General features: G+C 34.7%; 55 protein-coding genes (2 of these 55 running past the window's edge). 16 read left to right on the top strand and 39 right to left on the bottom strand.

The genetic code is table 11. The features are described 5' to 3' along the window. From BW983_RS17055 to murI, 3 genes are all read left to right on the top strand, one after another. On the top strand, positions 1-78 hold the end of the coding sequence (locus BW983_RS17055) for a PorP/SprF family type IX secretion system membrane protein (RefSeq protein WP_076553094.1). The gene continues 873 nt to the left of window position 1, outside the view; only the last 78 of its 951 coding nucleotides appear in the window; the start codon falls outside the window, past its left edge; the stop codon is at positions 76-78. A gap of 51 nt (positions 79-129) precedes the next feature. Next, positions 130-1,254 (top strand): radical SAM family heme chaperone HemW, encoded by a 1,125-nt coding sequence (gene hemW / locus BW983_RS17050; protein ID WP_076553093.1) that lies wholly within the window; start codon positions 130-132, stop codon positions 1,252-1,254. Between the two features lie 121 nt (positions 1,255-1,375). Continuing rightward, complete coding sequence (gene murI / locus BW983_RS17045) at positions 1,376-2,206, top strand: glutamate racemase (RefSeq protein WP_076553092.1); 831 nt, start codon at positions 1,376-1,378, stop codon at positions 2,204-2,206. Positions 2,207-2,399: 193 nt separating this feature from the next. On the opposite strand, the gene BW983_RS17040 is transcribed toward murI, so the two are convergent. Next, complete coding sequence (locus tag BW983_RS17040; protein ID WP_076553091.1) at positions 2,400-2,999, bottom strand: nitroreductase family protein; 600 nt, start codon at positions 2,997-2,999, stop codon at positions 2,400-2,402. 84 nt (positions 3,000-3,083) lie between these two features. Here BW983_RS17040 and BW983_RS17035 point away from each other — a divergent pair, with 84 nt between their 5' ends. Next, positions 3,084-3,431: a winged helix-turn-helix transcriptional regulator gene (locus BW983_RS17035; protein ID WP_076553090.1), complete on the top strand. Its 348-nt coding sequence runs from the start codon at positions 3,084-3,086 to the stop codon at positions 3,429-3,431. Here the strand turns inward: BW983_RS17035 and BW983_RS17030 are convergent. The 5 genes from BW983_RS17030 to BW983_RS17010 form a co-directional block, all read right to left on the bottom strand. Further along, on the bottom strand, positions 3,428-4,000 hold the full coding sequence (locus tag BW983_RS17030; protein ID WP_065396666.1) for an RsmD family RNA methyltransferase: 573 nt from the start codon (positions 3,998-4,000) through the stop codon (positions 3,428-3,430). The two genes, BW983_RS17035 and BW983_RS17030, sit on opposite strands and share 4 nt — an antisense overlap. 67 nt (positions 4,001-4,067) lie before the next feature. Continuing rightward, positions 4,068-4,784: a DUF3822 family protein gene (locus BW983_RS17025; protein ID WP_076553089.1), complete on the bottom strand. Its 717-nt coding sequence runs from the start codon at positions 4,782-4,784 to the stop codon at positions 4,068-4,070. Positions 4,785-4,802: 18 nt separating this feature from the next. Next, the gene (locus BW983_RS17020; protein ID WP_076553088.1) at positions 4,803-5,297 is read right to left on the bottom strand and encodes a Smr/MutS family protein; all 495 of its coding nucleotides are present in this window, start codon (positions 5,295-5,297) and stop codon (positions 4,803-4,805) included. Positions 5,298-5,350: 53 nt separating this feature from the next. Continuing rightward, positions 5,351-5,848, bottom strand: coding sequence for a metallophosphoesterase family protein (locus BW983_RS17015; protein ID WP_076553087.1), 498 nt, complete (start codon positions 5,846-5,848; stop codon positions 5,351-5,353). 135 nt (positions 5,849-5,983) lie between these two features. After that, on the bottom strand, positions 5,984-6,448 hold the full coding sequence (locus tag BW983_RS17010; protein ID WP_076553086.1) for a hypothetical protein: 465 nt from the start codon (positions 6,446-6,448) through the stop codon (positions 5,984-5,986). Positions 6,449-6,842: 394 nt separating this feature from the next. On the opposite strand from BW983_RS17010, the gene BW983_RS17005 reads away from it, so the two are divergent. From BW983_RS17005 to BW983_RS16985, 5 genes are all read left to right on the top strand, one after another. Then, on the top strand, positions 6,843-8,447 hold the full coding sequence (locus BW983_RS17005; protein WP_076553085.1) for a GNAT family N-acetyltransferase: 1,605 nt from the start codon (positions 6,843-6,845) through the stop codon (positions 8,445-8,447). Positions 8,448-8,473: 26 nt separating this feature from the next. Then, positions 8,474-9,763: a lysine N(6)-hydroxylase/L-ornithine N(5)-oxygenase family protein gene (locus BW983_RS17000; RefSeq protein WP_076553084.1), complete on the top strand. Its 1,290-nt coding sequence runs from the start codon at positions 8,474-8,476 to the stop codon at positions 9,761-9,763. Between the two features lie 3 nt (positions 9,764-9,766). Then, complete coding sequence (locus BW983_RS16995; RefSeq protein ID WP_076553083.1) at positions 9,767-12,133, top strand: TonB-dependent receptor; 2,367 nt, start codon at positions 9,767-9,769, stop codon at positions 12,131-12,133. A gap of 10 nt (positions 12,134-12,143) precedes the next feature. Continuing rightward, positions 12,144-13,418 carry a hypothetical protein gene (locus tag BW983_RS16990; protein ID WP_076553082.1) on the top strand — a complete coding sequence of 425 codons (1,275 nt, stop codon included), beginning with the start codon at positions 12,144-12,146 and terminating at the stop codon, positions 13,416-13,418. A 235-nt stretch (positions 13,419-13,653) separates the two neighbouring features. Then, positions 13,654-15,198 (top strand): serine hydrolase, encoded by a 1,545-nt coding sequence (locus BW983_RS16985; RefSeq protein WP_076553081.1) that lies wholly within the window; start codon positions 13,654-13,656, stop codon positions 15,196-15,198. Positions 15,199-15,449: 251 nt separating this feature from the next. Here BW983_RS16985 and BW983_RS16980 read toward each other — a convergent pair whose 3' ends face one another. Both BW983_RS16980 and BW983_RS16975 read right to left on the bottom strand, forming a co-directional pair. After that, on the bottom strand, positions 15,450-16,334 hold the full coding sequence (locus BW983_RS16980; RefSeq protein ID WP_076553080.1) for an archaemetzincin: 885 nt from the start codon (positions 16,332-16,334) through the stop codon (positions 15,450-15,452). Next, the gene (locus BW983_RS16975; protein ID WP_065396660.1) at positions 16,315-16,791 is read right to left on the bottom strand and encodes a SixA phosphatase family protein; all 477 of its coding nucleotides are present in this window, start codon (positions 16,789-16,791) and stop codon (positions 16,315-16,317) included. Before BW983_RS16975 ends, BW983_RS16980 begins: the two co-directional genes overlap by 20 nt. A gap of 114 nt (positions 16,792-16,905) precedes the next feature. Here BW983_RS16975 and ruvX point away from each other — a divergent pair, with 114 nt between their 5' ends. From ruvX to BW983_RS16950, 5 genes are all read left to right on the top strand, one after another. Further along, positions 16,906-17,322, top strand: coding sequence for a Holliday junction resolvase RuvX (gene ruvX / locus BW983_RS16970; protein WP_076553079.1), 417 nt, complete (start codon positions 16,906-16,908; stop codon positions 17,320-17,322). Continuing rightward, a complete protein-coding gene (gene def, locus BW983_RS16965) occupies positions 17,319-17,891 on the top strand; it encodes a peptide deformylase (RefSeq protein ID WP_076553078.1) in 573 nt (190 codons plus the stop codon). Before ruvX ends, def begins: the two co-directional genes overlap by 4 nt. A 76-nt stretch (positions 17,892-17,967) precedes the next feature. Beyond that, positions 17,968-18,528 (top strand): DUF5606 family protein, encoded by a 561-nt coding sequence (locus tag BW983_RS16960; RefSeq protein ID WP_076553077.1) that lies wholly within the window; start codon positions 17,968-17,970, stop codon positions 18,526-18,528. Positions 18,529-18,785: 257 nt separating this feature from the next. Beyond that, the gene (mazG, locus tag BW983_RS16955) at positions 18,786-19,553 is read left to right on the top strand and encodes a nucleoside triphosphate pyrophosphohydrolase (RefSeq protein ID WP_076553076.1); all 768 of its coding nucleotides are present in this window, start codon (positions 18,786-18,788) and stop codon (positions 19,551-19,553) included. Positions 19,554-19,612: 59 nt separating this feature from the next. Then, entirely contained in the window at positions 19,613-20,488 is an 876-nt protein-coding gene (locus BW983_RS16950; RefSeq protein ID WP_076553075.1) for an SdiA-regulated/phytase-like domain-containing protein, read from the top strand. A gap of 126 nt (positions 20,489-20,614) precedes the next feature. Here the strand turns inward: BW983_RS16950 and BW983_RS16945 are convergent, their stop codons facing one another. Further along, the gene (locus BW983_RS16945) at positions 20,615-21,091 is read right to left on the bottom strand and encodes a hypothetical protein (RefSeq protein ID WP_076553074.1); all 477 of its coding nucleotides are present in this window, start codon (positions 21,089-21,091) and stop codon (positions 20,615-20,617) included. Positions 21,092-21,120: 29 nt separating this feature from the next. Then, positions 21,121-24,840 (bottom strand): metallophosphoesterase, encoded by a 3,720-nt coding sequence (locus BW983_RS16940; RefSeq protein ID WP_076553073.1) that lies wholly within the window; start codon positions 24,838-24,840, stop codon positions 21,121-21,123. A 26-nt stretch (positions 24,841-24,866) separates the two neighbouring features. Between BW983_RS16940 and BW983_RS16935 the strand changes: the two genes are divergently transcribed. Beyond that, entirely contained in the window at positions 24,867-26,042 is a 1,176-nt protein-coding gene (locus tag BW983_RS16935; RefSeq protein ID WP_076553072.1) for a Pycsar system effector family protein, read from the top strand. Between the two features lie 105 nt (positions 26,043-26,147). Here the strand turns inward: BW983_RS16935 and BW983_RS16930 are convergent, their stop codons facing one another. The 24 genes from BW983_RS16930 to BW983_RS16820 form a co-directional block, all read right to left on the bottom strand. Beyond that, the gene (locus BW983_RS16930; protein ID WP_076553071.1) at positions 26,148-28,454 is read right to left on the bottom strand and encodes a GAF domain-containing protein; all 2,307 of its coding nucleotides are present in this window, start codon (positions 28,452-28,454) and stop codon (positions 26,148-26,150) included. Between the two features lie 253 nt (positions 28,455-28,707). Further along, positions 28,708-29,334 carry a hypothetical protein gene (locus tag BW983_RS16925; protein WP_076553070.1) on the bottom strand — a complete coding sequence of 209 codons (627 nt, stop codon included), beginning with the start codon at positions 29,332-29,334 and terminating at the stop codon, positions 28,708-28,710. A gap of 7 nt (positions 29,335-29,341) precedes the next feature. After that, complete coding sequence (locus BW983_RS16920; protein ID WP_076553069.1) at positions 29,342-30,397, bottom strand: hypothetical protein; 1,056 nt, start codon at positions 30,395-30,397, stop codon at positions 29,342-29,344. A gap of 80 nt (positions 30,398-30,477) precedes the next feature. Continuing rightward, positions 30,478-31,611 (bottom strand): hypothetical protein, encoded by a 1,134-nt coding sequence (locus tag BW983_RS16915; protein ID WP_139329304.1) that lies wholly within the window; start codon positions 31,609-31,611, stop codon positions 30,478-30,480. Beyond that, entirely contained in the window at positions 31,559-34,972 is a 3,414-nt protein-coding gene (locus BW983_RS16910; RefSeq protein ID WP_076553067.1) for a M23 family metallopeptidase, read from the bottom strand. Before BW983_RS16910 ends, BW983_RS16915 begins: the two co-directional genes overlap by 53 nt. Before the next feature lie 17 nt (positions 34,973-34,989). After that, positions 34,990-35,493 carry a DUF4280 domain-containing protein gene (locus BW983_RS16905; RefSeq protein ID WP_076553066.1) on the bottom strand — a complete coding sequence of 168 codons (504 nt, stop codon included), beginning with the start codon at positions 35,491-35,493 and terminating at the stop codon, positions 34,990-34,992. A gap of 40 nt (positions 35,494-35,533) precedes the next feature. Then, positions 35,534-36,613: a hypothetical protein gene (locus BW983_RS16900; protein WP_076553065.1), complete on the bottom strand. Its 1,080-nt coding sequence runs from the start codon at positions 36,611-36,613 to the stop codon at positions 35,534-35,536. 224 nt (positions 36,614-36,837) lie between these two features. After that, on the bottom strand, positions 36,838-38,217 hold the full coding sequence (locus BW983_RS16895; RefSeq protein ID WP_076553064.1) for an NADH-quinone oxidoreductase subunit N: 1,380 nt from the start codon (positions 38,215-38,217) through the stop codon (positions 36,838-36,840). Between the two features lie 161 nt (positions 38,218-38,378). Continuing rightward, positions 38,379-39,872 carry a complex I subunit 4 family protein gene (locus BW983_RS16890; RefSeq protein ID WP_076553063.1) on the bottom strand — a complete coding sequence of 498 codons (1,494 nt, stop codon included), beginning with the start codon at positions 39,870-39,872 and terminating at the stop codon, positions 38,379-38,381. A gap of 2 nt (positions 39,873-39,874) precedes the next feature. Continuing rightward, the gene (gene nuoL, locus BW983_RS16885) at positions 39,875-41,788 is read right to left on the bottom strand and encodes an NADH-quinone oxidoreductase subunit L (RefSeq protein WP_076553062.1); all 1,914 of its coding nucleotides are present in this window, start codon (positions 41,786-41,788) and stop codon (positions 39,875-39,877) included. A gap of 2 nt (positions 41,789-41,790) precedes the next feature. Then, positions 41,791-42,120 carry an NADH-quinone oxidoreductase subunit NuoK gene (nuoK, locus tag BW983_RS16880; RefSeq protein ID WP_065396642.1) on the bottom strand — a complete coding sequence of 110 codons (330 nt, stop codon included), beginning with the start codon at positions 42,118-42,120 and terminating at the stop codon, positions 41,791-41,793. Between the two features lie 4 nt (positions 42,121-42,124). After that, the gene (locus BW983_RS16875; protein WP_076553061.1) at positions 42,125-42,622 is read right to left on the bottom strand and encodes an NADH-quinone oxidoreductase subunit J family protein; all 498 of its coding nucleotides are present in this window, start codon (positions 42,620-42,622) and stop codon (positions 42,125-42,127) included. Beyond that, positions 42,622-43,179 (bottom strand): NuoI/complex I 23 kDa subunit family protein, encoded by a 558-nt coding sequence (locus tag BW983_RS16870; protein WP_034693420.1) that lies wholly within the window; start codon positions 43,177-43,179, stop codon positions 42,622-42,624. Before BW983_RS16870 ends, BW983_RS16875 begins: the two co-directional genes overlap by 1 nt. A 57-nt stretch (positions 43,180-43,236) precedes the next feature. Next, positions 43,237-44,301 carry an NADH-quinone oxidoreductase subunit NuoH gene (nuoH, locus tag BW983_RS16865; protein ID WP_076553060.1) on the bottom strand — a complete coding sequence of 355 codons (1,065 nt, stop codon included), beginning with the start codon at positions 44,299-44,301 and terminating at the stop codon, positions 43,237-43,239. 84 nt (positions 44,302-44,385) lie between these two features. After that, complete coding sequence (locus BW983_RS16860; protein ID WP_076553059.1) at positions 44,386-45,384, bottom strand: NADH-quinone oxidoreductase subunit G; 999 nt, start codon at positions 45,382-45,384, stop codon at positions 44,386-44,388. 41 nt (positions 45,385-45,425) lie between these two features. After that, entirely contained in the window at positions 45,426-46,337 is a 912-nt protein-coding gene (locus BW983_RS16855; RefSeq protein WP_065396713.1) for a hypothetical protein, read from the bottom strand. A 1-nt stretch (position 46,338) separates the two neighbouring features. Then, positions 46,339-47,697, bottom strand: coding sequence for an NADH-quinone oxidoreductase subunit NuoF (gene nuoF, locus BW983_RS16850; protein WP_034693428.1), 1,359 nt, complete (start codon positions 47,695-47,697; stop codon positions 46,339-46,341). Between the two features lie 102 nt (positions 47,698-47,799). Next, positions 47,800-48,309 carry an NADH-quinone oxidoreductase subunit NuoE family protein gene (locus BW983_RS16845; protein WP_076553058.1) on the bottom strand — a complete coding sequence of 170 codons (510 nt, stop codon included), beginning with the start codon at positions 48,307-48,309 and terminating at the stop codon, positions 47,800-47,802. 127 nt (positions 48,310-48,436) lie between these two features. Beyond that, positions 48,437-49,660: an NADH dehydrogenase (quinone) subunit D gene (nuoD, locus tag BW983_RS16840; RefSeq protein WP_076553057.1), complete on the bottom strand. Its 1,224-nt coding sequence runs from the start codon at positions 49,658-49,660 to the stop codon at positions 48,437-48,439. Between the two features lie 73 nt (positions 49,661-49,733). Next, positions 49,734-50,228: an NADH-quinone oxidoreductase subunit C gene (locus BW983_RS16835; RefSeq protein WP_076553056.1), complete on the bottom strand. Its 495-nt coding sequence runs from the start codon at positions 50,226-50,228 to the stop codon at positions 49,734-49,736. A gap of 6 nt (positions 50,229-50,234) precedes the next feature. Then, positions 50,235-50,795: an NADH-quinone oxidoreductase subunit B gene (locus BW983_RS16830; RefSeq protein WP_002983540.1), complete on the bottom strand. Its 561-nt coding sequence runs from the start codon at positions 50,793-50,795 to the stop codon at positions 50,235-50,237. A 101-nt stretch (positions 50,796-50,896) separates the two neighbouring features. Then, complete coding sequence (locus tag BW983_RS16825; protein WP_034693436.1) at positions 50,897-51,268, bottom strand: NADH-quinone oxidoreductase subunit A; 372 nt, start codon at positions 51,266-51,268, stop codon at positions 50,897-50,899. A gap of 397 nt (positions 51,269-51,665) precedes the next feature. Next, positions 51,666-51,842 carry a hypothetical protein gene (locus BW983_RS24140; RefSeq protein WP_167370003.1) on the bottom strand — a complete coding sequence of 59 codons (177 nt, stop codon included), beginning with the start codon at positions 51,840-51,842 and terminating at the stop codon, positions 51,666-51,668. Positions 51,843-51,899: 57 nt separating this feature from the next. After that, a complete protein-coding gene (locus BW983_RS16820; protein ID WP_076553055.1) occupies positions 51,900-53,039 on the bottom strand; it encodes a GTP cyclohydrolase in 1,140 nt (379 codons plus the stop codon). Between the two features lie 105 nt (positions 53,040-53,144). Between BW983_RS16820 and BW983_RS16815 the strand changes: the two genes are divergently transcribed. Continuing rightward, positions 53,145-53,855: a zinc metallopeptidase gene (locus BW983_RS16815; protein ID WP_065396636.1), complete on the top strand. Its 711-nt coding sequence runs from the start codon at positions 53,145-53,147 to the stop codon at positions 53,853-53,855. 66 nt (positions 53,856-53,921) lie between these two features. Here the strand turns inward: BW983_RS16815 and BW983_RS16810 are convergent, their stop codons facing one another. From BW983_RS16810 to BW983_RS16795, 5 genes are all read right to left on the bottom strand, one after another. After that, positions 53,922-54,530: an IMPACT family protein gene (locus tag BW983_RS16810; RefSeq protein WP_076553054.1), complete on the bottom strand. Its 609-nt coding sequence runs from the start codon at positions 54,528-54,530 to the stop codon at positions 53,922-53,924. Positions 54,531-54,637: 107 nt separating this feature from the next. Continuing rightward, on the bottom strand, positions 54,638-54,823 hold the full coding sequence (locus tag BW983_RS16805; protein ID WP_076553053.1) for a bacteriocin-like protein: 186 nt from the start codon (positions 54,821-54,823) through the stop codon (positions 54,638-54,640). A 41-nt stretch (positions 54,824-54,864) separates the two neighbouring features. Then, positions 54,865-55,029: a bacteriocin-like protein gene (locus BW983_RS24615; protein WP_449391699.1), complete on the bottom strand. Its 165-nt coding sequence runs from the start codon at positions 55,027-55,029 to the stop codon at positions 54,865-54,867. A 62-nt stretch (positions 55,030-55,091) separates the two neighbouring features. Further along, the gene (ribD, locus tag BW983_RS16800; protein ID WP_076553052.1) at positions 55,092-56,117 is read right to left on the bottom strand and encodes a bifunctional diaminohydroxyphosphoribosylaminopyrimidine deaminase/5-amino-6-(5-phosphoribosylamino)uracil reductase RibD; all 1,026 of its coding nucleotides are present in this window, start codon (positions 56,115-56,117) and stop codon (positions 55,092-55,094) included. Positions 56,118-56,179: 62 nt separating this feature from the next. Next, positions 56,180-57,671, bottom strand: partial view of a DUF349 domain-containing protein gene (locus tag BW983_RS16795; protein ID WP_076553051.1) — the 3' portion only. It continues 311 nt past the right edge of the window; 1,492 of the gene's 1,803 nt are visible here — the last part of the coding sequence; the start codon falls outside the window, past its right edge — the gene reads right to left on this strand; its stop codon occupies positions 56,180-56,182.

The following is a 57,671-nucleotide window of genomic DNA, read 5'->3' as shown; positions in this document are numbered from 1 at the left end:
TATGGAGGAAACAGTTTCATGATTGGTCTTGGTTATAACTTCGATAACTTTATTAATGTTAGAGGATATAGATATTAATCAATTTAATTTAAATAAATTTGAGCTCTGAATTTTTTCAGGGCTTTTTTTATGATATATATTCACATTCCATTCTGTAAGCAGAAATGCAGCTATTGTAACTTTCACTTTTCAACGTCGCTTAATTTTAAGGACGAAATGCTTCGTGCGATGAAAGCAGAAATACAGCTCAGAAAAGGTGAATTACAAAATAAAAACCTGAAATCTTTATACTTTGGCGGCGGAACTCCGTCTATTCTTTCAGTGGACGAGATCAATTCTTTAATTGACGAAGTTTTACATCATTTCAGCTTTGAAAAAGATATTGAAATTACTCTGGAAGCGAATCCTGATGATCTGGATAAGAGTTTTTTAAAACAACTTGCCGGAACACCTGTGAATCGTCTGTCAATAGGTACTCAAAGTTTTTTTGAAGAAGATTTAAAACTGATGAATCGTGCCCATACAGCTTCAGAAGCTGAAGGATCGATAAAACGTGCTCAGGATTTTGGATTTGAAAATCTGAGTATCGATTTGATCTACGGTTCACCTACATCCAACCTTGAGATCTGGAAGGAAAACTTACACAAAACGATAGCATTGGAAGTGCCTCATATTTCCTCTTATGCCTTGACGGTTGAGCCTAAAACAGCTTTAGAAAACTGGATTTCAAAAGGAAAAGTGAAAAGCCCGAGAGAAGAAGAGCAAAACAGAGAGTTCTACTATTTATCAGACTTCTTAAAAGATAACGGTTTTGAGCACTATGAAGTTTCAAATTTTGCCAAACCTGGTTTCTATTCCAGACACAATTCTGCTTATTGGAAGTATCAGGAATATCTTGGAATAGGTCCATCGGCACATTCCTATAACGGCTTTGATGTGAGAAGCTGGAATGTTGCCAATAATCAGCAATATATTAAAAAGCTCAATGAAAAACTTTTAGCTAAAGAAGAGGAAATTCTTTCTCTTAAAGACCAGTTTAATGAAATGATTATGATTGGCTTAAGAACGATTTGGGGAGTAGACGTGAAAAGTCTGAAAGAGAAATTTAATGATAGATTCCTTGAGCATTTCGATAATGAAACGAAGCAAAAAATAGAAGACGGAGTTTTGATGGTTGAAAATGATCATTTAAAAATTCCTGAAAAACATTGGTTCATGGCGGACGGAATTGCTTCTGATTTATTTATAGTTTAATTTTCATATTATCACTTAATGTAAGTGAGTTGTAGTAGCTCAAGAATGTTGTATTAAATAAAATATAATACAATGTAAATACAACGTAAATTCATTAATTTTGTATAAAATTTCAGTTCATTTGAAAACTAAAAAACAAGATTATTCGCATCTTTCATCTAGCCAGCCTATCGGTATTTTTGATAGTGGAGTAGGAGGACTTACCGTTGCCAAAGAGATTAAAAGACTTCTTCCTAATGAAGACCTGATCTATTTTGGAGATACAAAGCACCTTCCGTATGGCGAAAAGTCTAAAGAAGCGATTATAGAATATTCTACAAAAATTACGAATTTCCTTCTGGAGCAGAACTGCAAAGCGATTGTAATTGCCTGTAATACGGCTACCGCAAATGCTTTAAATGAAGTAATGCAATCCGTTGCGGGAAGAGTTCCTGTAATTGACGTGATCAATCCCGTTGCAGAAAAAGTTTCCTATGAAATCCATAATAATGTTGGAGTGATTGCTACGAAAGCTACAGTGAACTCAGGACTTTATAAAAAAAGTATCCGAAAGCATAATAAATGGATTAAAGTGGATGAATTGGCGACACCTTTATTGGTTCCTGCCATTGAAGAAGGATTCAAAAACCATCCGATAACGCATGCTATTATTTACAATTATCTAAGTAATAATAAACTTAAGAATATTGAAACATTGATTTTAGGATGTACCCATTATCCATTGTTAATTGATGAAATTAAGCAGTATTACGGAAACAGAGTTCGTGTTATCGACTCACCTAATATTGTTGCCAATCATCTCAAGATTATTCTGGATAAGTATAACCTTCTGAATGACAACAATCCAAAACCGAATTATCATTTCTATCTTTCCGATCTTACCAAAAACTTTGAGAAGATCTCTAAGAAGTTCTTCGGTAAAACCATTGATTTAGAATTTAAAGTATTATAAATAAAAGTCTGCCTCATTTGGAAGCAGACTTTTTTCTTTCCTTTGTCATTGCGAGTGAAGCGAATCAATCTCAAAAACGTCAAGTCGCAAATTATGCAGAAGGTATAAGTTTTTTATTTCCCACAGATCTCACAGATTTTCACAGATATTTATGGCTATTTGTGTGAAAGTTCATACAATTTGTGTTTAAAAACTATGCTTCCAAGATTACTTTCTCAGCTTTTAATCTTGTTTTTGGATTGAATTTAGGCTGATTGGTATCTGTGTCTAATTTTTCTCCGATGGCAACGGCAAACAAAGTTTCGTATTTATCATTTTTCAGAATCTCATCATAGTGTTCAGGCTCTATACCTTCCATAGGTGTTGAATCTATTTCCATATCTGCACATGCTGAAAGAAGTACTCCTAGTGATAAATACACCTGATGTCCCAGCCATGATTTTACAAACTCATTACCTTTAGGCTTTACTCTGTTTTTGTAATAATTAACAGCGCCTTCCGGTAAGTTTTCTTCAATTTGTTTTTCAAAATCTTCAGGATTTTTAAGGACCTGGAAAATAATGAGATGACTGCAGTCTAATACTTTCTCTTTATTGATGAAAGAAACTTCTGCAAGCTGATCTTTCAGTTCACCACGATTTACAAAGATAAAATTCCATGGTTGGCTGTTAATGGAAGAAGGGCTAAGATTCAAAATTTCTTTCAGTTGAGAAATTTGCTCTTCGTTGATGTTTCCTTGTGGGTTATACTTTTTCACAGTATACCTTGTTTTCATTTTGTCTAAAAAGTTCATAATTTTATACTATCATTTCTATAGTTACAAAATTAATTTAAGTTTATTAACTTTGCAATAACGGTAAAAAAGGATAGTATAAAAATGTATATCATAGACAACAAATCTTACCCATGCTGTACAAGTGTTACCATGAGGTTTATAGGCGGAAAATGGAAGGCTGTAATTTTGCACCACCTTATCAATGGAGCTAAAAGATATAATGAATTAAGGAAAGTTATTCCGACAATTACGGAAAGAACATTGAGTCTTCAGCTTAAACAACTGGAAGAAGATAATATCATAGATAGAAAAGTATATACGGAAAAGCCACCTTTGATGGTAGAATATACTTTAACGGATTTTGGAAAAACATTGCTCCCGGTATTAGAAGCTATTACCCAATGGGGAATTGCAGCTCCTATCAATTCAAAAAAAATAATCAAGAACTAAAGTTCCTGATTATCTTCTTTATTTGGTTCAAAAAAACTGAAACTTACGTTCCCGTATTTTCTGGTGTCTACTAAATTTGGATGTTCAAGTTTCATACGGCTTTGATGTTCTACAATAAGAACTCCGTTTTCCTTTAAATATTTATTATTTAAAACTAAGGAAATTAGCTCATAATATTTCTTTTCTTCCATTTCAAAAGGAGCATCAGAAAAAACAATCTCAAAGGATTTTTTGTTTCTGAACTTTTTAAGCCAATCAAATACATCACCTCTCTGCACATTGATCTGAAGTGCCATATCCAATTCGGAAGCTGTAGAATTGATGAAAGCAGTATGTTTTGGATTCATCTCTACAGACGTTATATTCTGACATCCTCTGGAAGCAAATTCCAAAGTTATAGAACCAATTCCTGCAAAAAGATCCAATACTGAAATCGATTGCATATCGTATTTGTTTTCCAAAATACTGAATAAGGCTTCTTTGGCAAAATCCGTTGTAGGTCTTACATCAAAGTTTTTGGGAGCGGCAATTTTTTTGGCTTTCCATTTGCCGGATATTATTCTGAACATATTTTTGTTAGGGTTTAGGGACTAGATTATAGGTGACAGATTATTAAGATAAACTGCAGTCTACAATCTAATTAAGTATAAAATTCTTATTAGGAATATTGTCAAAAACAATTTTTAGATTCTTTACAAACTTTTGAAGTTCGGAAATGAATGTTTCATTCTCTGTAGTTTCTCCATAAGCATAGAAACTTGTTTCATTGATTCCAAAACCGATTTTGCTCAGTGTAAACATCACAAAGTAAAGGAAATCAACTTCAGAATTCACATCAAGGTTGTTGTAAAGAATAATCTTTTTGTTGTCTATGGCAAAAAACTCACATTGATTATGATAAAGGTTAATGTGAATTTCCTTATTATTTTTATTATTGATAGAGCTTAGAAACTTTTCTCCGGAAAAATTAAAATGTACCGGGATAGCAAGTTCTTTGATCTTCTTATAATAGTTTTTTGGGAAAGTATAGTAAAACTGAATATTAAATTTTTTGTTGATGGAAAGCATCAGTTCCTCTTTCTCTCTATCAGCCGGAGCATTGAAAGAAATTAAGTCAAATCCTGCATCATGCTCAGAAAAACCTTCTGGCATCAGGGTAAAATGATTCAGTGCGGAGATCACCTGAATTTCATCAAAGCGTTGTTTGATAAGAACTTCATCCAGCTGTTCTTCAATAAGATTGGCGGGTGTTTCTTCAGTCACAAAATAAGATTTCTCTTCCAGAATGCTTTTGTTTTTAACAATCTGATAGATCAATCCGTCTTTGGTAAAAAGTAAATTAAGTACGTTCATATTTCTGTTCCTGCAAATTTAGTGAAATTCTACCATTACCGCACCCGATTGATGGTGAAGTATTTCCTTATTATAAAAATCAATATTGACTTGGCTTTCCAACACATCCCGAACCATTCTCTGAAGCGTACCATCACCAATTCCGTGAACGATCTCCAGTCTTTTCAGATTATTCTTTCGGCAAAACTCAATTACTTCAATCAGTTTTTCCTTTTGAATAAACAATCTTTCAAAGCTATCATAGTCATTAGGATTCTTTACCAAATTATGAAAATGAAGATCCAAAACCAAATGATTTTTCTGATGTTTTTTTGAAATGATCTTTTTAGGCTCAGCTTTTCTTTCTACTCTGATATTTTCGTAGAAATCAACATTCTTGGGAACCAGCTTTTCTTTCGGATATTGATGGGTAAATCCGTATTCGTCCTTAAAAACCACAATATTTCCTTTCACGGAAGTTACCACTCCGCTTAAATCTTCATCTACTACAGAAACTGTATCCCCAATTTTCATATTTTTTACCTACTTTGAACAAATGCTTTTATTGATCAATCATGTTTCCTTATTTATACTCTCGGTCCCAATTCTATTACCTCAAGATCCTTTATTTCCTCGCCATCTACAACAAAGCGCATCATTGTTCTCACTTTGTGCCATCCCTGCTTTCCGCAAGCTCCCGGGTTCAGGTGCAAAAGACTGTTTTTTTCATCATACATTGCCTTTAAAATATGAGAATGCCCGGAAATAAATAATTTCGGGGCTTTTTCAGCAATTTCCTTTTTCGTTAATGGAGTATACTTTCCTGGATATCCTCCGATGTGAATCATCAGAATTTCAAGGTTTTCACAGACAAAACGATTTACTTCCGGAAATTCAGCGCGGATCTTTGCATTGTCAATATTTCCGTAAACTCCTTTTAAAGGTTTTATCTTTTCAAGTTGCTCAATCACGTCTACACTTCCAAAATCTCCACAATGCCAGATTTCATCTGCTTGGGAAGCATATTCCAGGATTCTTTCATCAATATAAGAATGGGAATCGGAAAGGAGAAGTATTTTTGTCATGATCTAGAGTGTTTCAGTAATATTTTTATTGATTTTAATAATCTGCTGTTGTCACTTTTCAGATTGCAAATATAGCGAAGGTTTGACAAAGAATATTTTTTGTCAATCAGTGAAGTTGAAGAAGGTTTTAAAAAATTAGTATGAAATATCTTTGGTTCTGCGTATAGAATCAAGTTTCTTTTCAATATCTGCGCTGAAAACTTTTTTTAATTTCAGCTCATGACTGCTCAGTTTTGAAATAATAAAAGTCCCAGTCATACTTGTATTTGAAGAGAATGCAATTGCTACTGTAGAATCTGAGACTTTCTTCCAGCTGCCAAGATATCGTTCGGGTTTTGAAGATCTATTTGGTAAATCAGTTTTGATGTCATATCCATTGGTAGATTTGCTTAGGTTACCTGTAACCTTCCCGTTTTTATTAAATTTTATACCAGGAGTTTTAGTATCAAACGAACCCTGTACTTCATAAGTGTAAATATAAGTATCTAGTTTCTTCAGTTTCCAATTTTGCATCAGAAGAGGATTAGAAGTTCTGTCCTGGCTTTTCATAAAACCTACAGCGAAAAATAATAATAGAAGAAATGGGATCAACTTTTTCATACTTTTAAAATAATTACATTTTAATATCAGCAAAATTATGCTTTTCAATACAAGGCTGAAAATTTTCTGCTGATTATAAAGTTTATCATGACAGCTTCATCTTTCTACAAAGTCTCAAATTGAGACATTTTGCTTTTTCTGACTCTTTTTTTGTTTAATTCTTAAAACTCTTTTTCTGAAACGCTGAAAATTGATTTGCATTACAAAAAATGGGGATTAAAAAAATGCACATATTCACTTTTTGGTGTATTAATGGACTAGTATTTTTTATTTTAATGAGTTATAAATCAGTATTTTAGTATGTTCATTTTCGGTATTTTAAATAATTCTTTTGCTGGCTGAAAAATATGTATATATTTGTCTTAATTTTTATTTAATCTAAACAAAAATAATAATGAGTGTCGGTTTATACTTATTGGAAAGCAAAAACTGGTATTATTTTGACCTTATACCAAAGTTTGATGAAGAGTTGTCAACGTTCATGAACAGTTGTTCTGAAAGTAAATTCATACGAATTAATATTACAGGTAAAGAATCTTATTTAATTGTTCCTGTAAAGCATTTTTCTACTACCGGAGTTCATTACCTTGGAAAAGACGTTGGGTATAGAGAAAAGAAAATGGGTGAAGTGATTAAGATTGGTGAAGAAGAAGCGTATCGATTTATTACTTCCCTTGCTTATGGTGGAAATACAACCCTAGAAAATCCGGAAGAGGATTATATCAAATATTTTTCTGAAGAGTTTGATACATATTTTGACAAGGCTCATAAAACAGTAGATGAGGCTGATCTCTTCGCAGATTCTGTGAAAGCAGGAACTCTCTTTGAGTTTTTCGGATATGAGAATGATTACTTATTGGAATTTATCTCAAAGAATATCTCGTTAGAATCCAATTATGATAAGAAAGCAGCTATTATCCAATGGTTTTCAGAATATACCCATTCATTACTGAAAACAGCTGTAGGAAAGTATATTGAGGAAGGAATTATCTATAACAGTAATATTGGGCATACCTATATCAATCAAAGTGCGGATAAAATACATGTTAGTTTTGATGAATACATTCTGGACGGATCTGCTATAAGAACTGAAAAGGCAGAAAGTTTTATAAGAACTCATGTAGTGTATTACAATCTTTATCCGGTTTTGAGACATTTGGCTTATCTGGGTTCAATAGAGGAAGAAATTCTTTACCAGATTGTAGATACAGAAATTGATTCTTTAAAGGAAGTTTATGGCGATGCCATGAGTTTTATTTATGAAACCATAGAGGCAAGGCTTTTCCTGAAACAGGCTTACAGTGTGAATGACGGTATCTGGAAAGAATATATCAGACAACATAATTTCCTGATTAATCCTAAGCACTATTCCAAAAAGCTGATCAAACCGGATTATGGGGAAATCTTGCATAAAAGATACTTCAATAATGGGACTTTAGAAATTACCCTGAGAGCTTTTAATCCGGAAACGGATATGGAATTCCTTCATGAATGGTCCAATATGGAGTACGCTAAAAAGTATTGGGAAATGGATGTAGATAAACAGGAGTTTGAAGAAGCTTATATTAAACACATGGGGGTTGATTATTCCCATCCTTACATTGGACTTCTGAATGGCAATCCTATTTTTACTTTAGAACTCTATTGGGCAGTAAAAGATGAAGTGGGCAAGTACTACCGATTCAATCCTGGAGATTACGGCTTTCACATGCTTATTGCTCCTGCAAAAGAAAAAATTCCCAACTTTTCAATGAATGCATTGGCTATGTGTATGGAATATTTCTTCTCTTTCCCACAACTGACAAGAATGATAGGCGAAGCCTCTGCATCTCATAAAGGAACACATAACCTGATTACCAAAGTAGGATGTGAATTCAACAGATCTCTGGCTCTTCCTTATAAAACATCCAACCTGACTTTCCTTGACCGCGAAAAGTTCTACGAAACAACAGAAGATATCTTCAAAAACTCGGTTCTGAAAATAAACATTACAACATAATACTTGAATACTGAAAAAGATAATTTATGAAATATGATATTATTGGTATAGGAATAGGTCCATTCAATCTAAGCCTTGCAGCTCTGCTTGAGGAGCATAATCTGAAAACCATATTTTTTGATAAAGCACCAAGGTTTGAATGGCATAGCGGTTTGATGATAGAAAGGACAACGCTACAGGTTCCTTTCCTGGCAGATTTGGTAACGATTGTAAATCCTAAAAGCCCTTTTACGTATATCAATTATTTAAGAGAGCAAGGTAAGATTTTCCGCTTCTGTTTTAAGGAAAGCTTTTATGTTACGAGAATGGAGTATAACCTTTACTGCAAATGGGTAGCCTCACAAATTGAAAGTCTGAATTTCAGTCATACCGTTACAGAAATAGATTATAATGAACTTCATGAATGCTACGAAGTTTCAGTGATTGATCTAATTAATTGTGAAAAGAAAGTATATCTCACAGATAAAATTGTCTTAGGAGTTGGTTCTATTCCTAATGTGCCTAAGATAACAGAGCGTTTCTCAAAAGAACATATATTCCACTCTTCCGAATATTTACACAGAAAACAATATTTAAAGAAAGGCAGCACCATTACAGTATTAGGTTCCGGACAAAGTGGAGGAGAAGTTTTTTTTGATCTTCTTTCATCCAGACCGGATTTAGATTTAAAACTGAATTGGGTAACAGCAGCAGACCGATTCTTCCCAATGGAAAACTCAAAATTCACTTATGAATTTACTTCCATGGATTATATTTCTTATTTCAACAGGCTTCCATTAAACAAAAGAAGAGATGTTATCAACAAGCAGGATATTCTGTATAAAGGAATTAATGATGAATTGATAAGTACAATTTATGATGAACTTTATCATCAGCAGATGAAGGAAGAACAACCACTTCCTGTGAAAATTCTTACCAATAGTTTGCTTGAAGAGATGTCATACAATGAAAGCTATACACTAAATATGAGGCATCTGGAAGAAGAAAAAAACTTCTCCGTAGATACAGATTATCTTATTCTGGCAACAGGCTATAGATATGAAGTTCCTCATTTCTTACAACCCATCGAAGACCGCCTGAACAAAAGCCAAAATGATGGGACATTATTATCCTCAGAAAACTACACAGTTGATGTAAACGATAGTGAAATATTCATGCAGAACGGCTGTGTAGATTCGCAAGGGATTATCACATCAGATCTTGGAATGGGACCTTACAGAAACGCGACTATTATCAACAAAATACTGGGTCACGAGTATTATCCATTAGAAAAAAACATTGCTTTTCAACATTTCGGAGCATTAGAAACTATATAAACTATGAAGCGTATATTTTTCCTGGTCTCTGTACTTTCTTCTTTAGCTTTGGCTGCCTGCCCGATTACTTTAGTCGTTAAAAATCTCAAAAAATACAATCATGATGATGTGTATGTTATGATTAACGGCGAAAAGAAAAAGGTCTCAAAACAGGGAACTGTTGATTTTGCAGAAGTGTCAGATGGTCCTGTGAAGGTATCTGTATTGTATCATGGTGAAGTTGTTTATAATGATACATTAAATATCAATTGTCAATCACATCAAAAATATGAAATCGCAATTTCGGATGCAAACAGTATTGATGAGGTCTATATCAGAGGCAAAAAGAAACTGCAGAAGCTTAAAGAAACTCCTCTAAGTGTTAAGATCGTTGATATGCAGGCTGTAAAAAGCCAGGCAAACAATATTGGTGAAATACTTAATATGACCACTGGAGTGAAGCTTCGTACAGAAGGAGGAGTAGGATCCGGATTTCAGGTTAATCTTGGAGGTCTTCAGGGGAAAGCAGTCAGAATTTTCAGAGATGGAGTACCCATTGAATTTTACGGACATAGCTTTAATCCGAATGTTTTATCTCCCAATATGCTAGACAGGGTAGATGTGTACAAAGGGGTAATGCCCATCGCTCTGGCATCAGATGCGTTAGGTGGTGGGATTAATTTTATCTCAAAACCTATACAAAAAGACAACCTTGAAATATCCAATGAGATTGCATCATTTAGTACCTACAAATCTCATCTTAATGCAGTATTTACAGGAAAAAAAGACAGTTTATTTTATATAGGAACCCAGGCGAGTTATGTGTTTTCTAAAAACAACTATAAAATTCTGGGGGATATTATCGATCCTGAAACAGCCAATCTTAAAAAAGTGGAAGCTAAAAGATTTCACGATGATACTGAAGCTTCTTACATGGAAGTCTATACCGGTGTAAGAAAAAAAAGCTGGGCTGATGACTTTAGAGTAGGATTTATCTACTCTCATTTTTATAAAGAGATTCAGAATGACCTTGAAATGAGAAAACCCTATGGTGAAGCATTTGCCAAAGAAAATAATGTAACGGGTTACCTTCAGTATAAAAAAATGTTCTTTGATAACCGGCTGAAACTAGATCTAATGACTGCCTTTGCCAGATATAACAATTCTTTTGTAGACATCAGCAGACGCAGATACAATTGGCTGGGAGAATCTACTTTCAGTGATGAAAATAGCGTTGGTGAGATCAATAAAGGGAATGATATGAAAATGAATTACAATATGTTTCATACAAGGCTAAATGCTGCATTCCGAATCAATAATAATCACAGTCTGGAATTTGGAAATGTCTATTTCTATCAACGCAGAAAAGGAAGTGATCCTTATGGAGCCATTAATAGCAACGGAGAAGATGTTCTTAAGGTCCCTGCGATTTACAACAAAAATATTGCAGCGTTGGGATTAGTATCTCACTGGCTTGACCGAAAGGTGGAAACCGTGCTTGGGGTAAAGAATTATTTCTTCAGTTCTAAAGGATATACCACTGATAAATATAATTTCACATGGGAGTCTGACCGGAATAAAAATGCCTCAGGATATATGGCAGGAATCAGCTATAAACCTAAAAACTTTATCCTGAAATTATCCTATGAAAAAGCAGTTCGTCTTCCTGATGAAACCGAAATTTTTGGAGACGGAGTCTTAATCAAAGAAAATCTTGACCTCGAACCCGAAAAAAGTGATAACGTCAATGTTGTTCTGGATTATACTTCATCAAATTATAAGCTGAATACAAGTTTAAATCTCTTCTACAGAAATGTCAAGAACACAATATTCATGATACCGGATAATCCTTATGGAAGATATCAGAACTATTATGATAACAGAATTCTTGGATTGGAATATGAGATCAATTATCAACCGATAAAAAATATCCAGACAGGATTCAATCTTACCTATCAGGATATAAGACTTAAGAATCTTTCCGGTTCTGAAACGATTTGGGAAGATGCCAGACAGCCAAATATTCCTTACCTATTCGGAAACCATTATATGAGACTGAATTTTTCAGATATTCTCAAAATAAAGGATAAGGTGGAGCTGTACTATAATATCAATTATGTACATCGTTTCCTGCTATATCCCGTACCAAAAAACCTTGAACCGGGACTGTTTTCCAAAGCTACCATTGCTTCCAGCGATCTTCTGATCCCGAATGATGGCAGACTGGGAATGGTGGATGTAGGTGTGGGAATTACCTATTTCCTCGCAGATCCTAAGCTGGCTATTAATTTTAGCGTTAATAATCTTACAAACGAAAGACTTTACGATAATTATAACGCACAGAAACCCACTAGATCTTATCATTTAAAATTAACGTATACAATTTTTTAATATTATAATCATGAGAAAATCAAAACCGTTTTCAATCATTTTATCTGCATTAAGCCTCTTGCTTTTTACTCATTGCAGCAGCGATGACAATATTGAAGAGCAACAGAAACAACCAACAAAAGACAGTTGGATCATCTATAACAGTACAGCCGGATGGGGTGGAAATATTTATTCATTCTCAGAACTGCCTCAGGGAGAACTTTCATTAGCGGATAAAAAACCTTTCTATCAGATTGCTTATTCCGCAGGAGGGAAAGCTTTCGGAGAAAATATATACAGACTTGGTGGTGCAGCCTCTTCAGAAGAAGGTTTCTCTAAACTTACAGCAGATAATGCCGGAAGTATTTCTTCAAAAGGTTTCATCGCTACCCAAAATAATGGTTTTGAGCCTAACTATCTGGTAGTGAGTGAGACGGAAGGATATTATTGGGATGGTTCAAGAGGAATGCTTAAACTTCAGACTTTTAATCCGGGAACCATGCAGCGTACAGGAGAAATAGACCTTTCTTCATTGGCTCAAACTATTGACCCCGCTGTTCTTGAACCGGGAGAAACAGCTTATCAGGCTGCAGGACAGCTAATTTTAATCAAGAGAGATGATAAATTATACCTTGATTTACAGATCGGTAAAAAAGGATCGAATTGGCAGATAAAACCGGTTGTAAAAGAAGTAGCGGTTGCAGTATATAACCTGACGACAAAAAAGGTGGAAAATGTTACCAAATATCCTAATGCTACAAACCTTGGGCTTTTCACAGACCATGTTCTATGGAGTATTGATGAGGTAACCAAAGATATTTATATGGTAGCAACATCTGATATGAAAGCGCAGGAATCAGCTTATTCATCAAAGATTCTTAGAATAAAAAATGGGCAAACTACCTTTGATTCTACCTTTGAAATTGATATGAAAAATTATGTTCAGCCGGCAGAGTTTAACAGGATATTTGCTTATAATAATAAAATTTATACTACAATTCCTTCAACAGGTGCATCTTATTATGCAGGAGGACATGGGGTAAGCTACAGAAATGATATCTGGTTCTGGAACGAAATTGATGTTCAAACCAAAAAAGCTGTAAAACTTGATATTCCGGTGGATAATTTTTACAACTATCAGAACCCATTCTTATATAAAAACAGAATCTATTTTATGTCTAATAATAAGGCAGACAACTTTTCAGGTTTAAGCTCTTACGACCCGGTTTCTAAAAATACAAAAGTTGAATTTAAACTTAAAGGAAGCGGAAGACTAATGGGGGTGAATATCATTTCTAAAAAATAATTTCTTTTTTGTTAGTACAATAAGATCATTTGATTTAATGAGAACCGGAAGAATTTTCTTCCGGTTTTTTTTGTGAATAGAAGTAAGGTAGTTGGAGGCTGAAAATTACCTTAAAGAAGAATGTTGAATTTCAGTTTAGAGTTAAATCAAGTTTATCATGATTCCCTTCATATAAATCATATTTTTCCTATCTCAGACTCAGGTTATTTATTAAATTTGGGGAAATTAAAAAGTAATGAAGCAGAAACTTTCTTTTTTCATTTTTCTTTTAACCGTTGGAATAGCAAATGCTCAGGTTGAAGAAAAAAAACTGGATGAATTGATCCAAAATACCCTGAAGACTTTTGATGTTCCCGGAATGTCAGTAGGAATTGTAAAAGATGGTAAAATAACCTATTCTAAAGGCTTTGGAGTACGTTCTCTTACCACAAAACAGCCAATGGATGATAATACGCTTGTGGGTATTGCTTCCAATTCAAAAGGTTTTACCTGTGTGGCATTGGCAATTCTTGCAGATGAAGGAAAGTTAAACTGGGATGACAAGGTTTCAAAATATATTCCTGAATTCCAGATGTATGATCCATACGTTTCCCAAAATGTAACAGTAAAAGATCTTATTACACATAGAGCAGGACTAGGATTGGGACAAGGTGATCTTATGTTTTTCCCTGAAGGAGGAAGCTTAAGCGTTAATGATATTGTACACAATGTAAGATATCTGAAACCGGAAAACCCTTTCAGAACAACTCTGGATTATAATAATATTATGTTTATCGTTGCCGGAGAGGTAATCCACAGAATTTCCGGATTAACATGGGCTGAATTTATCGAACAGAAAATTATGAAACCTGTAGGAATGACATCCAGTTTTGGAAGTTACAACAGAGCTAAAAGTTCTGCCAATAAAATCGATGCACACGCTCCGGTAGACGGAAAAGCAATCGCTGTACCTCACGACTGGAACGAAACAGCTAATGCAGCTGGTGGAATTATGAGTAATATTAAGGACATGACAACCTGGGCAGAATGTCTGTTAAATAATTTTACAACCAAAGACGGAAAGAAATTAGTTTCAGATAAAAATATTCAACAGCTTTGGAGCTTACAGATTCCAGATAGAGTAGCGGCTAAAAACCCTTATGATACAAGTTTCTACGGATATGGTCTAGGCTGGTTCCTTAGTGATGTAAAAGGACATAAACAAGTACAGCATACGGGCGGATTGATAGGAACTGTAACTCAGTTTACTTTAATTCCTGATCTTAAACTTGGAATTGTTGTATTAACAAACCAGCAGTCAGGAGCAGCATTCAATACCATTACGAATACAGTGAAGGATTCTTACCTTGGAGTAGCAGACAGAAATTGGCTGAAAACATACGGAGACCGAATGACTAAAATAAATGCTGACTATGATAAGCAAAAGAAAGAAGCATTTACAAAATCTGAAACATTTAAAAAGGAAAAAGGGCTTCAGCCAAAAGCAGAACAGTTTACAGGAACCTACAATGATATCTGGTTTGGAGATGTTGATATAACCCAACAGGGAAATGCCTACAGAATTTCATGTAAAAATTCACCAAGATTAAAAGGAGAATTGCTTCCTTATTCTAATAATTCATTCATCATTAAATGGGATGACAGAAGTTATGATGCCGATGCTTATATTATCTTCGATTATGATGAGAACGGAAAAGCTCAGTCAGCAAGGTTGAAAGCAATTTCGGATGTTACGGATTTTAGTTTTGATTTTGATGATCTGGATCTAAGAAAGAAATAAGAACAAAAATGTAAAAAGGCGAAATCGCAAAAGATATTCTATGAAGAACGGACTTAGGTTCGTTCTTTTTTTGTGATGTTCACAGAATTTTAATGCGAAAAATTATATATTAATTGTATCAATAGGAACGGGCTTTAGCCCATTATCAAATAAGAATTTAGCCGAAACTGAAGTGAAACACCCCGTCAAAAAATATTTTTTTTGCCACCCCTCCAGAAGAGGGGAATATGGGTTTGTAAAATAAAATTTAGTTATTGAAAGAGATTAAGATCCTGTTCAGCACGTGAAAGTTCAGAATTGAGGTGATGTTTTTCAAAAAAACTTTTTAGTTCAAGTAAACGTTTTTTATTACCATAAGGAATGCTTGAATTCAATTTTCTTTGGCAGAGTGAGCATGCTCTTGCATAGTGAAAATCTGTTTCCGGAAGGGTATTGGTTCCATTCATTACACAGTTGGCATTAAGGCAATGACTGATTCCAAACATATGTCCAATTTCATGAGAACCTATTTTCATTAATCTGATAAGGCTTTTATTAAAATTGGATTCAGTTAAGCTACCATTTGAAAATCGGTATATCGATGTTACACCCACGCCATTCTCATAAGAGGCAAGTCCAAATACATAGTTCCATTCTGGTCTCGGAAATAAATCTTTTTCCGTAATTCCCATTAATACGACAGCATCTTTTGGCTTTCTTTTTATCAGAATACTGTCCAAGACATATCCAGCCAATATTTGCTCATGTTCATCTTTGATCCTTCTTACAGATTTAGGGAAAATACTATTAGATAACGTTGGTAATATTTTCGTTTCTAACTGGAAATATATTTTTAAATATTCCTGAGTAAGTTTGATCTCGTTTTTCTGAAGATTGCTAAACTCTCCTATGGGTTGAAGGTAAATTATATTTTTTCCTGTTTCAGGTTTTATTTTCTTTACCTTTTGAAAGTCCTCAAACTTTTGGAATTTTTCATCATGGTCGTACCTCCAGCTTCCTGGTTTTGGATTGGATAGTTTTACATCATTGAGTGCAATCGCTTCAAAATAAGTTCTTTCCTTTTTCTGACATGAAAAGAAAGTAAAAATTATAGCATAAAATATAATTGGAGTGAAACTAGATTTTCCCTGGCTCATAAAAGAAAAGGAGTTTTTTTCTGGCTCCGTCAAACTCAGCCCAGGAATTGCAGTCTACTTCAAAACCGGCTACACCACACGTCGGGAAATGAAAAATATCCTCAGAAATAGAATTAGCAAAATTGGAAATTCCATTATTATGAGAGAAAAGAGCAACGGAGCTCAAATTATCATCCAGGTCATAGATTACAGATTCAAAATTGCTTTCCGAAGGATTATAAAGTTTTTCATCAGTAGAGCAGTTCAGCTGATAGGTCTGATTAAAAATTTTACAGGTATTCAAAGCACGCACAGCAGGGCTTGATACAAAATGATCAATGGAAATATTATTATTTTTCAGGAATCTGGACATGTTCATAGCATCCTCCAGTCCTTTGTCTGCCAAGGGTCTGTCAAAGTCCTCTGTTTCTTCCGGCCAGTCGCTTTTTGCATGTCTTACGAGGATGAGTCTCTTCATATATTGTTTTTTGGAAGATTAAAATTATAAAAAAAATAATGGAATAAAACATGATTTGGAGAAAAAAACTGCGTTATGAATAAAATCAGTAAATTTTACTAAATTTGCAGACTTATGGGACAAATCCTTGCAATAGACTACGGAAAAGCACGTTGTGGTATCGCTGCAACAGACGATATGCAGATCATCGCCAGTGGATTGGAGACTGTAGAGAACCGTAATTTAATGGAATTTTTGAAAAAATATTTCAGCGAAAATAAGGTAGACGAAGTAGTAATTGGGCTTCCCATAGACCTGAAAGGGAATATTTCAGAGGTGGAAACTGATATTTTAAAGTTCATTGAAGAATTTAAAAAAGAATTTTCAGATATTACTGTCCATCGTTTTGATGAAAGATTTACTTCCAAAATGGCTTCATTCTTTATTTCCCAAAGCGGAAAAAATAAGAAGAAAAGACAGGAAAAAGGATTAATAGATAAAGTAAGTGCAACGATCATATTGCAGAATTTTTTAGAACAAAGATTAAGATGATATTACCAATAAGAGCTTTTGGAGATCCTGTTTTGAGAAAAGTAGGGAAAGATATAGAAAAAGACTATCCCGGATTACAGGAACTGATAGATAACATGTTCGAAACGATGTACAGCGCAAATGGAATAGGTCTTGCAGCGCCTCAGATCGGTTTGGATATCCGTCTGTTTGTAATAGATGTAACCCCTCTTGCAGAAGATGAGGATTATGAAGATATTAAGGACGAGTTGGCAGAGTTCAAAAAAGTATTCATTAACGCTAGAATTTTAGAAGAATCCGGCGAAGAATGGAAGTTTAATGAAGGTTGCCTGTCTATTCCAGATGTAAGAGAAGACGTGAAAAGAAAGGGAACAATCGTTATTGAATATTATGACGAAAATTTTGTGAAACATACAGAAACTTTTTCCGATATTAGAGCCCGCGTAATTCAGCATGAATATGATCACATTGAAGGAGTACTTTTCACGGATCATTTAAGTGCCTTGAAGAAAAAGCTGGTAAAAGGAAAACTTACGAAAATCACTCAGGGTGATGTAAGCATCGGTTACAAAATGAGATTTCCAAAATAATTTAAACAAGGATTAAAAAGAATAATAAAACGCAATAAGCCCGGCGCTGATTGCAGAAATTACAAAAAATAAAATTATGCTGTTAGAAAAAATAATTTCAATTTCTGGAAAACCAGGACTTTACAAATTAGTTTCTCAATTAAGAAACGGATTCATCATTGAAGATGTTACCAACAAGAAAAAAGTAAGCATTGGAAACTCTAGCCAGGTAAGCTTATTAGACAATATCGCAATGTTTACATTTGATAAGGAAGTTCCTTTGTTCGAAGTTTTTGAAAATATTGCTAAAAACAACGAGTACAAAGAAACAATTTCTCACAAATCTACTGATGCTGAGTTGAAAGACTTCATGTTAATTTCACTTCCTAACTACGATACTGAAAGAGTATATTCTTCAGACATCAAAAAATTAGCTCAGTGGTATAACATCCTTCACAAAGCTGGATACATTACTCCGGAAAGCTTCGTAAAAGCAGAGCCTGAAACTTTAGAAGGTGAGCCAGCTAAAGAAGAAGTAAGTGTAGAAAAAGAAGCTAAAAAAGCAGCTCCTAAAGCGGAAAAGCCTGCAGCTCCAAAAGTAAAAGCTACTTCAGCAGCAAAAGCAGCTCCTAAAAGCACACACACTAAAAAAGGATAATTCATTGTTGAATTTACCATATAAAACCTCGTCAGAAATGATGAGGTTTTTTGTTTGTAATTTTTGCAGTGTCATTCTGAGTGGAACGAACAACCTGAGATTAGTATATCCCAAAAACCTAACATATTTTCGAAATCTGTTAGGTTTAAACATCCAGTCTGTCACGCTATCACGAACCCCGTAACTTTCACTCTTAACGTTTGTCATCGTGTCCGAATAACCCTTACATTTGTATAATATTGAATTTCCAATTACTTATGAATACAAAACAGGAAAAATTAGAGGCTTTCGGAAGATTACTGGATATTATGGATGATTTACGTGAGAAATGCCCTTGGGATCAGAAGCAGACCCTACAGTCTCTCCGTCATCTTACCCTGGAAGAAACGTATGAGCTTTCCGATGCTATTTTGCAAGAAGATTTACAGGAAATCAAAAAAGAATTAGGTGATGTTTTGCTTCATTTGGTCTTTTATTCCAAAATAGGTTCTGAAAAAGAAAGTTTCGATATTGCGGATGTTATTAATTCCCTTAATGAAAAACTGATCTTCCGTCATCCTCATATTTATGGTGATACCGAAGTGAAAGATGAAGAAGAGGTGAAACAAAATTGGGAAAAACTGAAATTAAAAGAAGGAAATAAGTCTATTCTTGGAGGTGTTCCGAAAAGTTTGCCAAGTATGGTAAAAGCTTACAGAATTCAGGATAAGGTGAAGGGAATCGGCTTCGAGTTTCACGATGCAGAAGATGCATGGAAAAAAGTAGATGAAGAAATCCAGGAATTTCACGCGGAAACAGACCTTGATAAAAAAGAACAGGAGCTGGGAGATGTATTTTTCTCATTGATTAATTATGCAAGAATTTCAGGAATTAACCCGGACTCAGCTCTGGAAAGAACAAACCTGAAATTTATTTCAAGATTTCAAAAAATGGAAGGACTTGCAGAAGAACAAAACGCAAAACTGGCTGATATGACGCTGGAAGAGATGGATGTTCTTTGGGAAAAAGCAAAACAATTACAATAGTTTCTTAATTGGAACAATTAATGCTTCTTATTTTCAGTTTAAATTAAAACAACAACACAATGCTAAGACTTCTTATACTACCCCTATTTTTATTAAGCTGTAATCCTAAAGCTCAGAATTCACCTGCATCAGGAGATGATCTGCAATTGCAATTTTCTTTGCCTAAAAAGCTAAAGGAAGTTTCTGGTATTACTTTATCAAAGGATAAAAAAACAATCTGGGTAATAGAGGACAGAGGAAATAAAAATGCAATTTATGGTCTTAATGAAAAAGGAGAAATGCTTGCCAAAGTACCGGTAGAAAATGCTGAAAATACAGATTGGGAAGATATTATTTCTGATGTACAGGGAAATATTTATATTGGAGATTTTGGTAATAATGATAATAACAGACAGGATCTTGCTATTTTGAAAACTGATCTGAAAGATGCTGCTCAAGCAACTACAAAAGTTATTCAGATGACTAAGTTTCATTATGAAGGGCAAACCGAGTTTCCACCAAAAAAATCAAATCTTCTATACGATTGTGAAGGTTTTGTAGAAATGGATGGCAATTTTTACCTGTTTACGAAAAACAGAAGTAAAGGTTTTGACGGAACATTCCTGGTGTTTAAAGTTCCTAACAAAGAAGGTGATTTTGAAGCAAAGTTGATTGGGAAATTAAAGCTTCAGGGGGGCTATAATGATGCAGCGATTACTTCCGCTACAATTAACAGTACAAAAGATAAGATTGTATTACTGACCCATAAAAATGTACATGTTCTTACAGGATTTACTCCTGATAACTTCAATACCGCGAATATTGAGAAAATCTCATTAAATCATAATTCTCAAAAAGAAGCTGTTGCATTCTTCGATGATAAAACATTAATGATCGCAGACGAAAAAGGAAAGCAGGAAGGTGGAAATGTGTATAAATTTTTACTAAACCAGTAAAAAATGCTTGGCTTCAATTCGTCAATGAACTTATAGTTATACTGCAATTGACCAGGTCATACTTTCTTATTTCATTACAATAAAAGACAAAACCACAGAACGTTCTGTGGTTTTTTTATGTTGAAATTAAAATTTTCTTTTCTGAACTTTCTTCAGTGGCTGGATTGTATTATACAATTCCTCAAGTTCTTTAGGTGGTTTCCCAGAATCAAAGCTTGCTGAGGTGTAAGTTGTACCATTACTGGTGATGATAATAGTCGCTATCAGAGCTCGATCCGTATATCTGTCTGTAGTAGGAGACTGAAGAGTGGAGATTTTAGATAAATCTATTGCTTCTGCCTGTTTTGTGATCTTCCCCCATTCAGATGCGGACATTGGGGAATTACTTTCCTCTCCATTATAGGAGCTTACTTTAGATGCGGGAGTGTAAGTAATAATGGTATTACTTCCTCTTGTCTGTTCTGTTAACTGTATTTTCTCAATTTTACTCTGTTGTGAAGACGACTCCGTTTTTGGAGAAGTACTTTCATTTTTACTCTGATGATTACAATTAATATTGATTAACAGAAAAACAAAACTGATCGGTAAGATGAGACTTTTCATTTTTTATTATGTTTGATATTGGTGTTCATTTAAAACTTCATTCCTACACCAGCAGATATCCTTCCGCCATCTGCGCCATAGAAATAATTTAATCTTGCAGACATCATTTCCACGATGCTCAGCCATACTCCGGCTCCTACAGATTGGTGCCATTTTCTGGAGTCTTCTCCGTCATTCCATACACGCCCGATATCGTAGCCTACAAGAATTCCCATATTGGCTGGAACGATATTATTTCTAACTCTTCCGAAATCCCATCGTATTTCAGAATTATTGACGAAGTATGATCTTCCTGAGAATCTTTCATTTCTGAAGGCTCTCATTCCGTTGTTACCACCAATAGCTGCCGCCTGATAGAATTCAAAATTATGATTATTGATCCACATGGCATTGCTGGCATTGGCAAATACAAAAATTCCTTTCTTATCAATTCTGTGATCAATTGCCAATCGACCTTTCACAGTCAGGAAGTTTCTGTTGAAATTAGAGAAGGTGGCTTTCCAGTCTGCATTTAACATTAATTCCATTCCTAAAGTAGGAAAAGCAACGTTATCCGCATTTTTATAGCTGAAAGTATAGTTGGCTCCTAAAAACTGTTGACTGTCGAAAACTTCAGGTCTTACATCAGGCGATTGATTGATAAATCTGCCGTCTTTTCGCTGTACTTTATTATCTTCAAAAGTAAGCTGAATCTGGTGATTGAAATTCATCCATGTTTTTTGAGAAATGGATGGAGCAACATTGAACTTGGAAATCCTTGCTCTGTTATATTCTCTTTCCGTATTTTCTTTATCATAAACACTCTCGTTGGAAAGTCCAAAGAAGTTCTGGGAAAACCTCGGAGTCGTATAAGCAGCATCTAAGTTAAAATCCCATCCCGAAATTGCTTTCTTGAAAACTCCTTTATAAACAAGACTGAAACCTGCTGTAGCAGTATAAAAATTAGCTTTTAAACTATGTTTTTGAGTAAAAGGATCACGGATGAAATTATTGACTGTATAATTTACCAGCATTCCCAGAATCACTCCGTCATCAGGGTTGTAATCTGCGTTGGGATAGCCCGCTACGGCATTGTATTTTGGATGCTTATAATTATAGGTGTTGATTTCATAATCGTCCGAAATATTTTTAGTCGCATTACCCGCTTCTCTGTATGTGTTTTTCTGAGAAGCAAAATCATAAATTTTTACTTTTCTGCCATCTTCAACTTTATAAACATCGTGATTGTTTCCTCCAATTAGACGGATGTTCATTTTAGGTCTTCCGATTCCTACTACTTCATAAATATCATCATCTTCAAGACCGTAGATCCAAAGTTCCTTTGTTTTGGAATCATGATAGGTCTTATCAAAAACAAGTTCATTTTTATCCTTATTTTTTCCTAATTTATATTGCTGTACCTGTACAGAGTGTCCTTTTTTAGTAATAACAAATTTATCAGGGTTTATAGTCCCTGCTAAAGGTACTTTTTCCTGTAATACATTGTAATAATCAGCAGCGTATTTCTGTAGTTTTGTTTTTCTTAATTTCAGTTTTCTTTGAATATCTGCAATCGTTTCGTCCTGTACTTCTTTCGGAAGATTATGGAATGTATCATCAATATCCGTATCAGTTAAATGCTCCTGAATGTATTTTGCCTGTTCCTCCCATTCTTCCTGTGTAGAACCTTTTAAGAATACCAGATCCATTGGATATGGTTCCATAGCCAGCCATTTTACACTGCTGATGTCATCTGTAAAGGTTTTCATATGTCGGATTGCAGGAACATTCATAATCAGTCTGAATGCAGCTCCGTCATATTTACTGAATGCCTGATCTCTGTCTTTAGGGATTGGTTTGTAGATAATTTTATCTCCATCTTCATATTCTGCCCATTTCCATTGATCTGAATGTCTGTCCCAGTCACCAATCAGCATATCAAAAAGTCTTGCTCTGATATAGGATTCCTTATCCACGGAATATTTGGTGTTCTTGCTGAGGTTTTTCAGAACATCATCAGTGGAAAGAATATCTTTTGCATTATTTAGATAAGCAAGTGTTTTCGGATCTGATGAGAAACGTTCTTCTATCATATACATTTCATCACCGTAATTTTGATTATATCGGTCTAAAGTCTTTTGTTTAGGAATATAATACAGTTTCGGATTACTGTGGAAAATGTTTAGTTTTTCCGCCATATTTCCAACTGAAAATGGGGTGAACGGGTGATTGGTCGTATAAAAATCCAAAAGGAATTTTTCAGGGAATGTATCCGTAAGTTCTTCTCCGAAAGTACTCTTTGTGAAAGCCATATTGTTAAGGAATCTTACGGCACTCTTTTTTACTCCGCGCATCACAAATTCCTGTCCGTCCGGAGCTAATAACCTTAAACTGTTGGATTGGTTTCCACCGCCTTCTCTGAATGGTATATAACCTCCATTAAGTTCGGAAAGATTGGCTATAGGAGCTTCAATAGGAATTCCGTAATATTTTCTGTAATGTTCTCCCCATAACCATCGGTAAACACCTCCTTTTTGAGTAAGCTGAACTGGATAGATGCTTGATGAGAAAGTTGAAGGAAATGTATTAGGGAAATTATTTACAAATACATCCGGTTTGGAAATCACAGAAATCTGAGTCAGTTTTTTTAACTGCTCGTTCTTTGTAGAGAAATATTCTACATCAGTGCTCTGGTCTTTTCTTATATTTAAAACAGCAAAACCATTTCCACCGTAAGAGAAATCTGTTTTTTCTGCAATGGTAGACGGATCTGTTTTTGAGCCGGCTCCACTAATGATTTGTCTGATATTTCCATCTTCATGATACTGTAAATTATGATCATGTCCTGAAACAAAAATAATATTTTCTTTATCCTGAACTAAACTTTTCAGTCTATTGGCAAGATCGGCATAGTGTGGATTGTTGAGGTCTGCCGGGCTTATTCCTGAAGAGCTTCGAAGGATATTGATCATACTTGCGACAACAGGTACCGGAACTTTACTTTTGAGTGGGAAAAGGTGTGACTTTGCAGAATGAAATCCGGCATGCGTTCCACTGCTTATGATAGGGTGGTGAAGCGCTACAATGATTCTCTTACCCTGATTTTTAATGATAAGATCTTTAAATTCTGTAAAGAAATCTTCACGGGTTTTAATATTACAGTTTTTATTGATTCCCGGGTAATTATCCCAATTGGTAATGACCCATTCTGTATCAATGGCAATTAACTTAATATCCTTTGTGATGTTGATGTCATCAATTGGACACCCATTTTTGGGCAGGAAAGCTTTTTTGTCGTCAAAATATTTTTTTACGAATGCTTCCTGTGCATTTAATCTCTCCAAGCCGTTATACCAATCATGATTTCCAGGAATTACAAGGGTTTTTCCTTTGAAATTTTTGGTAATAGAAAGCTGATTTTCGAGTTTTTGTTTTGCTAACTCATAATCTTTGTCTGTTTCTTTAGGCATTCCGTTGGGATAAATATTATCACCCAGAAAGATCAGCATAGAATTGCTGTCGGCAGAATCCAGTTTGCCTTTCAACAGATTTAATGTTTTTTGTGCCTGTGGTTCATCTGCATTTCCGGCATCTCCGATTAAGAAGACTTTAAAGTCATTTTCAGATTTTATCTCGGAATCTTTTACTTCGAATAAGTTTTTGCCCTTTTGTACGTTATATGTTGCACAGGAATACATTACTCCGGCGGACATAACTGTTCTCAGAACAATAGAAGTATTTTTTAGATGAGTTTTAAAGGATAAATTCATAAATTTACATTAACAAAAATTCAGGAATGAACATTCTAGACAAAGCTAAAAATTATGTTGAAACCTTATTCAAAGATAAGTTATCTTCAGTATATTTTTATCATAATTTTATTCATACTGCCTACACAGTCAATAAGGCTGAGGAAATCATGAAGAACACCCCTGTTTCTGAAGAGGATCAGGAGAAAGTTCTTGTCGCATTATGGTTTCATGATACCGGGTATATTGAATGTGCCCAGAATCATGAGGAAAGAAGCGTGGAAATTATGAAAGGCTTTTTACAACAGGAAAATTATCCGGAAAGTTATGTTGCAGATATAGAAAAACTGATTCTTGCGACTAAAATTACCTACGAACCTCAGAATTTATTGGAAAAAATTGTGAAAGATGCTGACTTCAGTCATTTTGCCGGACACGATTACAATGATATTTCAGATTGCCTGAGAAAAGAATGGGAACTTACCAATGTAAAATGTTTTTCTAATGATGAATGGAATGCCGGAAATCTTGATATGCTGAAAAACAAGCATCATTTTTATACGGATTATGCAAAGGAAAATTGGGAGCCTTTGAAAAAGAAAAATATCAAGAAAATTGAAAAAAAATTAATGAAAGAAGAGGAAAAGAAAGACAGTTCTGATAATAAACCCGATAACAAAAAAGATAAAGAAAAGTCGGACAGAAGTGTTGATACGCTTTTCAGAGTTACTCTTAACAATCACACAAGATTAAGTGATATTGCGGATAGTAAAGCTAATATTCTGTTGTCTGTAAATGCAATCATTATTTCGGTTTGTCTTTCTGTATTGGTTCCTAAGCTTGATGCTCCGAAGAATTCACACCTTATTCTTCCGAGTTTTATATTGCTATTATCAAGTGTTTTGACCATTATATTTGCAATTTTATCCACAAAACCGAATGTAACTAAGACAACATTTACTTCTCAGGATATCGCGAATAGAAAAGTAAACCTGTTGTTCTTCGGAAATTTCAATCAAATGCTGTTTGATGATTATCATAATGCAATGAAAGACCTGATTAAGGACAGAGATTATATCTACGATTCTATGGTGAAAGACTTATACTATCTGGGAAAAGTTCTTGACAGAAAATATAAACTGTTATCAATTACTTATAAAATCTTTATGGCAGGAATTATTATTTCCGTATTGTCTTTTGGATTTGCTTTTTTAAGTCTTTAATTGAAAAAACTATAAAAATAGAGCTGCTTCTGGTAGGATTAAATAAAACTTACTCGAAGCATTTTTTTTGTACGATAAAGTTTTGGATAAGTAAATTGTTCAGAATTAATCCTGGCTTAAGGATACTCTCAGCGCCAGCAGTCCCGTAATCCCTTGCAGATCTTCAACCTTCAGAAACTCTACATCATGTTGTAGAATACCTTTCTTTTGAAGTTTTGCAATGTATTCCAGGTATTCCTTCTGGTTTTCCATTCCGAAATAAACGATGGTGATCTTGCCAGGAGCAGTGATGCGCTCCGAAGAGTCTTTAATATGAGCTTTATCCAAACGTTTTTTGATAATCTCATAGTAAGAATTGTAAGCTCCGTCTACATCAAAGCGTTTTTCATCCATTCTGAAACGGATGTCTATTTTCTCATTGTAAACAAAAATCAGCGAGGCAATATCCAACTGAATAGGAAGATCTTTTTTGAAAGACTGAAATTCAAGTTCCATTTTGCAGATGGTTTTCAACTGCCAGTATCTTAGCTTGTGAACAACTTTTGAAGTGTAATGCAAGTCCGGAGTAATCGTGTGCCCGATATAAAGATTATGCTCTACACCATCAGACTTGAATCTTTCATAGTAATGTGGAAAAATCTGTTGCGCCTTAATCTGGCTTTCATCCAACATATCAGCCAGCTTTCTATTGACTAAAGTGATGGAATTATCAAGATCTTTTCGGTGATTATAGAACAAGTCGGTTTGGGTTAATACGAGTGCAAAGTAATTTTGAATCATTGATTTAATTTCTTTGGATGTTCGTACTTCCAGTTTCCCCTGTAAAAAAGGGTGTATTTCCTCTCTCAATAATCTTTGAAAGCGTTGTTCAGTATCGGCTTTAATTTCATGATTCAACTCATTCTCGAAAACATCAAGGGCAAGAAGGAATTTTTCAGAATCAGAATTCGTTAATGTCAGAATATTTTTAAGCCATTCAATTTGTTGATTAATATCTTGAAGCATCAGATTGAAACGCTTTTCAGAAGAAGAACGAATGTCTGAAACTCCAAACAATGGCGTAAGATTTTTAAATGAAATTTCTTTTAAAGTGTATATTTTTTTACCAAGTGATGCTGTGAAATATTTTTCGGCTTCATTCCTGAATTTCCATACCACACTGTTGTGAATGGAGGTGTATTCCCGTTGGATAATAGCTTCAATCTGATAATTCTTCTCAAAACTGAATCTGTTGAGTGAAAACAACATCATATCGGTGAAAAACTCCATTTTTTTGAGCTTTAAACCATTGAAACTTCCGACAACAGGTGAGGTAAATTCCATAATGGCAAGAAGTTCATTATCCTGCATGATAGGAATTACCATAAAGCTGTTGATATTATTATCCTTTAAAATATTGAAAGATGAAAGCTGCTTAATATTTTCATCCAGATTATCCACATTGGAAATCACAATCGGTTTGGAATTATGACTTAAATTGTTGAAAGTCGTTCTACGAATTTCTTCATCAAAAGTATTGATCCAAAAATCAAGAATATGATTGGTGAAAACGTTTTCGTAGATAGGTACCTTTTCCAGCTTCTGATCTTTTTTGTTGAAAAGCATCAGTCCGAAATTAAGCTCAGGAACTTCAAAATAAGATTTAAAGATCTCGATGAGGTTTTCATCAGGAGTCAGATTTTCAAGATCAATTTTGATCATACTTGATTTCAGATCAGATAATGCTACTTCAGAGGTACAATCAACTAAAGAAAGAATCGTAAAACCTTTTAAAATCCATGCCTCGGAGGGAAAATATTTTTTCCATAGTTTAATATCATCCATGTTCTCCAACAACATATCTAAAACATCATCTGTTGGAATTTTAGATCTTTCAGTAGGGAAAATCTCAGTAAAATCAGAGTTTACCGTGATTTTATAATGCTTCATGATTCCGTTCTTATTTGGAATATCAAAATAAAGCGGAATGGTAGTTCTGATGTCTTTCTTGAAATAATTTTGCAGAATAAGGCAACAGCAGAATATGTACATTTCGTCGTCGTCTATGTTTCTAATTTCTATTTCAAAGTTTTTCCCGGCATCTTTAAGGATGTTTTTAAAACGTTCTGTATAATTAAAAGTAATATTTGAAAACGGAATGCTTGCTGCTTTGATTTCGTTGTGGGTAAGTCCGGTTGGGAAGAGATCAGCAAGTAACAGTCTGATAAGCTCTTCATTTTTTTCCAATAACGAGACATCCTGAAACCCTTCTTTCAATTCCTGAAAGTTTTTGGTTTTTTCAATCAGGGATTCCACATAGTTGACACGATATTCCAGACGATCATTATAACGGATATGTTCTAGTACATCCAAATACTTTTTGAATGAGATGAAAATCTTAAAGGGAGCGTCTTTTTTGTAGAAATTTGCCAACAACTGAAATTTAGAGTAAAGTTATGAAAAAAAGACTATTTCCAAATGGTATTCAGATGGGTTATTGTAATCTTTATGAGCTGTTTTGCTTTATTTTTTTAAAGAAATTATTAAAAAGAATAGAACATTTTATGTTTGTGATTTACTTTTTGATGATACTATAGTTGTGAGTAATTTTTTTAATAAATAATGCTTACAGAAATATGAGAAAGAAATCAATGTGAAGTACTTTTTCTGAACAAAATAAGAAGGTTTACTGAGGTTTATTTTCAGTTTTTTTACTTATTGAAAAATGATATTTATGAGATGGCATAATTTCATCAAGTTTTGTATCATAATATTTATCAGTCAGAATGTTTACGCTGACGCTTGTTATTTCATTTTTTAACTTAATAAATTTATCTATTTCTGCTATATTTTCAGGAGCTATATCTAAATATCCTTTTTTAATAAGATTCTTTTTATCAAAATAGTAAAAAATATATCCATATACGCCGGATTCATCTTCCTCTTGAATTAAAAGTATTTTTTCATAACCATCAGCAAATAGAAAAGGTGTTAAAACATATGCATCGGTGATAATAAGATCAATCTCTTTATTATTGATAAAGATTTTTTTTCCACCGATATTATTCGGTTCATCTAAATAGTTTTTTAACTGTACAATAAACTCTGATTTTTGATAAACTTCATCCTCTTTATTGATAGAGCTCCATTTCTCATAAGCAAAGTATGAATTTTTCTTCTTTTCATCTTTTGAAATAGAGGAATTATTGATAGGCTTTTTCTCCTCAGACTTTGATGGCTGTATAGTTTCTGGTTTAGTTTCTTTGCAGGATAAAATCAATAAAATAAAAAGTAAGGATAGTTTTTTCTGCATCTTTATATTATTTACAAGGTTCAAGGATCAGCGGTGTTTTATCCCCGTTTTCTTTTATGAGAAGGAAATCATTGCCAACAAATTCAAGCTTTTGTTTTTTCAAATTATACAATCCGGTCCATTGCAATTCTGCTTTCCCATTTTTTTGCAGAATAAGTTTCCCAATCACTTTATCTTTCGAGATTTCTTCATCTACAATTTTCAAATTCTCCTTATAATAATCTTGCTGAGAGGCTAAGCTTGCATATTTTAGAAGATATTCATTTTTGTTGGATACCTTTTCAATCTTTAGATTAATGTAAATAGCATTGAAATCATATAGTGACAAATAACCTTCATTTTTATTGATTTCTAATTCAGTTAATTCATTTTCACAAATTACTGCCCAGGTGCCTTTTAGATCTGACTGGTATGTTTGTTCTTCTACTTTTCCATTTAATAATTTGATATCCTCATTAATACTGTCAAATTTTTCGTCCTGATTTTGCTCAATTTTATTAAGTTTTAATTTTTTAGAAGGAGAGGAGTGTATATATACCTTTTTAGAATTTTCATCAAAAGAAAAAGTACCTTTCACAAATTCTGAAACTTCATATATTCCTATGAAATTAAGTGTATCTTTCCTAAAATGATAAAGAGAATAAGTAGAAAACTGTTCTGTAAATGATGGTAATAACAAATATCCTTCAGAAGAATCATTTTCTTTCAACAAAATATGGATGTCCTTTTCTGCAAGTTCAAGCGAGGTGTCATAAAAAAAATTAATATGAACAGGCTTCCAGGAAACAAATTCTTTTTTATTATTTTCAATAGAAATATAAGCTCTTTCAGAGAGATACCTAATTTTTACAGTAAGTGAATTATGATTTAAATCTAGCTTTTGAAATGGTTTGTTTAGGTTGTAATCGGTTTGTTTACTAACATTTAAAACTTCTGTAAATAAGTTTTCTTTTGTATTATTTGTAGTAATTCCTATACTAGGTTTTTCATTTGCAGTGTTTAATGAATTAGCTTTTTTACAAGAAATGCATACCCATAAAAGTAAGATTAAAAGGCTTTTCATATAAATTTTATGGTGTACTATTTAGTGAATTTGATTTTTCCAGATAAATAAAAATATTGCCTATCACTTATGATTGGGTTTTAATTTTTATTTTCTTCTAGCGAGAATTTATAAAATTGATAGGGGGTATTACTTTTTATTCTTGCAGAATTATCATATTGTTCAGAGTCTTTTATAACATTAGATGTTCCAAAGAATTCTTTATCTTTTTTATATAGTGTAATCAATAAGTCTTCTTTTTTACCCTTTATATTAACAGGGGTGTTGTTTGGATCATCATATTCTTTTCTATATATTTCTATTGTATTATCATTTGAGATATAATAATTACATCTATTGCTAATATATACTCCTCCAGGATCAGTTTGAGGATAATCATCCCTCATTCTTGTATCTGCTGAAAATAATATTTCATGGGCTGTGATTTTTAGCTTAAACCATCCTACTTTATCTATTATTGACTGATAAGTTTTTAATTTTTTATCATCTGAATTAAGATATAGACCTTCCCAATCTTGTAAAGTATTACTAAAATTGTCATTGAATTTCTTTTCAGCAATATTTTGATACCAGAATCGGTCTAATTTTTTTCCATTCAAAACTCCAAATTTATAAGAATTTGGTTCTTCATCTCTTATATAATTTGTTGGAGCGGGACAATCATATATTTTTATATCTAAAGTTTCGTTTTTTAATTTTCCATTATCAACCGAATACACCTGATGTATTTCAAAAAATTCATCATTGTTATTTATTATATATTTTCCAATGGCAATACCATGTTTATTATTTTGCTTATCTAGTTGACAAATTGAATAGTAATAATCTTTTTTAATTTTCAAGGTATCTCTCAGTATGCTATCTTTTATAATGAATAGATATTTATTATCATATTCTACAAAAGTATTTTTGCTTTTATCAATTGGAGAGAATTCAATTATTGATGTATTACCCTCAATATTTTGCCATCCTTTTTCAATAAAAAAATGTTTTTTTTCATTGAACAGTTTTTTAAAAATTTCTGAATCAAGAATTTTAACTCCGTTATTATATGTAACCTTGCCATAGTCTTCAATTCTAAATTTTTCACCAATAATATGATGTTCCTGTCCCTTACAGTTAAACAAGAAAAGAAAAATTAATATATAAGTTCCTAGAAATTTATAGATTTCTTTGATCTTCTTTTTGGGGGTTCCATCTTGTTTTTGTACCATCTTGTTTATATTTATAGTTTGCTGCATTATCTTGATCTGAAGTGTTATATGAATTCAATTTAATAAATCTAGCAGGATTTGTTCTTTTCGTCTTACCTGTTCCATATGCATTCATCACTGTTGCAATTTCCAAGTGTAAATGTGGACTTGGTATATCATTAGCAATGCTACCAGAAACACCAGAATATCCTATTAATGTACCAGCTGTTACTTTTCCACTATGAACAAGACGTTTACTAAGATGCATATATATAAAATATACATCATCAGTTTCTTTAATATTTATTCCCATTTCTTCTCCACGTGAAAATTCTAGTTTATAGTTAACTATTTTTTCTTGTTCTAATAAATCTTTAACATTATCAATTTTTATTCTTATTGTTTGTCCAGCAGTATTTCCTGGAGTTGATTCAACAACTTCACCATCTAAACAAGCATATACAGGAGTTCCTTCAAATTCATCTTTTATATATGGTAAAGCAAATAAATCCAAGCCAGAATGGTATTTTGAATAATTTCCTCTTACATCCCCATATGCACCATTAACAGGTTTAATATTTCCATACGAATTATATTTTGTTCTTTTAGGATTATCAACGGGATCATGCCATTTTGAAGAATTTTCTGGTGATGTTTTATTGTGCAATTGGCATTCGCTCACTCTAAAAATTGATGCCATAGAATCTTTAAATTCAATTTTATAAGATTCTTCTTTTTCATCATCGTTTTTGTACCAAGTTCCACCAATAAGATGAGCTATTCTTTTAGTTTTAGACTTTGTTGCACTATTTATGATTCTAATAACTCCTAGACAAGCTTCTTTAGTAACCCCTGCTTCTGCTGGTACATACATATTATGCATATGCCAATCTCCTAATCCTGTTAACAAAGCTTCTGTTAATGTAAAAACTTCAGTGCTTCTGCGACCATCTTTTATATTGAGTACATTACTTTTTAAAACTTCATTTACGTGTTTTTCAATTTTAGTATAATTCTCCTTGCCTGTTATTTGTAACATCCCTCTTCCTCTATATCTCCATCCTTCATTATCATTTTCACTTAAGCTTTGATTATTAGCTGGGGCTTTATTTCCCAAAGTCGCAGCTTTAGGATCTAGACCGTACACAAAGTTAGCAACTTTTATTTGTTGTTCTAAGGTTAAACTTGGAGAACTGGATGTAGGTCTTCCTAACTCTTCTGCCATTTGTATTCCTGTCTTTCTTCCAAAAAGATGTCTAGAAGAAACATTCAAAAATCCAGTGTTTTTAAGCCCCTTAACTGTAAAATCCATCGATTCTCCTTTAAATGCAGGAGTTAGTTTATCTCCACTTTCTTGTTTAGCTTGTGCAAAGAAATGTGCTTTTAATGTACATGTACTAACTTTAAAGGCTTCACAATATTTATTAAATGAATTTATCATTTCTTCTATAATATTTTCATCTGATAAACTTGGGAAAACTCCTTGAATTTCTTCACGTGTTAAAACACTACACCTAGGGCATTTTCCTCCACCAATCTGGAAATAAGCTCCTTCTTTTTTGAGAAATTCTTTATCATGCTGTTTTTCTCCCTGTGCTTTGGCATGAAGGTATAGGAATTCAGGTACTTTCTTCAGAAGTTTAAAAGTTATAGTATTTCCTTCGCTGTAGTTCTTGATTTCTAAAACTTTTTTTATTTCTTCTTCACTGGAAGTTTTGCCGTTTTCTATTTTAGGATTTTTGGCATTTCCTTTTTGGGCGTTTGCAAGAATAACTTTAGCTATGGATGCTTTTTGGGTTTCATTGGTTATGTTTGTTGTACTTCCGAATGTATAGGTGTAGGTTCCGTCTTCTTTTCCTTTACTGATTTTATCTTTCCATTGTTTCAATTCATCTTCAGATTTTGGACGGAGATGGATCGGAATTTTGACTATATTATCTTTTACAGTTCCTGTGAATACTGTTTTTTCAGTTCCAGGCACTGCTTGTCCGGCAGGAGCTTTTTGTTCCATTTGTTCCTCTGTAATTTCAAGAACAGGAAGAAGGGAGTCTGGAATACCTTTAATGAGACCATCTTTTTCTTTGATAGAAATAGTCACCTGTTTTCCTTCCAGCAACATAGTTCTGGCTACCAGATATAATTTATCATCCAATGGAGCGCTGTCTACTTTCTTAAAGTCTGCCCCTAGTTTAAAGGTTTTAAAAGTAACGGTTTTTTCATTGGTTGTATCTTTACCATATGCCTGAGCAGTTAATGAGGCGGCAATTATTTCAAGAGTGGTATATTTTTTCTGAGCTTTCAGGCTGTCTTTAATTTTATTAAGAATAGTCTGAGCTACTTTATTTTTCTCTTCGGCAGTAGAGGTTTTGTTACCACTTTTGCTTCCTCCAAAAGTGTAAGTATGAGTACCATCTTCCTCTCCGGTTTGTTTGGTGTATTCTTTTTTTGCAAAATAAGCGTCCAGAAGTTCTTCTATCTTCACTGGATTGACAGTGGTAGGAGATACTCCACCGGATGGCGGAGGTGTTGCCGGCTGAGTATTATGAGCTTGTCCATGGGCTGATACTGGATCAGGGACTGGAATAGGATTTGGACTGGGAGTTGGTTGTTGTGGTTGCTGTGGTTGTTGAGGTGGAGGAGGAGCCGGCTGTTGGGGCTGGGGTGCAGGTTGTTGCGGTTGTGGTTGCCCTGCTGGAGTACGTAATTCCGTAGGGGTATTGATATTTACATTATTGGTTGCATGTTTTTTATGAGCATAGTATTCTACAGTTACATAGAATTCCATTTGCTGAGGATTGATTTCTCCTTCCATTGCTTTCCTCATAAGTGCCTTAGTCAGCATAAACTCAGCTCTGGCAGTTCCATTAATGACTTTTGCTCTTTTGTTGTCTATAGACTGATTACTATTATTATGCCCAGAATCTGTGGCATCATCTTCCCAAAGAGTAAACATTAGATATTGACCTTCCAGGTTCATACAACTGGCTTCAGCAACTAGTTTTTCTGTAAAACTGAAAACGGTTCCAGGGGTGTCGTCTATATATTTTAATTCTACTTTATTAATTTTAGGAACATCATTAGGTTGTGGTTGTACCTCAAGTGCCATAGGTGCTCTTTCTTCCGGGCTATGAAGATAAGCTTCCACTCTGAAGGTATCTTTGTAAGCATTTGTATTAAAAGTAAAGCTGCTTACACCCACTTTCTTGATGTTAGTAGGAACAAATTTTCCGTTTACCTTTTTAAATAAATGCCAGGTAACGAGTGCTGGATTCCTTTTTTGTATTGGTGTGGCAGGATACCACTCATCAATCTTATAAGTAGCCAGTTCACCTACTTTTGGTTTTGTATTTCCCGATATTTTATAAATTCCTTGTTTTGACATGACCGAAAAGTTTAAGGTTAATAGGCATCCACTTCATCGCCTTCTGTTTCTTTCTGAAATTCTTTGAAATCTATAAAAGGGTTGATGTTATGTTGTTCCTGTGGATCTGCTTTTTTTACATTTTGCTTGTTCATAGCTGCGGTCTGTCCATGCTCCATGATGGTGATTTTACCGCCTGTAGAACACATGAGCTCCGACATTTCAGTGACACAGCTATTGCCCATTACCTTTACTTTTTCATATGTTTTCTGCCATTTTCCTGCGGGAGCATAAGCACACGGAAGGTATCCTCCAGCTGTTGGTTTCAGTTTGCATTTTCCAAAGCTGGGACCTTGAGGATTGAATTGAAGATCCTGTTCAGTGACTGCCAGAAAATCTGCCTGCCCCTCTTCGTTATTCCAATAATGTTTTTGATGAGAAGTTACTTTAAACTGTGGAAATTGGTCACCTTGGTTACATTGAGCTTTCCCTTTCTGTATTACAAAGTGCTTTCCGTCATGTGGTGATGCGGATCCGGACATATTTTGCGTTTTTTATTGGTGTTGCTCCAAAGATACTAATTTATTTTAATTGCTTTTCCATTATAAAAACTTCATTTTCTGTTACATCACCAATCAGTAGTTCGAAATTTCCCGTAACTTTTTGAATCATTAAATTGGTCCTGTCAAAAATATATTCAGCTTCGTGACGACAGGCAATCGGATTGTTTCTAACCAATGATTCTTCGTAATAATCATGGTTTTTATCATAAAGCTGATTAAGATCCCGATAATCACAGCTAGTTCCGGTTTGTACAATTTTTAAAACATCATCATTACTGTTCTGGTCTTTCGGGAAAATACGGTTATAGAGTTCAAAACGAATAGGAGAGGCGTTGGATAGCCATGGAAGAAATTCCTGATAGGCTTCAGAATCTGTCCAGTCTTTATATTTTGCTCTGTAGAAAGACCCGAAAAGAAACTGAACCGGTAATGTATGTTGAATGCTATTTGTAATATGATCATTATTTTCAATTTTTGCTTTTACCTGATCGACATAGGCTGCTGAAAGGTCATCTGTAAAGTATTTTTTCAAAGCTTCCAATTCATTTTTGATCACTGATTCCGGATGAAAGAATTTTACATCTGCCAGTTTTCCTGTTGTATTTACTTTTATTTCTACGGGAAAGAGTAGGGCAGCACAGGCTTTAGCAAGGCTGGCAACTTTAGAATCTGATTCTATTCCGTCTTTTCTGGACCCAAAAATCTGTAATGAAAGAAAATGATCATCTTTTTCAGCTCTCAGATATTTCAACTCTGTCTGATACTGATAGCTGGATAGTATTTCACCATCCTGTAGTTTTTGATGTCTGATATTATAGATACCAGACAATAAAGGAATAGGAAATGTGATTTTTCCTTGTGGGGGATGGAAGTACAGACTGTCTCCGTTTTCATTGATCTCTTTATTCAATTTACTGATCTCTTTACCAAAAGGAATCAAAAGGAGCGTCCCGGATTTTAGTTTTATAGGTTCTACAAGTCTGTCGTATACAGCACAGTGCTTGTTGTGGAACTTTCTGAGGTAGTCAGGGTTCTCTACTTTAAGATCCGAAGCAATCTTTTCCAACGTATCGCCCGGAAGAGTCATATAAGTAATCATGTGATTTGGTTATTAATGATTATTGTTTAAAATACTGAGAAAGTTTCCCGTACGTAATTTATAAAAATCCCACAGAAAAACCTTCCAAATCATGTGAAAGGTTTATTAATAAAGCGATTATCCCTGAAATCAGGGAGTAATTTCATACTTTGGATATACTTAGTTCAAACACAAAAAAACCTTCCAGAATTCTGAAAGGTTTTTAATATTGTGTGGATAACTTTTTACAGTCCGAACATTCTTGCAAACAGATCCGGGAAGATTCCCAGGATAATGATCAGTACGATCACCACTACTGCAATGATGTTGTAAGTAAGGGTTACTTTTTCAGATGATTTGAATGTTGATTCTTTAAAGAAGAACATTGCAATGATCAGTCTCAAATAGTAAGCAATAGATAAAGCTGAACCTAATACTGCTACCAATACAAGGAAAGCTGCTCCGTTCATTGCCTGGGAGAATAAAGCAAATTTACCCATGAAACCAGCTGTTAATGGAACTCCTGCCATTGAAAGCATAGAGATTGCCGCCGCTGTTGCCAATAAAGGTTCTGTTTTTGCCAATCCTTTGAAGGCTCCGAAAGAAGTTTCTCTTTTTAATTTCTCTACCCAGATCAGACACATGAAAACTCCTACTGTAGATAAAGAATAAGCGAATAAATAAAACGCTAAGTTATAAGTAGAAAGGCTTGTCATTCCGAAGAATACCAATCCAATGTATCCAGCGTGAGATACTGAAGAGTAAGCAAGCATTCTTTTTGCATTTGTCTGAGCAAGACCCATAACGTTTGCCAATAATAAAGTAATGATTAAGAATACTCCAAGAACATTGATCCACTCGTGAGTAACTCCGGCAAATCCGATTGTCATTAATCTGAACAATGCAAAGAAACCTGAAATTTTTACAACACTTGCCATGAAAGCCGTGATCAATGAAGGTGAACCTGCATATACATCAGGGCTCCACATGTGGAAAGGCGCTAATGCAACTTTGAAAGCCAATGCACAAAGGATTAATAATACTCCTAGGATGAACATTACATTCCCTGTATTTGCTACTCCAAAGTCATGGATTCTATATAAATCGAAGGTTCCTGCACTTCCATAGATGAACGCGATCCCGAAAAGTAAAAAACCTGTCGCGAATGCACCCATTAAGAAATATTTGATTGAAGCTTCGTTTGATCTTAGATCAGTTTTGTTGGCACCAGCCATTACATATAAAGGAATAGAAAGGATCTCAACACCTAAGAACATTGTTACCAAGTTCTGGTATCCGAAAAGAACAATTCCTCCTACTAATGCAAATAGCATCAATGCATATAATTCTGACTGGTGGCTTCTGTGATTGCTGAATGCAAAACCTCCCAGGAAGAACAACAATAAGGTTGTTACAATGGCTAATTTGGTGAATAATGCAGTATTAGCACTATATTCATACATATGCTTGTATTGATCGAAGAACGAACATTCAGGCATAAAGCTTACATACAATGCGATGATTAAACCCAAAATCCCAATGTATCTTGCGAATTTTCCTTGTTCAAAAACTCCTGAAAATAACGCAATAACTGCCGTTAGGAAAACAATAATTAAAACACTCATAATATAGATTTGAGATGTGAGATTTTAATTGAAAATATAAAGTTGAAAATTGAAAGTTTGAATAATATCCGAAAGCCGGATCTTAAAGTCTTTGTTCTTTTCTCTTTATTCTTTGTCTCTTTTAATCTCTTATTTTTTTAATTTTTAAATCTTTTAATTTTTTAGTTAGCCATCGCTGTGTAGATAAACTTCACTGAACTACCTATCATATCGATTACCGGTTGTGGAAAAATACCAAGTAAGATCACAAAAACCGCTAAACTTGCCAATACAGAAAATTCTACACCTGATAAATCTTTTGCTGTACTTAATACTTCTGCATTTCCTTCTCCGAACATTGCTTTTCCGTAGAATCTCAATAAGTAAACAGCTGCAAGAATAATCGTAAGACCAGCAATTACTGCTGCTGTTCCGTTGAAGTCATATACTGCTTTCAACAAGATAAATTCTCCGATGAATCCATTCGTCAATGGAACTCCCATTGAACCTAATATAATAATCAGGAACAACACGGCAAACTTAGGCGCTACTTTAGCTAAACCACCCATTTGTCTGATGTCTCTTGATTTAAATCTCTTGTATAAAATATCACAACAGTAGAATAATCCTACTACGTTGATACCGTGAGCGAAAGTCTGTACCAAAGCTCCTTCAGCACCTTCTACATTGAAAGTCCCTCTTAAAGTAACTACTGCAGAAGCGAAGATACCCGCTACCATCAATCCTACGTGAGAGAAAGATGAATAAGCTATGATTCTCTTCATATCAGACTGGATGATCGCGATCAATGCTCCGTGAACAATTCCCACAATAGCAAGGATAATTACAATTTGTCCTGAAATTCCAGCAATCGGAAGTGGTGTGATTGGAAGTAAATAACGCATTACACCGTATACCGCCATTTTAAGCATGATACCAGATAACAACATCGATCCTTGAGTAGGAGAGTAGGTATAGGTATCAGGCTGCCAGGTATGGAAAGGAAATACTGGTAATTTCACTGCAAAAGCAAAGAAAATGAACCAGAATACCACAGTCTGTTGTACTTCATTCAGTTGTGCATTGTAAAGATCTGTTAAAGCGAATGATGCAGAGTGGTTGTACACATAGATCAATCCGGCTAACATAAATAAAGATCCTACGAATGTATATACGAAGAATTTCGTAGTGAATTCAAACCTTTTATTCTCTTGTCCCCAAAGTCCGGCAATAAACCAAATTGGAATCAAAGTTACTTCCCAGAAAATGTAGAACAATAATCCGTCTAAAGAAGTAAATACTCCTACAAGACCGAATTGCATCAACAGAATCAGTCCGTAGAATGTATTTCTGTAGTTTACACTTTCGTTGAAGGAAGATAAAATGATGATTGGCGCTAAAATGTTAGTCAGCAATAAAAGAAGCATGCTCATTCCATCGATACCGAAGTGAAGAGAGCTCTTCATGAATTGTGACCAAGGATAATTAATCTCGTGCTGTAATACGCTGTCTACAGTCGGAGCAAAATCGAAATCTGCCAGAATGTAGAAGGTAATAAGCATTTGAATCAATGCAATTCCCAGTGCCAAATATTTGCTGGAATTACTCTTCCATGCAAAAACTAATCCCGAACCTACTAGAGGTAATAGTAATAATGTTAATAATAAACAAGACATTATTATTGTAATAAAAAGTTAACAATTAATATAATTCCCACAGCTAAAGACATGATAAGAATATACGTCTCTACATTTCCGTTCTGTACACGCTTCATAGCTTTTCCGCTGTCTTCAGCACCATCACCTACAAAGTTTACAAAACGGTCTAAGATACCCTTATCAAACATTTTTCCTCCGCGTCCTAATCCTTCAACAGTTTTTACAATCAATGCGTTGTAAAGTTCGTCAACGTACAATTTCTTAGCAGAAAGCTTTTCCCATCCGGTATAGTTTTCTTCTGCAATAGCCATCTTCTTCTTACTTACATAAGTATTTCTAACGATGAACCATACAGAGAAAAACATAATCACTGTAGCTGCTAATAAGATCATTTCAGTATTGAAAGGTACTCCTGAAAGAGTAGCTTCCATCTGGCTGTAGCTTTGTTCTGTAAGAACAGGCTTTAACCATTCCATCAGTTTAGCATAGTGCCCGTGACCGATGAAGTGTGGTAAGTTAATAAAACCTCCAACTACAGAAAGGATTGCCAATACGATCAATGGTAATGTCATATTAGATGGGCTTTCATGTAAGTGGTGTTTTTGTTCTTCAGTACCTCTGAACTCTCCGTGGAAAGTCAGGTAGTATAATCTGAACATATATGTTGCAGTCATTGCCGCTAAAACAAATAAGATTACCCAATAGATTGGATTTTTAGCGAAAGCTGCTACTAAAATTTCGTCTTTAGAGATCATCCCCGATAAAAGAGGGAAACCTGAGATTGCTAATGTCCCTATAAGGAATGTTGCGTGCGTAAGAGGAATATATTTTTTAAGACCTCCCATGAAACGCATATCCTGTTCGTTGCTCATAGCGTGGATTACAGAACCTGCACCTAAGAATAATAATGCTTTGAAGAAAGCGTGTGTCATTACGTGGAACATTGCTGTTGTATAAGCTCCCAATCCTAAAGCGATGAACATAAATCCAAGCTGTGAAACTGTAGAGTATGCCAATACTTTTTTGATATCGTTCTGACGTAATGCGTAGAATCCTGCTAAAGCTGCGGTTAAGAATCCGATGAATAAAATTCCTCCCTGTACAGTTGGAGCTAAAGTAAATAAGAAGTTAGATCTTACTACTAAATAGATACCAGCTGTTACCATCGTTGCCGCGTGAATTAACGCAGAAACAGGAGTTGGTCCCGCCATTGCATCCGGTAACCAAGTATATAATGGAACCTGAGCAGATTTACCGGTAGCACCGATGAACAAACTCGCTGTGATAAAGATGATCACTGTTCCGTCTAATTCAAATTTTGAAGCGTTTTCAGCTACTGAAAGGTAATCTACAGCGTTAGTTTGAGAAGCGATCATAAAGATACCGATCAATAACGCAAGGTCACCAATTCTGTTCATGATGAAAGCTTTTCTTGCTGCTTTACCGTATTCTTCGTTGGTATACCAGAATCCGATCAACAGGTAAGAACAAAGACCTACACCTTCCCATCCGATGAATAGGATAAGGTAGTTGCTTCCCATCACTAAAAGTAACATCGAGAAGATGAAAAGATTCAGGTAAGTAAAGAACTTATAGAATCCTTTGTCATGACTCATATATCCGATAGAGTATAAGTGGATCAGTGAACCGATACCCGTGATGATCATTACCATCATTAAAGAAAGCTGATCAATTTGAAATCCAAAATTAATTTGAATACCATTTACTCTAAACCATTCAAAAGCTTTTACGATTACAGGCTGGCTTTCAGAATTGAAATTCATGAAAAGACTTACAGCGATACAGAAAGATCCGAAAACCATTGCCGTAGCTAAAGAACCTACCAATATTTTTGGAAGATTTTTCCCGAATAAACCGTTAATAAGAAACCCTAAAAGTGGTAAAAGTACTATTGCATATACTAAATTCTCCATTCTTATCCTCTTAATTTATTAAATATACTCACATCTACAGAACGGGTGTTTCTATATAGCATAGCAATAATTGCCAATCCTACTGCTACTTCAGCAGCAGCTACCACCATAATGAAGAAAACTAAAAGTTGTCCGTCGCCGTTGCCTTTATACGCTGAAAAAGCTGCCAATAAAAGGTTTACAGAATTCAGCATAAGCTCTACACAGCCCAGAATCACAATAGCATTTTTTCTAAGCAATACTCCCATCACTCCTAAGCAGAATAATACTGAACAAAGGATAATGAAGTAATCCAAAGGGATGCTTTGTATAAATGTATTTACTTCTCCCATAATTTTATAAATCTTTTTTACCGATTAATACCGCGCCCACAATACCTGCCAAAATTAGGATGGAAGCAAGCTCAAACGGCAAAACATATTCATTAAACAAAAGTCTACCAAGGTTTTTAGTAAGACCTACACCTCTGTCTACATTTTCCACTACAATATGGTTGTCTTTCACACCTCTGAATACTCCTAATACACCTATTAAAAGAAGCCCTGCAGTAAATACTCCAACAAATTTTAAAGTATTTCCCTTCTTACTTTCGTCTTCTTTATTAAGGTTAAGCATCATAAGGATGTAAAGGAAAAGTACCATGATGGCACCTGCGTAAACTATAATCTGGATAATTGCAAGGAACTGAGCATTCAAAAGAATATACATTCCGGCAATTGAAAACATCGTAACAATTAATGACAAAATAGCATAAAGAGGATTTTTTGCAAATACAAAGTATACTGCACTTGACACTGCTAAAAACGCCACCAAGAAAAATAAAAACTGATCCATTATTTTACCGCATTTTTTTGTTTCTCGGATTGTCTTGTTGTGATGTCAATCCTTTCATTTATTTTTTCAACTAATTTATCTTTTCCATAGATGAAAGAGCCTCTGTTGGTTTCTACGTCTACCAATCTGTCTGTAAGATAGATGGCAGATTTAGGACAAGCTTCTTCACACATTCCGCAGAAAATACATCTTAGCATATTGATTTCATATACTGAAGCATATTTTTCTTCTCTGTAAAGTCCTCTTTCCTCTTTAGTTCTTTCAGCAGCAGTCATCGTAATGGCTTCTGCAGGACAAGCTACCGCACAAAGTCCGCAAGCTGTACATCTTTCTCTGCCTTCTTCGTCTCTTTTCAAAACGTGCTGACCTCTCCAGATGGTAGTTCTTGGTTTCTGTACTTCCGGATACGAATATACTGCGGGAGCACCTTTTATCACGGTTCTTACAGCATGCTTAAATGTAATCCCCATCCCGGTAAAGATCGCAGGAAGATAGATTTTTTCAGCAAGGGTCATTTCTTTATTGGAAACAACTTTTGATCTGTTTGTAAGTTTCATTTATTTAATTTTTTTAGGCTGAACTTGTATCCAGCATTAAAAATATATTCTTATCTCTTAGTTTGCAAATGCTAAAATTACAGCTCCTGTAATTAATAGGTTTACCAATGCCATCGGAATTAATGTTTTCCATCCTAAGTGCATTAACTGGTCATATCTGAATCTTGGAAGCGTCCATCTGATCCACATGAAGATCAGAATTCCGATTACAGTTTTCGTTAAGAATGCTACGATACTTAAGATTCCTGCAACGTTTTCTCCCCAGTTTTGTGTTACCCATTCAATACCAGGATAGTTATAACCTCCGAAGAAAAGTACTACCATGAAAGCATTAGAAATAAACATGTTCACGTATTCCCCAAACATATATAAACCTAATTTCATGGAAGAGTATTCTGTAGAGTATCCTGTTACCAATTCAGATTCACATTCAGGTAAATCGAACGGGTGTCTGTTGGTTTCAGCTAAAGCTGCTACAAAGAATACAAGGAAAGCGATCGGCTGATAGAAAATATTCCAGTTCATTCCTGAAACCCAAGGAATAATTCCCCATAATTTCCCATGAGTCTGACTTTCAGTGATTTCTTTCAAATCTAAACTTCCAGCCATCATAATAATAGAAAGAAGTGCTAATCCCATTGCCAATTCGTAAGAAATCATCTGAGAAGAAGCACGGATAGCACCTAATAGTGAATATTTGTTGTTCGAAGCCCAACCTCCGATCATAATTCCGTAAACCCCGATGGAAGCCATTCCGATGATGAAAAGTACACCAACGTCAATGTTAGCAACCTGAAGATCAAAAGAAGTACCTGCAATATTTAAACTTTTACCCCAAGGAATAACTGCTCCTGTGATCAATGAAATAAACATTACTAAAGCCGGTCCCAATACGAAAAGGAATCTTTCAGCATTGGCAGGCGTAAAGTCTTCCTTAAAGAAGAATTTTCCACCGTCAGCAAGAGGTTGCAGTAATCCGAAAGGTCCAGCTCTGTTAGGACCAATTCTATCCTGCATGATAGAGGCTACTTTTCTTTCTGCCCAGGTAGAGTAGGCTGCGATCGTTAACGATAGCAGGAAAAGTGCTAGTACAAGTATAAGTTTAAATGTAAGTAAATCCATTTTATTTAGATATTTAGATGTCAGATGCTAGATATCAGATGGTCTGAAGTCTGGAGTCTGAAATCTGATGTCTTTTAATTAAAATTATTTTTCGTCTTTTTCACTGATTTCCTTAGCCATTGGATTGTCTAAAACTCTTAGCTCATCCTTAGGTTTTTCGTAATGGTTCAATGAAATTACAGAATGTCTGTCGATGTGTCTAGGACCTTCGATGTTCCAGTCTGATAATGATTTTCTTTCGAAACGGCATGTATCACAGATGAATTCTTCAACTTCACCCCACTGGTCTTTTCTGGCAGTAACTCTTACGACTTCATCACCTTTCATCCAAACTACAGCTTTTCCAGAACACTTGTCACATTTACAAGAAGCATTCATTGGCTTTGTAAACCAAACTCTGCTTGTAAAACGAGCTGTTCTGTCTGTTAATGCTCCTACCGGACAAACATCAATAATGTTTCCGATGAAGTCATTGTCTAAAGCTTTATTTAAGTAAGTAGAAATTTCAGCATGATCTCCTCTGAAAAGAATACCGTGTTCTCTTGTTTCTGTAAGCTGATTAGCAGTTAATACACATCTTGCACAAAGAATACAACGGTTCATGTTCAGCTTGATGTTTGGTCCAAGATCGTCAGCTTCGTAAGTATTTCTTTCGAATTCTGTTCTTGTCTCAAGATTTCCATGCTCATATCCAAGATCCTGAAGGTGGCATTCACCAGCCTGATCACAAACAGGACAGTCTAGCGGGTGATTTACCAATAAGAATTCGGTAACCGCTTTTCTTCCTTCCTGAGCTTTCTCAGAAGTAAGGTTTTTTACTTCCATACCGTCCATTACATTAGTTCTGCAGCTTGCTACCAACTTCGGCATAGGACGTGGGTCTGCTTCAGATCCTTTGGAAACTTCTACAAGACAAGTTCTACATCTTCCTCCACTGGTCTCCAGTTTGCTGTAGTAACACATAGCAGGAGGTACAGATTTACCACCGATTTGTCTCGCAGCTTCCAGAATAGAAGTACCAGGCAAAACTTCAGTAGTCTGTCCGTCTATAGTTATTTTGAATTTTTTAACTTCTTCGCTCATATGATATGCTTTAAGCTTTATGCGTTAAGCAATAGGCTTTGTTATTTATATTTTTTCGTATTAAATGTATATCCAATTCCTGCTAGAACTTGTCCAAAAACAAAGTCTTGACGTGCTTTATCAGGTTTGTTATTCAATGTAGTCTTAATATCCCACATATTGATATAACCGGCTTTTCCTTCTACTCTTAGCATCCAGTTTTTCCAGAAAACTAAGTTAATGCTGGATCTGATATCGGTTCCCATACCTGCCACGTGAAAACGGTCACTTCTTTCGTTACCAAAAAGTTTTACATTACTTTTCGGGAACATGAATCCGATACCGGCTCCATAAGACCATACTAAATCTATATTTTTCTTATGAATAAGATTTTGGTATTTCTCAAGACCTAAGTTTTCATAATTAAGTCCGTCAGTATGTTCAAAAGTAAGGAACTTCTCATCTGCAAGGTTTACCTGTCCGTTTTGTACCATTGCCGCATATTCAGGATCTGAAATATGTCCTTTAAAGTTAACGGTTTGATTTTGATCCATCACATATTTCATGTGATCAATTCCTAAAACAAGAGCCAAATTATCTTTAATAAAATATCCTATTCTGAAATTATACTGCGTTACAGTAAACCAGCTTGGATCAAAATAGACAATTCCAAATTTTGTAGGTCTGTCCTGTGCGGTTACGTTATTCAATTGAAAATCGTACCCGTTTCCTGTAAAATGGATGTCAGAATTGCTATAAGCCGCTCTGTTCCAACCATAAAAAACGAAAACCTGACCTTTTTTGCTTAATGGTAAAGGTTTTTCCTTTTTTTCAGCTTTAGTCTTTTGTTGTTCGCTTTTTGCATATGCTAAATCCTCTTCAACTGATCTGTCATATTTTGTACTATCACTTTTTGTGTTCTGTGCAAATACAAAGTTTGACATCATTAAGCCAACTACCAATAATTTTTTCATTCTAAGCATTTTTTTCAACAGCAGGGATAGGATCTGCATAATGTGCTAATCCATAGTTTTGAGTCTGAGATAACTCAGGGTTTTTCACGTGCCACTCAAATTCATCTCTGAAGTGACGGATCGCCGCTGCAACTGGCCAAGCCGCTGCATCACCCAATGGACAGATGGTATTTCCTTCGATTTTTCTCTGGATATCCCAAAGTAGATCGATATCTTCCATCTTTCCTTCTCCTTTTTCAATTTTCTTTAAGATCTTGTACATCCATCCTGTACCTTCACGGCAAGGTGTACATTGTCCACAGCTCTCGTGATTATAGAATCTCGCTAAAGTCATTGTGTGATCTACAATACACTGGTCTTCATCCAATACGATGAAACCTCCTGAACCCATCATTGTTCCGGTAGCAAAACCACCGTCAGCTAATGATTCGTAGTTCATATATCTTGGCTCTCCGTTCACAGTTCTCAACAATAAGTTTGCTGGAACGATCGGAACAGAACTTCCTCCAGGAATACAAGCCTTTAATTTTTTTCCGTCTTTAATACCACCACAATACTCATCAGAATAGATGAACTCTTCTACAGTGATCGTCATATCGATTTCGTATACACCTGGTTTATTGATGTTTCCACAAGCAGAAATTAATTTCGTACCTGTAGATCTTCCCACACCAATTTTTGCATACTCAGCACCTGTAATATCAATGATTGGAACAATTGCTGCGATAGACTCAACGTTGTTTACCACCGTTGGTCTTTCCCAAAGTCCTTTTACAGCTGGGAATGGCGGTTTTAATCTTGGATTACCTCTTTTTCCTTCAAGGGATTCTAGCAATGCAGTTTCTTCACCACAGATATATGCTCCACCACCTCTCTGTACATAGATTTCAAGATCGAAACCTGTTCCTAAAATATTTTTACCTAAAAATCCTGCTGCTTTAGCTTCTTCAATCGCTTCTTCAAGGATATCCGGAATCCATGAATATTCTCCACGGATGTAGATATAAGAAGTGTTGGAACCTAAACAGTAAGATGAAATTAGCATTCCTTCGATCAATAGGTGAGGAAGGAACTCCATCAGATATCTGTCTTTGAATGTTCCAGGCTCAGATTCATCCGCATTTACTACAAGGTGTCTTGGAACGCCTTCTGGTTTTGCCAAAAAGCTCCATTTCATACCTGTAGGGAAACCAGCTCCACCACGACCTCTTAATCCTGAAGCTTTTACTTCTTCAAGAATTTCGTCAGGAGTCATCTTCAAGGCTTTTTCAGCTGCTGTATAACCTCCCTGTTTACGGTAAGTTTCAAAGTAGCGGATGCCTTCTATATGTGCGTCTTTAAGTAAAAGTTTTTTACTCATTGTTATTTGCTTCTTGCAATAGGCTTTTGGCTTCTTGCATTAATTAGTATTAAACGTTAAGTGAATAATTTAAAATCTAAAATTTAGAATTTAAAATTTCTATTAGTCTAAAGCAAGTTGTCCTTGTCTGCAAAGCTCAAGGATTTCGTCTACTTTTTCTATCGTTAAATTTTCATGAAAGAATTTACCTAACTGTAACATTGGTGCATAACCACATGCTCCAAGACATTCAGCAGGCTTTAATGTGAACATACCGTCTTCAGTAGTTTCACCATCCTTAATGTTCAGTTTCGTTCTGATATGATCAAGAATTTTTTCGCTTCCACAAACCATACAAGGTCCTGTTCTGCAAACTTCCAAAACATATTTACCGACAGGCTTCATATTAAACATGGTATAGAAAGTTGCCACTTCATATACTTCAATCGGTTGGATACTTAATAGTCCGGCAACATAATCCATCACAGGAACGTCTAACCATCCTCCGAATTCTTTCTGTGCCAAGTGAAGTACAGGAAGAAGAGCAGATTTTTGTCTTCCTTCAGGATATCTTGCGATAATTTTATGCACCTGTGCTAAACTTTCCGGTTTAAAAGCTATTGTTTCGCTCATTTTTTTATATAGATTAAAGAACAAAGAACCAAGAGAAAAGACTTTTTGATTCGTGATCTAAATTCATTTTTATTTAATTTGAAGAAAGGCTTTATTCTTTCTTCTTTTATCTTTTTTGTCTGTTTTATTATGCGTCTAATTCTCCCGCAATAATATTCATACTACACATCGTTACAATGGCATCTGAAATTACAGAACCTGTAATCATTTCAGGATATGCCTGATAGTAGATGAAACATGGTCTTCTGAAGTGAAGTCTGTAAGGGCTTCTTCCTCCGTCACTCACAAGATAGAAACCTAATTCTCCGTTTCCACCTTCTACTGCATGGTAAACTTCTCCTTTCGGTACATCAGTTTCTCCCATTACAATTTTGAAGTGGTAGATCAAAGCTTCCATTTTCTGATATACATCTGCTTTTTCAGGAAGATAGAAATCAGGAACATCCGCGTGGAACGGACCTTCAGGAAGGTTTTCGTATGCTTGTTTGATAATTTTAAGTGATTCCCAGATTTCTTGTTGACGAACCATGAAACGGTCGTAAGTATCTCCTGAAGTTCCTACAGGAATAATGAAGTCGAAATCTTCGTATGAGGAATAAGGCTGTGCAACTCTCACATCGTAATCTACACCTGCTGCACGTAAGTTTGGACCAGTGAAACCGTAGCTTAACGCTCTTTCGGCAGAAATAGCTCCTGTACCGATGGTTCTGTCCATGAAAATTCTGTTTCTTTCTAACAAAGTACCGAATTCTTTAAATCTTGCAGGGAATGTTTTTAAGAAGTCTTGTAATAACTCGTGGAATTTAGGGGTGAAATCTCTTTCAAATCCTCCGATTCTTCCCATGTTCGTAGTCATCCTTGCTCCACAAATCTGCTCATACATATCATAAATACGTTCTCTTTCGATGAACATATAGGTAAGTCCTGTAATAGCTCCTGAGTCCATCCCGGTTACCCCGTTACAGATCAGGTGATCACCAATTCTCGCTAGCTCCATTAAGATAACACGCATATAATCTACACGTTTTGGAACTTTAACGCCAATCAGCTTCTCAACTGTCATATGCCAACCTAAGTTGTTGATTGGTGCAGAACAGTAATTCATACGGTCAGTAAGGGTAGTGATCTGAGAATAGTTTCTTCTTTCAGAAATTTTCTCAAATGCTCTGTGGATATATCCTACTGTTTGCTCAGCATGAAGGATTCTTTCTCCATCCATCGTTAAGATATTCTGGAAAATCCCGTGAGTAGCAGGGTGGGTAGGTCCTAGATTCAGGGTGTATAATTGCCCGTCAATCTGTTCCTTACTTTCGTACTGGTTTAGTATATTAGATAATGAGTTATCTTTCATAATTTAAATGCTTTAGGCTATAGGCTATAGGCTTTAAGCTTACTGCTTGTTGCATATTGCTTATTGCATTATTTTATCTTCCGAACATATTATCATCCTTGTCGGTTCTTGTACCATCTTCAAGGCGATATTCTTTCAACATTGGGTGGTATCCAAGATCTTCCATATTCAGAATAGGTCTAAGATCCGGGTGTCCTTTAAATTTAATCCCATAGAAATCATACGTTTCTCTTTCCATCCAGTTAGCTCCGGCATATAGCTCAACAAGCGAGTCTACTTCAATATTTTCTCTGGACATAAAGATCTTCAGACGTAATCTGAAGTTGGCCATCATATTATGTAAATGGTATACAACACCAATTTCCTTTTCCGGGAATTCAGGGTAATGAATACCACAGATATCTGTAAGGAAGTTAAATTCCAAAGATGAATCTTTAAGATAGTGGATTATCTTCTTAATATCTTCTTTCTTTACCTCAATGGTAAGCATTCCATAGGGTTCAGAATTTGAAAAAACAGATTCCGGAAATTCTCTTGTGATTGCTTCTAGTACAAATTCGTTTGTCATTTCCGTTTAGTTGCTTATGTTGTAAGAATCTAATAATTTCTGGTATTCAGGCATATCTCTTCTTCTGATGCTTTCGCTTTCTGCAAGAGCCTGTACCTGCATTACTCCTTCAATGATCTGTTCAGGTCTTGGAGGACATCCCGGAACATATACGTCTACCGGAATAATTTTATCAATTCCCTGAAGCACAGAATATGTATCAAAAATACCACCGCTGGAAGCACAAGCACCTACTGCTACTACCCATTTCGGCTCAGCCATCTGAGTGTATACTTCTTTTAGAACTGGTCCTAATTTTTTTGATATAGTTCCGCAAACCATCAGCATATCTGCTTGTCTTGGAGAGAAAGAGTTTCTTTCCATACCAAATCTTGAAGCATCATACGTCGGGTTCAGGGTAGCCATAAACTCGATACCACAACAAGAGGTAGCAAAAGGTAACGGCCAAAGCGAAAATTTTCTTGCCATCCCGATTACACTGCTCAGTTTTGTTGCGAAAAACCCTTCTCCTTCATAGCCTTCGGGAGCAGGTGCATCTGTTCTTATTACTGGTTTTTTATCTGACATTTTTAGTAAATATTTAAAGATTAAAATATTTAAAGATTAAAAAATAAGACCTTCACAATCTTTAAATTACTTAAATAAATTCAATCTTTTAATGTTAAAATTTATTTATCCCAATCTAACGCGCCACGTTTCCAGACATAGAAAAACGCTACGAAGAAGATCGCAACGAATGTAAGTACAGCAAGGAAGCCTTCCATGCCGAATTCTCTGAAGTTTACCGCGTATGGATAAAAGAATACGATTTCAATATCGAATAGTACGAACAATACCGCAGTCAGGAAGTACTTGATAGAAAACGGTGTTCTTGCATTTCCTTCTACAGGAACCCCACATTCCCAGCTCTGGTTTTTAACAGAATTTCCTTTTTTCTGTTGTGGACCTAAGAAATGTGCACCAAGCAATGAAACAGCGACAAATCCTACTGCTACACCTGCCTGGATAAGTATTGGAATATAACTTTCAGGTAAATTCATTTTTGCATTATTATCTCAATTTGCAAATTTAGCGAATAAACAAGAAAGCATGAAATTTATCAGCTTAAAAGTCGGATGAAAATGAGTGAAATCAGTAATTTAGAATCAATAAAAATTAGTATTAGGTGATTATTTTTTTTGTATACTTTTTACCTTTTTTGTATTCATCATTAATGCTTATCTACCATTTCCTGTATTTGGAAATATTTAAGACTTATGAATTATATTGATCTGAAAAAACTTTAATAATTCTTCCGTTAGTAGTAAAGAGCTTTATTAATAAGAGTTTTTTCGACTGATATTTGTATTGAAATGATTCGTATTATGTTTTTGAATGGGATTAATTATGATTTAAAATCAATATTTTATTTCGAATAAAAGTGATGAAAATTGAGATTTATTTCTTCATTTTTTTGAGAAGAGAATAAGCCATGAATGCTATATAGCCAAAAAGAATACTTCCAAATCCAATATTGATTGCTGTATTTGTTTTGTCATCCAATACCTGGAAAAAGAAGTTATAAACAATGTAAGCAGCAATCAGAACGGCGAATATGATGAGTTGTGGTTTCATGAGGTAAGTGTGTTTGAGGTTGGAACGTTTTTAGAGTGAAAATGAGTGAGGTTGTGATTATTCACGGGTATCATTTATCTCAAGTGAGTATGTTCTTCTTCTTTTATGATTCACAGGGTTGTAGTCCTGCCATAAAAGCTGTACACTTTTGTTCTCTTCAAGTTCAGGGTTGGTTTCAGCAAAATTAATTCCCATACTTGTAAATCGGACAAAGATTTCCTTGAAGATAATAGCGGTTACCCCACGTCTTTGATACTCCGGGTGAATTCCGATAAGATAAAAATTAGCACGGTCATTTTTCTTGGCAGCTTGTAAAAAATGCCACCATCCAAACGGGAATAGTTTGCCTTTTGACTTCTGTAAAGCCTTTGAGTAGGAAGGCATGGTAATGGCAAATGAAACCAATTGTTGGTTTTCGTCTACCACACATATTACATAGTTTTTATCAATAAGAGGGAAGTATTTTTCTTTATAGGTTTTGATCTGTTCGTCCGAAATTGGGGTGTAGGTGGAAAGATGTTTATAGGTTTCATCCAATAGTTTAAACATAGGTTCTACATAAGGAAGAATTTCTTCTTTCGATTTGAATTTAAGAACGCTAAGTTTATATTTTTGAGCAATCAATCCACTGAATTTTTCTACTTTTTCAGGGAGTACTTTCGGGAAATTCATTTCATATTCTACCCATTCTTTTTCTTTTATTAATCCAAGGCTTTCAAGATGTTCCGGATAATAGGCATGATTATAAATTCCAATCATAGTAGCCAGCTTATCAAATCCCATTGTCAGCATACCTGCTTTGTCAAGATTGGTGAAACCCATAGGACCTTCAATCTTGTCAATATTATGTTCTTTGGCGTAATCAATTGCAGTTTGGATTAAAGCTTTGGAGACTTCTTGGTCATTAATGAAGTCTATCCACCCAAATCGTACTTTTTTGATGCCTAATTCTTTTTCTTCTTTATGGTTAATAATTACAGCAATTCTTCCTACCATTTTGTTGTCTTTTATGGCTAGGAATTGTTTGGATTCGGAATATTGTAACGCAGGATTTTCTTTTGCATCCCAGATCTTCATTTCGTCTTTAATAAAGGATGGAACGTAGTATGGGTTATTTTTATATAAATCCATTGGAAATCTTACGAATTGCTTGAGATGATCTGCTGTTTTTACTTCAATAATTGAAACCTTAGACATAACTTTTGATGGTAATTTAGGGACAAATATAAATAATAAAATCGTATACTTTGGCACAGTTTTTATATCATTATGCTTAAAAAATGAACACAAAATCTATATAAAATGGCGGGTTATTATATCATTATTGGTATTTCAATGCTGGTGAGCTGGTGGGTTTCGTCCAGGTTGAAATCAAAATTTGAATATTATTCCAATGTTCATCTTCGAAACGGACTTTCGGGGAAAGAAGTAGCGGAAAAAATGTTGAGAGATAACGGGATTAATGATGTTCAGGTAATATCAGTTCCCGGACAGCTGACGGACCACTATAATCCGGTAGATAAAACAGTAAACCTTTCAGAAGGAGTATATATGCAGAGAAATGCAGCAGCGGCAGCAGTTGCAGCTCATGAATGCGGACATGCCGTACAACATGCAGTAGGATATTCAATGTTGAATTTACGCTCAAAACTTGTTCCTATTGTTAATATAAGTTCCAATTTAATGCAGTTTGTTCTTATAGCAGGTATCGCCGTTATGGCGGCTTCAAGGTCGATAGAGAATCCAAATGGAAATACAACGGTTCTTGCAATCGGTGTAGCAATGTTTGCCATGACAACATTATTTGCCTTTGTAACGCTTCCTGTGGAATATGACGCAAGTAACAGAGCAATGAAATGGCTTAAAGATACAGGAACTGTAACTACTGAAGAATTTGTTGGAGTACAGGACAGCTTAAAATGGGCAGCGCGTACTTATGTTGTTGCAGCATTAGGATCTTTGGCTCAACTTCTTTATTGGGGATCATTACTCCTTGGTGGAAGAAGGGATTAATCTTAAGATTCGTATGAAATATACAGCATCTCAGATACTTTCTGAGATGTTTTTTATTTTATGAAATCAATGTTCATTAAATTCAAATGAGACATGTTGCATTTCCGATAATTTTTCTGAAATACTTTCCTTTTGTGCTAGTTTTAAAGATGCGGTAAGAATACAATTTTCATTTGCATCAAAGTTTAAAACTTTGGCATCGAATTTTGAAAGTAGAGTGAAGATGGTGTTCTGTTGATTGAAGTTGAATTGAATCTCGATTTCAGTTTCCAGTTCTCTTGTAATGATATTAGCTTCTTCCAGAGTGATTTTTGCACATTCTTTATAAGCTTTAACTAAACCTGAAACGCCTAGCTTTGTACCCCCATAATAACGAACCGAAATAACAAGAACATTGGTGATTTCATTTGCCAAGAGTTGGTTGTAAATAGGTAGCCCGGCACTTCCTGAGGGTTCACCATCATCATTAGCTCTGTAATTTTCGCCATTTAATCCCATTCTGAAAGCATAACAATGGTGTGTTGCTTTGGGATGTTCTTCCCTGATTTTTTCCAATGCAGCTTTGAGTTCTTTTTCATTGGTAACCGGGAAGGCAAATCCTATAAACTTGCTTCCTTTTTCTTTTAATAAAGTATTTTCTATGGGTTTTTCTATGGTTTTATACTCAAACGTCATTCTGTATTCCAGCTTTATTTCTGCAAAAATATGTATTCTGTATTATAATCATAAATTAAGCCGTCAAATTTTGACGGCTTATATTTTTTTTGGATATAAAATTCTTTTTAAATTCCATCTCCACAAAGGTCCATTGGGATCAGACACATATAGCTTGTGGGACCACAAAAATCCTGAGGACATCTGTCTCTACATCTTGTAGGTTGTCCATTCGGTAATGTACATGTTACAAAAACAGCACCTCCATGAATTGTTTTTAATCCTGTTCTGGATAGCTTTTTTAAATTTCTCATGATTATTTTTTTAGTTGATTAATTTGTACGATGTAATCATATTAACATGGAAATGATCCAACTTCCCAAGGTGGTGGACAGCTCATACTTGAAGGTGTTGGGCAGCAGTGTTGCCATTGTGGTGGGTAATATGAACAACATTTAGGAGCAATACCTCCGCTGACTTTTTTTAAGTTTTGTCTTGAAACTTTCTTTAAATTTTTCATGATAATATTTTTTGATATTACTAATGTAAAGAAATTATTTCAATTCTGAGTGATAAAATATGTTAATTCGACTTATAAAAAGAAATGCTATTATCTCTGTAATTTTCTGTTTTATAGGCTGTATCGCTAAATTCAGGGGCTTTTGTGCCATTCCCTAATATGAGATTTTCATTTTTTATAATGATAGCTTCATCCCAAAGTCTAGCATCAATAAATTGTTGTAATGTAAAGCGTCCACCTTCAATAATAACAGATTGTATTTGTTCTTTGTATAAAACGTTCATCAGATTATTCAAGAAGTTTTCCTTTTCTATGGTGATGAAATGAATATTACTTTCAGTGCTTTCTTTAATGGTATTTAAAACAAGCGTTCTAGCTTCGTTGTTGTAGATTTTAAAGTTATCAGGGACTTTTAAATCAAAATCGATTAATATTCTTACAGGATTTGTTCCTTCAACATTTCTTACGGTTAAACTCGGATTGTCATTTAAAGCGGTTTGTGTTCCTACTAAAATAGCATGTTCATCAGCTCTCAATTGATGAACAAAGTGATTAACTATTGTATTTGAGATTGCTGTAGGTTTAAAATCCTTATCCAGAAATCCGTCACCAGATTCTGCCCATTTTAAAATAATGTAAGGTCTTTTCTTTTCGTGATAGGTGAAAAATCTTTTATTAAGTTCAATACATTTGTTTTCAAGAATTCCTGAAACGGCTTCAATTCCTGCATCCTGAATGATCTTTTTTCCTTTTCCATTTACTTTATCATGAGAATCCATAGCTCCGATCACTACTTTTTTAAAGCCCAGTTCTTTAATTTTTAAAGCGCATGGGGGTGTTTTTCCGTAGTGTGCACATGGTTCCAATGAAACATAGATGGTAGATTCGGGAATGAGTTCTTTATTTTTAACGGAATTGATGGCATTGATCTCGGCGTGATTTTCTCCAGCCTTATGATGGTAACCTTCGCCGATTATCTCCCCATTGTGTGCAATTACACTGCCAACAAGAGGGTTTGGGTAGGTTTTACCTAAGGCTTTTTGAGCCAATTCAATGCATCTTTTAATGTAAAATTCGTCGTTGTTCATAGGTGTAAAAAGAAAAAGCGAAGACAAATTGCTTTGCTCCGCTTTGTATATTTTGTTAAGACTTATTCTCCGGCAATAATATTGTGAAGATTCTGCTTTAATGTTTCCAAATGAGCTTTTTTCTCATCAATTGTATTGTACGTATCTCTTAAAAGAGGATTTTCTCTTGATGGTTTGTTGAAGAATGAAAGGTTGTTTTCCAGTTTCACAATTTCACCTTCAAGATCAGAAATCTGATTTTTAATCTTTCTTGCCTTATCGGTAAGTTGATTTTCAGATAACCCTTCTTCTTTTAATTCAAGTTCGTTGATCTTATTGATCTTCAGTTTCTCTCTTAGAGTCTTGTTGAATTCTGTATTGATTGAAATTTTATCTCTTGGAACTTTTCCAATATTATTCCAAGCTGTTTTGATCTGCTCAATCTTTTCAATACTTCCTTCTTCGTTGCTTACCGTTTTTAATTCGTCAAGAAGAGCTCTTTTATTTTTAAAGTTTTCTTTCCAGTTGTCTGTGGAGGTATTGCTTTTCTCTCTGTAATTATTGAAAAATGCATTACAAGCGTCACGGAATTCATCCCAAATTTTATTGGTCATGCTCTTTGGAACGTGTCCTATCTTTTTCCAGTCTTCCTGAAGTTTTTTGAACAATGGAACAGCAATATCCCATTCTTCGTTATTTTGATTATCCTGAGCTGTCTGGATCAGTTTTAATTTTTCTTCCAGATTAGCCTGCTGAGAACCTTTTAATGATTTGTAGTAGTTATTTTTTGTTGTATTAAATCCTCTTAGTGTTGTTTTGAAATCATTCCAGTTTTGGTTGGAAAGTTTTCTGGGTACACTTCCGGTTTTTAAGAAGTCTGAACGCAGATCTTCAACTCTTTTGATGGCATTTTGCCAGTAATTGTGGTTAGGAGTCTCTGATGGTTCAGAAAGTTTTTTGATTTCAGTGATAATCTGGCTTTTCTTTTCTAGATTGGCAGCCTGTTCTTTTTCAATAGATGCTGAAAGTTCAGATTTTCTTTCGTGAATTTTATTGGAAATTTCTTTGAATTCTTCCCATGTTTTTTCACGGAATTCTTCAGCAACTGGTTCAGCTTCCTCTTTCCATAGTTTGTGAAGATACTGAAGTTCATTTAAAGCTTTCTGAATTACAGGTTCATTTTCCAATTCCTGAGCGCGGGCAATAATGTGCTGTCTTTTTTCAAGATTATGGCTGTATTCCTGCTCCAAAAATTCTTTATTTAAATCCAGCATCTGATAAAATTGGTTCAGGTGATGGAAATAATTATTGTTAAGAATTTTAAATTCTGATTTAGCTACCTGTCCTGCTTTAGACCATTCTTCTTTGATCTCGCGGATAGATTTGAAAAGGTTTGTACCGGGTTCAGAGTTTGTATATAGATTTTTCAATCTTTCAATAATACTTTGACGGTGCTCAAGATTCTTTTTTTGTTCTTCTTCCTGACCTTTTTGAAAATCATCATGTTTTTCTCTGAAGATATTTATCAGAGCCGAGAGCTTGGTTTGTAAAGGATGCTCATAACTGAAGTTTTCA

Origin of the sequence: Chryseobacterium ureilyticum, assembly GCF_900156735.1 — a bacterium.
GTDB lineage: Bacteria > Bacteroidota > Bacteroidia > Flavobacteriales > Weeksellaceae > Chryseobacterium > Chryseobacterium ureilyticum.
The sequence above is the reverse complement of the archived record's forward strand: the minus strand, read 5'-3'. Positions and strand labels throughout refer to the sequence as shown.

What these genes read in the sequence shown, in the direction of transcription:
- hemW (WP_076553093.1), top strand. Translation starts at nt 130, where the DNA reads ATGATATATATTCACATTCCATTCTGTAAGCAGAAATGCAGCTATTGT.
- BW983_RS17040 (WP_076553091.1), bottom strand. Translation starts at nt 2,999, where the DNA reads ATGAACTTTTTAGACAAAATGAAAACAAGGTATACTGTGAAAAAGTAT.
- BW983_RS17035 (WP_076553090.1), top strand. Translation starts at nt 3,084, where the DNA reads ATGTATATCATAGACAACAAATCTTACCCATGCTGTACAAGTGTTACC.
- BW983_RS17030 (WP_065396666.1), bottom strand. Translation starts at nt 4,000, where the DNA reads ATGTTCAGAATAATATCCGGCAAATGGAAAGCCAAAAAAATTGCCGCT.
- BW983_RS17025 (WP_076553089.1), bottom strand. Translation starts at nt 4,784, where the DNA reads ATGAACGTACTTAATTTACTTTTTACCAAAGACGGATTGATCTATCAG.
- BW983_RS17020 (WP_076553088.1), bottom strand. Translation starts at nt 5,297, where the DNA reads ATGAAAATTGGGGATACAGTTTCTGTAGTAGATGAAGATTTAAGCGGA.
- BW983_RS17015 (WP_076553087.1), bottom strand. Translation starts at nt 5,848, where the DNA reads ATGACAAAAATACTTCTCCTTTCCGATTCCCATTCTTATATTGATGAA.
- BW983_RS17010 (WP_076553086.1), bottom strand. Translation starts at nt 6,448, where the DNA reads ATGAAAAAGTTGATCCCATTTCTTCTATTATTATTTTTCGCTGTAGGT.
- BW983_RS17005 (WP_076553085.1), top strand. Translation starts at nt 6,843, where the DNA reads ATGAGTGTCGGTTTATACTTATTGGAAAGCAAAAACTGGTATTATTTT.
- BW983_RS17000 (WP_076553084.1), top strand. Translation starts at nt 8,474, where the DNA reads ATGAAATATGATATTATTGGTATAGGAATAGGTCCATTCAATCTAAGC.
- BW983_RS16995 (WP_076553083.1), top strand. Translation starts at nt 9,767, where the DNA reads ATGAAGCGTATATTTTTCCTGGTCTCTGTACTTTCTTCTTTAGCTTTG.
- BW983_RS16990 (WP_076553082.1), top strand. Translation starts at nt 12,144, where the DNA reads ATGAGAAAATCAAAACCGTTTTCAATCATTTTATCTGCATTAAGCCTC.
- BW983_RS16985 (WP_076553081.1), top strand. Translation starts at nt 13,654, where the DNA reads ATGAAGCAGAAACTTTCTTTTTTCATTTTTCTTTTAACCGTTGGAATA.
- BW983_RS16980 (WP_076553080.1), bottom strand. Translation starts at nt 16,334, where the DNA reads ATGAGCCAGGGAAAATCTAGTTTCACTCCAATTATATTTTATGCTATA.
- BW983_RS16975 (WP_065396660.1), bottom strand. Translation starts at nt 16,791, where the DNA reads ATGAAGAGACTCATCCTCGTAAGACATGCAAAAAGCGACTGGCCGGAA.
- ruvX (WP_076553079.1), top strand. Translation starts at nt 16,906, where the DNA reads ATGGGACAAATCCTTGCAATAGACTACGGAAAAGCACGTTGTGGTATC.
- def (WP_076553078.1), top strand. Translation starts at nt 17,319, where the DNA reads ATGATATTACCAATAAGAGCTTTTGGAGATCCTGTTTTGAGAAAAGTA.
- BW983_RS16960 (WP_076553077.1), top strand. Translation starts at nt 17,968, where the DNA reads ATGCTGTTAGAAAAAATAATTTCAATTTCTGGAAAACCAGGACTTTAC.
- mazG (WP_076553076.1), top strand. Translation starts at nt 18,786, where the DNA reads ATGAATACAAAACAGGAAAAATTAGAGGCTTTCGGAAGATTACTGGAT.
- BW983_RS16950 (WP_076553075.1), top strand. Translation starts at nt 19,613, where the DNA reads ATGCTAAGACTTCTTATACTACCCCTATTTTTATTAAGCTGTAATCCT.
- BW983_RS16945 (WP_076553074.1), bottom strand. Translation starts at nt 21,091, where the DNA reads ATGAAAAGTCTCATCTTACCGATCAGTTTTGTTTTTCTGTTAATCAAT.
- BW983_RS16940 (WP_076553073.1), bottom strand. Translation starts at nt 24,840, where the DNA reads ATGAATTTATCCTTTAAAACTCATCTAAAAAATACTTCTATTGTTCTG.
- BW983_RS16935 (WP_076553072.1), top strand. Translation starts at nt 24,867, where the DNA reads ATGAACATTCTAGACAAAGCTAAAAATTATGTTGAAACCTTATTCAAA.
- BW983_RS16925 (WP_076553070.1), bottom strand. Translation starts at nt 29,334, where the DNA reads ATGCAGAAAAAACTATCCTTACTTTTTATTTTATTGATTTTATCCTGC.
- BW983_RS16920 (WP_076553069.1), bottom strand. Translation starts at nt 30,397, where the DNA reads ATGAAAAGCCTTTTAATCTTACTTTTATGGGTATGCATTTCTTGTAAA.
- BW983_RS16915 (WP_139329304.1), bottom strand. Translation starts at nt 31,611, where the DNA reads ATGGTACAAAAACAAGATGGAACCCCCAAAAAGAAGATCAAAGAAATC.
- BW983_RS16910 (WP_076553067.1), bottom strand. Translation starts at nt 34,972, where the DNA reads ATGTCAAAACAAGGAATTTATAAAATATCGGGAAATACAAAACCAAAA.
- BW983_RS16905 (WP_076553066.1), bottom strand. Translation starts at nt 35,493, where the DNA reads ATGTCCGGATCCGCATCACCACATGACGGAAAGCACTTTGTAATACAG.
- BW983_RS16900 (WP_076553065.1), bottom strand. Translation starts at nt 36,613, where the DNA reads ATGATTACTTATATGACTCTTCCGGGCGATACGTTGGAAAAGATTGCT.
- BW983_RS16895 (WP_076553064.1), bottom strand. Translation starts at nt 38,217, where the DNA reads ATGAGTGTTTTAATTATTGTTTTCCTAACGGCAGTTATTGCGTTATTT.
- BW983_RS16890 (WP_076553063.1), bottom strand. Translation starts at nt 39,872, where the DNA reads ATGTCTTGTTTATTATTAACATTATTACTATTACCTCTAGTAGGTTCG.
- nuoL (WP_076553062.1), bottom strand. Translation starts at nt 41,788, where the DNA reads ATGGAGAATTTAGTATATGCAATAGTACTTTTACCACTTTTAGGGTTT.
- nuoK (WP_065396642.1), bottom strand. Translation starts at nt 42,120, where the DNA reads ATGGGAGAAGTAAATACATTTATACAAAGCATCCCTTTGGATTACTTC.
- BW983_RS16875 (WP_076553061.1), bottom strand. Translation starts at nt 42,622, where the DNA reads ATGGATCAGTTTTTATTTTTCTTGGTGGCGTTTTTAGCAGTGTCAAGT.
- BW983_RS16870 (WP_034693420.1), bottom strand. Translation starts at nt 43,179, where the DNA reads ATGAAACTTACAAACAGATCAAAAGTTGTTTCCAATAAAGAAATGACC.
- nuoH (WP_076553060.1), bottom strand. Translation starts at nt 44,301, where the DNA reads ATGGATTTACTTACATTTAAACTTATACTTGTACTAGCACTTTTCCTG.
- BW983_RS16860 (WP_076553059.1), bottom strand. Translation starts at nt 45,384, where the DNA reads ATGAGCGAAGAAGTTAAAAAATTCAAAATAACTATAGACGGACAGACT.
- BW983_RS16855 (WP_065396713.1), bottom strand. Translation starts at nt 46,337, where the DNA reads ATGAAAAAATTATTGGTAGTTGGCTTAATGATGTCAAACTTTGTATTT.
- nuoF (WP_034693428.1), bottom strand. Translation starts at nt 47,697, where the DNA reads ATGAGTAAAAAACTTTTACTTAAAGACGCACATATAGAAGGCATCCGC.
- BW983_RS16845 (WP_076553058.1), bottom strand. Translation starts at nt 48,309, where the DNA reads ATGAGCGAAACAATAGCTTTTAAACCGGAAAGTTTAGCACAGGTGCAT.
- nuoD (WP_076553057.1), bottom strand. Translation starts at nt 49,660, where the DNA reads ATGAAAGATAACTCATTATCTAATATACTAAACCAGTACGAAAGTAAG.
- BW983_RS16835 (WP_076553056.1), bottom strand. Translation starts at nt 50,228, where the DNA reads ATGACAAACGAATTTGTACTAGAAGCAATCACAAGAGAATTTCCGGAA.
- BW983_RS16830 (WP_002983540.1), bottom strand. Translation starts at nt 50,795, where the DNA reads ATGTCAGATAAAAAACCAGTAATAAGAACAGATGCACCTGCTCCCGAA.
- BW983_RS16825 (WP_034693436.1), bottom strand. Translation starts at nt 51,268, where the DNA reads ATGAATTTACCTGAAAGTTATATTCCAATACTTATCCAGGCAGGTGTA.
- BW983_RS24140 (WP_167370003.1), bottom strand. Translation starts at nt 51,842, where the DNA reads ATGAAACCACAACTCATCATATTCGCCGTTCTGATTGCTGCTTACATT.
- BW983_RS16820 (WP_076553055.1), bottom strand. Translation starts at nt 53,039, where the DNA reads ATGTCTAAGGTTTCAATTATTGAAGTAAAAACAGCAGATCATCTCAAG.
- BW983_RS16815 (WP_065396636.1), top strand. Translation starts at nt 53,145, where the DNA reads ATGGCGGGTTATTATATCATTATTGGTATTTCAATGCTGGTGAGCTGG.
- BW983_RS16810 (WP_076553054.1), bottom strand. Translation starts at nt 54,530, where the DNA reads ATGACGTTTGAGTATAAAACCATAGAAAAACCCATAGAAAATACTTTA.
- BW983_RS16805 (WP_076553053.1), bottom strand. Translation starts at nt 54,823, where the DNA reads ATGAGAAATTTAAAAAAGCTATCCAGAACAGGATTAAAAACAATTCAT.
- BW983_RS24615 (WP_449391699.1), bottom strand. Translation starts at nt 55,029, where the DNA reads ATGAAAAATTTAAAGAAAGTTTCAAGACAAAACTTAAAAAAAGTCAGC.
- ribD (WP_076553052.1), bottom strand. Translation starts at nt 56,117, where the DNA reads ATGAACAACGACGAATTTTACATTAAAAGATGCATTGAATTGGCTCAA.